Here is a 54883-nt window from a genome sequence, read left to right as displayed (position 1 = left end):
GAATATGAGGAATCGGCGCGCTACGGCACGTCGCAATTGGGCAACCGCGCCGCCTGGGCGGTGCTGGCCGCCGCGCGCATCTATGGCGGCATCGGCCGCAAGGTGCGCGGGCTGGAGGAAAAAGGGCTGGAAAAGCGGGTTTCCACCACCAGGGCCGAAAAGGCCCGCGCCGTGGCGCTGGCGCTGGGCGATGCGCTGGTGCGCAAATCGCGCTGGCCAATGCCGGGGCCGGCCCGCGAGGGCCTGTGGACGATGCCGGAATAAAAGTGCCCGTCTTGCTGGCGCAGGCCAGCATCCACGGTGGGGCATGGGCCAAATGGCGCGGTGGATGCTGGCCTGCGCCAGCATGACAACCGCTTCTTGGTCAGCGCGCCCAATGTTCGGCGTTGTCGATCATGCCCATTTCAGCCTTCATCTTCGCGCTGGCGCGGATGCGGCCGCGGCCATCGGCTTCCAGTTGCGCCTTCAGCTTGCGGATCGGCGGCGCCCAGATGAAGCCAAAGCTCACCGTGCCCTCCTTGGTTTCCACCACGTGATGCAACCGGTGAGCCTGCACCACGCGCTTCATGTAGCCCCATTGCGGGTTCCAGCGATGCTTTACCCGGCGGTGTACCAACACGTCGTGCAGGCCGAAATAGATGGCGCCATAGGCGGTGATGCCAGCGCCGATCGCGGTGATCATGTGCAGGCCATAATGGGTGCCGATCATCAGCAGGATCATCGATGGAATGGCACCCGCCACGCCGAACCAGTCGTTCTTTTCAAACAGGCCGGTGCGCGGTTCGTGGTGGGATTTGTGCAGGCTCCACAGAAAACCATGCATCACATATTTGTGGGAGACGATGGCTACCACCTCCATGATCGCCACCACGATCAACGCGATGCCGATGCCCTGCCACCAATTCACATCGGCAAGCACGGGATGGCGGGTAGAGAGCGAAGCCAGATAATCGAGCATGGGTTCATGCTATAGCCAGACAAATCCCGCTAATCACCTCTGTAGTTGCCGCACCCCATGATTTCGGAGCCGCCATGAAGTCGCGCCTTTCCCTTGCTGCCCTCGTTGTCCTGCCGCTGGCGCTCACCGCCTGCGCCACCCCCGCCCAGCGCATCACGCGTAACCTGACCGAGCTCGGCGTGCCGCCGCGCCAGGCCCAGTGCATGGGCGGCCGCCTGGGTGAGCGCCTCTCCATCGGCCAGCTGCGGCGGCTGCAGGAACTCACCGGCATCCGCGCCGAACGTTTCGAACGCATGAGCATCCGCGAGATCGCCAACAAGTTGACCGACGAGCGTGACCCCGGCCTTGTGGCGGAATTCCTGCGCGCGGGGGTGGGCTGTTTGATCTAGAAAATGAACAAAAAAATTAATTTGAAATTAAGTCGGAGATAATGGCATCCTGTAGGCCACAAGCTTTTGGGGCTTGTGATGTCGGGGGAATCATTATGCGTTTTTCTTTGCCGATTGCAGCCACGGCTGCATTGTTGTCGTCTGCGGCCAGTGCCGCGCTGATTTCCGGGGCTGGCAGTCTGGCCGGCGCCAACAACATCACGCTACCGGCGGCAAATTTCGTCGGCGCGGGCCCGCAGTCCCTGGGTCCCATCACCTGGACATCGGATTTCGCGGCGTCGCGCTATGGCTGGACCGGCGGCGCCGATTTTGGCAGCAACGGCAATTGGGCACCCGGTGGCGCGCCGATCCTGGGGCTGAACACCGGTTTCAATCCCAACACCGGCGGCTATGCCAACATGACGCTGACGTTCGACAATCCCGTGTCGGGGTTTCTGGCGGAAGTGAACTGGGCGCTTGGCGGCACCAATGCTGCTTCGGTGATCATCCAGGCCTTTGATGTGAACGGCAACCGGCTCACGCACCCGGAATTCCCAACCACCAGTGATTTCCACTATTACTGGTTTCTGGCCAACAACGGCAATTCCAACGTCATGCAGCCGGGCTATTATGGCTTCACCTTTGCCAACCCGGTGATCAAGAGCGTGGTGTTTTCCAACGGCTTCATCGCGGTGCGCAACCTGAGCTGGACTGGCCCAGCGGTGCCCGGTGGCGGGGTCGGTGGTGTGCCGGAACCGGCAAGCTGGGCTATGCTGATCGTTGGCTTTGGCCTGGTGGGGGCAATGCAACGCCGGCGGGGGGCGGTGCGGGTCAGCGCCTGAAGCTATTCACTTGGTCAGGCGCCAACCGTCACTCCGCCGAAGGCCGGAGTGACGGGAAAGCAGGATTCATCGCCCCGCCCCGCGCCGCTTTCCGGAAAAGCCCTTCTTCTGCATCTTGGAAAAGCGCGTCGTCCGTGTCCCCGCCGCGCCGCCCGTCGCACGGCCTTTCACCGGCGCCGTTCGCGCATCCACCGGCACGCCGAGTTCGTCCATTTCCAGCCGCCGGATCTGGTCGCGGATGGCCGCCGCCGTCTCGAATTCCAGATCGGACGCGGCCTTCTTCATCTGCTCCTCAAGGTCGGCGATATAGGCCTTCAGATTGTGGCCAACGAGATGCTGGGTCTCGTCATCGCCGGTATCGACCACCAGCCCATCCTTCATCGACACATCGGCCAGCACGTCGCCAATGTTGCGCTTGATGGTCGTCGGCGTGATGCCGTGCTCCAGGTTATAGGCTTCCTGCTTCGCCCGTCGCCGGTCGGTCTCGGCCATGGCGCGTTCCATGCTGCCGGTGATGCGATCGGCATAAAGGATCACCCGGCCCTCGATGTTGCGTGCCGCCCGCCCGATGGTCTGCACCAGCGACGTTTCGGAGCGCAGGAAGCCTTCCTTGTCGGCATCCAGGATCGCCACCAGCCCGCATTCGGGAATGTCGAGGCCCTCGCGCAACAGGTTGATGCCAACGAGCACGTCATAAACACCCAGGCGCAGATCGCGGATCAGCTCGATGCGCTCCAGCGTTTCGACGTCCGAGTGCATGTAGCGCACGCGCAGGCCCGCCTCGTGCAGGAACTCGGTCAGGTCCTCGGCCATGCGCTTGGTCAGCGTCGTCACCAGCGTGCGATAGCCGGCGGCGGCGACCTTTTTCGCCTCCTGGATCAGGTCTTCCACCTGGTCCTCCACCGGCTTGATCTCCACTGGCGGGTCGATCAGCCCGGTGGGCCTGATCACCTGTTCGGTGAACACGCCGCCGGTGCGCTCCATCTCCCACGGGCCGGGCGTGGCGGAGACGAACACCGTCTGCGGCCGCATCGCCTCCCACTCGGCAAAGCGCAAGGGCCGGTTGTCGATGCAGCTCGGCAGGCGGAAGCCATATTCGGCCAGCGTCACCTTGCGGCGGTGGTCGCCCTTGGCCATGGCGCCGATCTGCGGCACCGTCACATGGCTTTCATCGATGAACAGCAGGGCGTTTTCCGGCAGATATTCGAACAATGTGGGCGGCGGTTCGCCAGGCAGGCGGCCGGTGAGGAAGCGGCTGTAATTCTCGATGCCCGCGCACGCCCCGGTGGCGGCGATCATCTCCAGATCAAAGTTTGTTCGCTGCTCCAGCCGCTGGGCTTCCAGCAACTTGCCTTCGGCGTTCAACTCCTTCAGCCGCTCGCTCAGTTCGTGGCGGATGGCGTCGGCGGCCTGCTTCATGGTCGGGCCGGGCGTGACATAGTGGCTGTTGGCGTAGATCTTGATCTGATCCAGCCTGGCCACCGTCTCCCCGGTGAGCGGATCGAATTCGGAAATCTGCTCGATCTCGTCGCCAAAGAAGCTGATGCGCCAGGCACTGTCTTCATAGTGGGAGGGGAAGATTTCCAGGCTGTCACCGCGCACTCGGAAATTGCCGCGTGTGAAGGAAAGATCGCCGCGCTTGTACTGCATGGCGACGAGCTTCCTCACCACCTCCCTCAGATCGGCCGAGCCACCCTTCTTCAGCGCGAAGGTCATCGCCGAATAGGTTTCCACCGAGCCGATGCCATAGAGGCACGACACCGACGCGACGATGATCACGTCGTCCCGCTCGAGCAGCGCGCGGGTGGCGGAGTGTCGCATCCGGTCGATGGCCTCGTTCACGCTCGACTCCTTCTCGATATAGGTGTCGGAACGCGGCACATAGGCCTCGGGCTGGTAATAGTCGTAATAGGATACGAAATATTCCACCGCATTGTCGGGGAAGAAGCTCTTGAATTCGCCGTATAATTGCGCGGCGAGGATCTTGTTGGGCGCCAGGATCAGCGCCGGGCGCTGCACCGCCTCGATCACCTTGGCCATGGTGAAGGTCTTGCCCGAACCGGTCACACCCAGCAGCACCTGATCGCGCTCACCCTCATTGGCCTGGCCCACCAGTTCGGCGATGGCGGCGGGCTGGTCCCCGGCGGGCGTATATTCGGTGCTCAGCACAAAGGGGCGGCCGCCCTCGCTCTTCTCCGGCCGGGCCGGGCGGTGCGGGGTAAACTCCGTCAGTTCCGTTTCGGCAAGGCTGGTGCGAATCTGGATGGCCATGTGCCGACTATGGCCGTTGTGCGCGCTTTGTTCCAGTCCTCAGCGCAACATGCGGCGAATCAGCTGGCGATCGCGCAGCGCGAAATGATGCCACAGCACGGCACCGGCATGGGCGACAAACGCCGTGGCAAACAACAGCGAAAGTCCGATATGCAGGGCCCGCGCCGGCAGCAGCGGCACCGCTGGTTGCAGGCCCAGCACCGCAACGCCGGTCGCGCCCGCCAGCGCCACGCCCGACACCGGCAGCGTGGCCAGCGCCAGATACAGCGCCAGCTTGTTCAGCCGCGCCGCGCCATTGGGGCTGGCCGGGCCAGGCGATGCCCCCTGCGCCAACCAGCGCAGCAGCAGCAGGAAGAACAGCGCCACCCCAATGCCGATATGCACGTCGAGGAAACCGGCGCGTTCTGGCGAGGGCGACAGCACGCCCACAAACAGGCCCATCGGCAGCGCCACCAGCATCAGCACGGCGCTGGTCCAGTGCAATATGCGCGCAATCTGGCCCCAGCTCTGGCGGCGGTTCCAGTCTGGCACGCTGTCCACCGTCCGTCGCCACTGCACCGGCAAAAGCGCCAGCAGCAGCAGGATCACGAACAGCGCAATCACCGCCATGGCATTCAGCAGCAACGGCCGCAGATCATCACTGGCTCGGGCAGCGAACGTGCCATCGCCATTGGCCAGCCAGATCGACCAGACCATCATGAACAACGCCGCCGCTGCACACAACTGCGCCCCCATCCGCCACAACCGCGCCGGGTGGTTGAGGCCAACGGCCAGGCCGAGAGCCAGCAGGAGGTAGAAAATGGTCATTGACGCGCCGGATGGGGGATATGGGCTTGCGATGCAAGAGCAGCTTTGGCCCGAGATCGCTTGTCTGTGTCGATCGGATTGGGCAGTGCGGCGGCACAGGCTCCCGCCATCATGCGCAAGGCGGCAGTGCCTGCGGAGTGCAGACCGATGACCGAAGATGCGTTCCGCGATGCCACCCAAACCAATCCGTTCAACGCGCAATTGCTCGACCGGCTGGCAGCGCTGGCCTTGCCGGATTGCCACCTCACCGCCGGCTGCCTGTTCCAGACCGTCTGGAACCAGCGCTCCGGCCGCGATCCAGCCTGGGGGATCAGCGATTATGACGTCTTCTATTTCGACGCGTCTGATCTGTCGTGGGAAGCCGAAGACCGTGTGATCCAGCGCGTCGCCGCGGCCACTGCCGATCTGCCGATCACCGTCGAAGTGAAGAACCAGGCCCGCGTCCACCTCTGGTACGGGGAACGCTTTGGCGGCGCCTATCCGCAGCTCCACTCGGCACCCGATGGCATCAAACTGTTCCTGGTCAGTTCCACCTGCGTCGGCATCGATGTGCAAAGCCGCGCGGTTTTTGCCCCCTATGGTCTCGACGATCTGTACGCCGGCCGGCTGGGCATGAACCGCTTCAACCCAAAGCCCGAACAGTATCGCGCCAAGGCCGCCAGCTACCAGCAGCGGTGGGAATGGCTGACGATCATCGACGCGGATTGATGATAGCCAGCGCCTATTGATTTCATGCCACGCCACTGTTCGGTTGTATCGCTTCGCAAAACCGGCCCATCATTGCTGCTCCGGAACCGGCTGCTGCCGGGCCCGCTGCTGCAAAGGAACCTCTGGTGGAGCTCACCCAAGGCCGCACGGTCAAGATTGTCGCCAGCTTGCTGATGCTGGCCGCTGTCACCCAGTCGATCTATACCGCCCTGTACCTGCAGGCGCCCGATATTGATCGCAAGCTGCTGTGGGGCATGGAGGGCCTGCTGTTCGTGGTGCTGGCGGCCTTGGCCGGCTCGGCCCTGGCCATGGCCAAACGCCATCGCCTGGGATTTTCTGCCCTCGTCTGCGCTGCCTTGCTCAATGTCGTTCAGGTTGCCGTGGGCCTGACCCTGTTTGCGCCCTTTGGCGCCATGGCCAAGGCCAACGCGGAATTTGCCGGTGTCGCCAGCGCCGTCGTCGCCTTTTCCTTCTTCATCTATAATTGCGCCAAGATGCTGCTCGGCCTGGCTGCGGTGGTGTTCGGCATGGCCCGCCTGAACGCAGGCAGCAAAGCCCTCGGCGGCGCGACAGTGCTGGTCGGCGCCGTCGCCTTTGTGGCCAATACGCTGGTGATGATGTTCGGCCTGGACGGCTTTTTCCCGTCGCCCATCGCCGGCGGCTCCGGCGTGGTGGCGACCCTGCTGCTGGCCCTCTGCCTGTTCGGCACCGCTAGCGACGATTGATCGTCGCTGGGCCGGCCCAGCGACCATTTGGTCTTTGGGCGGCCCTGTTCCCAAGGCCCCGTCATGCTGGCGCAGGCCAGCAACCACCGAGCCGGGCAGCGCTGGCGATGGAGTGCGCGGCAAGTTACTGGGCGATTTCGGCCCATATCGCATCGGCGATTGGCGCATCATCTCCGACAGGCAAGACGGCGTGATGCCGATCACGGTGATCCGCCTCGGCAACCGCCGCGAGGTCTTACGGCGGTGAAGCCCTGGACCCGTTTGTTTGGATTGCCCTGACAATCCGTCACCCCGGACTTGATCCCGGGTCCCGCTATTTTGGCGTTCGAAGCAGAAATTGCTATCCTGATCGCGACCGGGCAGCCTGACATGTAATGAATATCCGAGAGACGTGCATCCACATGAGCCAACCAGCCCACAAAAAGCTCATGAGCGGACTGTTGGACGTGTTGGGCCCGTATTGGCATCGTGCAAGGGCAGACATCATTTACCGAACTGATCGCAATGGCCTGATCCACTGCATCACCTGCCTGTCGTCAAACTTCTCCAACGATTATGTGCCATCGACATTTGGCCACGTTCAGGCCAGGCGGGATGACTTTTTTGCGCATGGATTCTGGTGGTCGGCTCAAGACTTCCCGCACCGGTCTTTTTGGGCTGAAACCACGGCGCGAACTTTGGCTGGACGGTTCGACTGATCCACCAATGGCCAATGTGCTGCACCTTGCGGCAGCGCAACGATCTCAGCGGCAGCCTTGGGGCCAACGGCTAACGGCCGAAACGGCAGCGGGCCACCTGAAAACGAACGGGGCCAGGGTCTGCGACCCTGGCCGCCAGCGGCCCGTCCTGTTCTCCGCCTGATCGGTCGTTCAATGCTGCGCAGCCAACCCGTTGCGGCCGGGCCTTTCCCGCAATTTCACTGGGCCGGCAGTGGGTCGCGGCGCCAGAAGTGGCGAACTTCGTCGTCGAGGCCGGTCAGGTCGTAGCGGATCACGGAAAGGGGCATGCGTCCTGCGGCCATGACGTCATCGTGGAACTGCTTCAGCACGAACTTGTCGCCCAGTTGGTGGCGGCGATCGGCCAGCAATTTCTGCATTTCGATCATGCCGACCGTGTAGCCCAGGCCATAGCCGGGCGGGCGGCGCAGGTAGATTTCGGCGTCGACCCGGGCCACGTTCCGGTCCAGCCAGGGTGTCCATTTCTGCCATTCGGCCACCACTTGTGGCACGGATTTCCGGTTGAGCTGCAGTTCGATATCGCCGGCCACGCGCACGGCCCGGAAGATGCCGAAGATATCGATGAGTTCGCGCACGCGCGGCCGGTCTTCGAGGAAGCCCAGGCGCTGCGCGGCTTCTTCCAGATAGACGCCCCAGCCTTCGGCGCGCACGCCATCCCCGATATTGCCGCGAATGGGCCGTTTGTCGCGCCGGGCCATCTGCCCGTCAAAGGCATGGCCGGGCAGTGTGGCGTGCAGCAGATCGGGCGTCGGGTCGCGATATTGCACCTGTTCCCAGAAATTCGGGCCGTCGGGCCGCACGATCCACGGCACGTTGATGTAAAGATCGCCGATGTCGTCGGGAACGGTGATGATCTCCTCGCGCGCCACCCAGGCGCGGATCAGTTCCAGCGAACGCGCCTTGCGGGCCGCATAATCCTCGGGCGTGGTGGGCAGCGTCAGCGGCGTCTGATTGCGGTTGCGATGTTCTTCCAGTGCGTGCGCCGCCCACAGGCGTTGCGTTTCCCGGGCCCCCAGTACCATCAACTGATCCGAGGTGTAGGGCAGCAGCTTGACGTTTTTCAGGTACCAATCGAAACGGGCCTTGCCCACGCCTGCCTTGGCGGTCATTGCGGGACGGCCAGCCTTGAGCCAGGCCTGAAACTCCACGGCCGCGGCCCGGGCCTTGCGGATTTCGGGCAGCAATTCGGGCTGATGTTTCTGTGCGCGCGCCGCCAGATCGTCCAGCCAGCCCAGCACGCCCGGCGGCGGCACCGGCCGATAGGGATGGCCATGGCCCACACCATCAGCCGTATCAAGATTGTGCAGGGCCAGATCGGCATAATCTCCCGGCACGTTCTCCAGATTGGCCTTGGCGGTGGCTGTCAGGCGCGGCACATCGGCCAGCCGCGTCTTCAGCCGCGCCAGGGCGTCACCCGTGGCCGGCAATTCGGCGAATCCGATATCCAGCATGCGATCGACATAGAAACCGGGATCGCGCTGCCAGGGTTGGGCCACATCAAGCAGGAAATGATGTTCCAGCATCTTGGCGCGTGCGGCCAGGAATTCGGCGCGCTGGCCGCGGTCCATGCCGGCCACGTTCATGTCGTCAACCTGGCTGAGGAAGGTCGCCATGCGGCTGCGTTCCGCTGATATGCCGGTTGCAGACCAATCGGGCGTGCGGGCAGCAAAGCCGCTGCGCCAGGTGCGGAATTCCGCCCAGATGCGCAGCAGATCCTGATAGCTGCCGCTGCCCTGCGGCGGCCCGGCTTCTGCCATCACCGGTGCTTGAGCCGCCGCCCCGCCACCCACGGTGGGCAAGGTCAGCGCCGCCATGGCCGCGACCAGCAATATTGGCGCCTTCATCTTCTTCCATCCCCCGCCGTGACGGCGGCCAGCGCCCGCAACAGGCCTGCACCGCATGCGTCTTGAAGACAGTCCAGCGTGCTGCTCGCCCAAGCAGGGAGGCCTTCCTGTCCGCACGGTCGAGGATGGGGGAAGCCTTGCCCCGGATCAAGTCCGCACGGAAGGGTGAGGTTTCAAGCGGGCCGGCGCTGCGTTTGCTGCGCTCGGGGCATGACAAGCGCCGCGTCACACCGTAAAGCCGTCCCCGCCATGACCTACAGCAGCGATTTCCTCCGCCGTCTCGAAACGCGCGGCTACATTCATCAGATCACCGATGCGGCGGCGCTGGACGGCGCGGCGGGGAAGGGCGCGATCACCGCCTATGTCGGCTTTGATTGCACGGCGCCCAGTTTGCACATCGGCAATCTGGTTTCGATCATGATGCTGCGGCATTTGCAGCAATCGGGGCATCGGCCGATCGTGCTGATGGGCGGGGGCACGACCAAGATTGGCGATCCGTCGGGCAAGGATGAGGCGCGGCAGTTGCTGGATGATGCGCAGATCAATGCCAATCTGGCCAGCATCAAGCGGATTTTCGAGCGGTTTTTGCGCTTTGGCGATGGGCCGACTGATGCGGTGATGGTCAACAATGATGATTGGCTGTCGCGGCTGCAGCTGGTGCCGTTCCTGCGCGATTATGGCCGGCATTTCTCGATCAACCGGATGTTGACGTTTGACAGTGTGCGGTTGCGGCTGGAGCGGGAGCAGCCGCTGAGCTTCATCGAGTTCAACTACATGATTTTCCAGGCGTATGATTATCTGGAGCTCAATCGCCGCTTTGGCTGCACGCTGCAGATGGGCGGTTCGGACCAGTGGGGCAATATCGTCAACGGCACCGATCTCATCCGCCGGGTGGACGCCAAGGAGGCCTTTGGCCTGACGACGCCGCTGATCACGCGGGCGGATGGCGCCAAGATGGGCAAGACGGCCAAGGGCGCGGTGTGGCTGCACGAGGATCAGCTGCCGCATTTCGACTACTGGCAGTTCTGGCGCAACACGCATGATGCCGATGTGGGCAAGTTCTTGCGACTGTTCACCGATCTGCCGCTGGACGAGATCGCCCGCCTGGAGGCGCTGGAAGGCGCCGAGATCAACCTGGCCAAGGAAGTGCTGGCCACCGAAGCGACTGCACTGTGCCGGGGGCGCGAGGCCGCCGAGGCTGCTGCCGAAACGGCGCGCTCCACCTTTGCCGGTGGCGGCGCGGGCGAGGAGTTGCCGCAGTTTGCGGTGAGTGCGCCCGTTACCATCGTGGATGCGCTGATCGGTCTGGGCTTTGCCGCCTCGAAGAACGAGGCGCGCAAGCTGGTGGCGCAGGGTGGCGCCCGCATCGATGGCGAAGCGGCGGGCAGCGATGCGGCGCTGGTCAATCCGGGCCAGAAGGTGAGCGCCGGCAAGAAGCGGCACGGGCTGGTGATCGCGGGCTGAGGCCTATTCCGCTGCCGGTACGACGGGCAGATCGATCGCCACCAGCAGGCCGGGATTGTTGTCGGCAAGGCTGATGCTGCCGCCGTGCAGGCGGGCGACGGCGGCGGCCAGAGACAGGCCAAGGCCGGCACCCTGCAGGCGTTGGCCTTGCCGCCCGCGCGCCGCGTCCAGCCGGCCAAAGCGCTTGATGGCATCGTGGCGCTGGCTGGCGGGGATGCCGGGGCCATGATCGGCCACCAGCAGCCGGGCGCCGCTGTCGCTTGCCTCCACGCCCAGTTCGATCACCTTGCCTGCAGCGCCATAGCGCAGGGCATTGTCGATCAGGTTGGCCAGCGCCCGGCCCAGCAACTGACGATGGGCGCGCGCCGTCACCCGCGACAGGCCGGGCTGCAGTTTCAGTGCGACGCCGGCATCTTCGGCCAGCGGTTCGTACATGTCGGCCAGATCGGCGATCATCCGCGACAGATCGACCTCTTCAAAGCGGTCGCGGCCGATGCCGGCTTCGGCGCGGCTGATCTCCAGGCTGTTGTCGAGCATGGCGAGCAGCGATTCCGCTTCGGCCGAGACGGCGGACAGATCGGCAGCGTCCACAACGGTGCCCAGACCCAATTTGTCGATGCGGGCCTTCAGCCGGGTGAGCGGTGAGCGCAGATCGTGCGCCAGTCCATCGGTGACGGCGCGCAGTTCGTCGAGCACCGATTCCACCCGCGCCAGCATGACGTTGAAGGCCGCGCCCATCGAATCAAAGGCATCGGCCGGTGGCCCGGGCGGCAGATCGACCCGGGCGTGCAGATTGCCGCCGGTCACCTCGCTCACCACATCGGCAATGCCGTGGGCGCGATCGGTGATGATGCGGGCGATCATCCGGCTGGTCAGCCACGCCAGCAGCGCCGCCAGCGGCAGCGCGGCAGTGAGAATGGTGGTGAGCGTCATCAGCAGGCGGACTTCGGCTTCCAGGCTGCGGCCCACCAGCAGGCGATAGCCCTGCGGCATCGGCCGGCCGGTGACCATATAGGGGCTGGGATCGCCCTGTTCGGTTTCCATGGCGGTAACGCGGTAATAACGGCCATCGATCGGCACATCATCCGGCCAGCGCGCCAGATTGCCGAGCAGCAATGTGCCATCGCTGGTGGCAAGATGGATGACCAGCGGCCCCGGCACCTGCAATTCGCCATCGAGGATGGTCACGGCGGCTTCCAGGCCCTGTTTGCGCCACGCCAGCAGCGAGGCATCGGCGATGGCATCGATCCGGGTCTGGGCGTCGCGGTCGAGCAGATTCTGGGTGGCGCGTTCCAGCAGGACCAGCATCAGCGCTGATCCGGAAAACAGCACGAGAAACAGCACAAGGCTGATCCGCGACGTGGTGGTGCGCGGCATCAGGCGGTCCAGCAGCCGATGCAGTTGCGGGGGCAGCATCATTGATGGCCCCGCGCGGGGCACGGCAGACAGCCCGTTCTCAGGCCGAAACCGGCTCGCCGCCGACACGATAGCCGGTGCCGCGAACAGTCTGCACGATATTGCCGGCGCCGCCTTCATCCAGTTTCTTGCGCAGGCGGCTGACATGCACGTCGATGACGTTGGTGCCCGGATCGAAATGATAATCCCACACGCCTTCCAGCAGCATGGAGCGGGTGACGACCTGGCCGCGGTGGCGGACCAGATATTCCAGCAGGCGGAATTCGCGCGGTTGCAGATCGATGCGCTTGCCGCCCCAGGTGACACGGCGGGCGAGCAGATCAAGTTCCAGCTCGCCTTCCACCAGCCGGGTGATTTCCCCCGACGGTGCGGCCCGGCGCTGCACGGCTTCCAGGCGGGCGAGCAGTTCCGGCAGTTCGAACGGCTTGGTGAGATAATCGTCGGAACCGGCGCGCAGGCCCTTCACCCGTTCATCGAGGCTGGCCAAGGCGGAGAGCACCAGCACCGGCGTGCGGTTGCCGGCCTCGCGCAGACGGGACAGCAGCGTGAGGCCATCAAGCCCGGGCAGCATGCGATCGAGCACGATGGCGGCATAATGGCCGTCCATCGCCAGCTCGAGACCCAAGGTTCCGGTGCCGGCAATATCAACATGATAGCCGGCTTCGCGCAGACCCTGCGCGATGTGTTCGGCCATGGTGGCGTCGTCTTCAACGCAAAGGATGCTGCTCATGGCTGTGACTTTATGCCGCTCATTACAAAAAACTCAAGTACTTCGACGGACAATATCGTGTTTTTCTTCCCCGTGTATCCCTAGCGCTGCTAGGCATCCGGCCGACACATTGCAGAAGGCCATGACGTTTGACTGATCACCCTGGAGACGACAATCCGGCTGACCCCACTGCGACACCGGCGGCACGGCCGGCACGGGTCGAGCGACCGGCGCGATTGCCGCGCCTGTTCCTGTGGCTGGTGGCGATTGCCATCATCATCGTCATCGTGGCTGGCCTGACATACCGGCTGGCCGGCAATCGCCTGATTAGTGCGGCATTGGTACCACGCGGGGAATTTGCCGCGGCCGACGCTGGTGCCGCCTATGATTATGGCGAGGCCGCCAGCTGGGCGGCGCGGCCCGGCCAGGCCGATGATCCCACGTCGTTCGTGCCGGAAGGGGCGGCGGCGCTGGCCAGGGGCGACGTGCCGGTGTTCTTCGTGTCCCCTACCGCCGCCTTTGAAAATGGCCAGTGGAATGGCCGATCCAGTGAACCCACCAAGGCGCTGCGGCTGGCCGGCTTCCTGCGCACCGAGGCCAGTGCGCTGGCGGCGGCCGGGCCCTTGTGGGCGCCGCATTACCGCCAGGCCGTGCTGGGCAGTTTCCTCGCCAACACGCCCGAAACCCGCGCTTCGGCACAGGCGGCGCAGGATCTGGCCTATGCCGATGTGAAGGCGGCCTTTGCCCGCTTCCTGCAGGCGCAGCCAGCGGGCAGCCCCATCATATTGGCCGGTCACAGCCAGGGTGCGCTGCACTTGCTGCGCCTGCTGAAGGAAGAGGTGGCCGGCACGCCGCTCGCGGCCCGCATCGTGGCGGCCTATGCCGTGGGCTGGCCGGTGTCGATCGATGCTGATCTGCCGGCGCTGGGTCTGCGCGCCTGCGAGCAGCGGGCGCAGGCGCGTTGCCTCCTGAGCTGGCAGAGCTTTGCCGAGCCAGCCGATGCATCGGCGATCCTGGATGTCTATTATCGCGGCACCGGCCTTGCTGGCACGCCGCGCAACGGCACCGCCATGCTGTGCAGCAATCCGCTTACCGGCAGCATCGGCGATGCGGCGCCGGCCAGCGCCAATCCGGGCAGCCTGGTGCCATCGGCCACGCTCACCGCCGGCAAGCTGGTGACGCCCGGCGTGCCGGCGCGCTGCGACGCACGCGGCCTGCTGCTGATCGGCGAGACACCTTCGGGCTATCCAGCCTTCGTGCTGCCTGGCAACAATTTCCATGTGTTTGATTATCCGCTGTTCTGGGAAGCGGTGCGACAGGATGTGGCGGCGCGGGTGGTGGCATGGAAAGCGGAACGCTGATCGCGACCACCGCGCCGGACTATGCGGCGGCGCTGCCCGATGCCGGCCGGCTGGGCGGGCTGGACGTGGGCACCAAGACGATCGGGCTTGCCACCTGCGACGCCAGCTGGAGTTTTGCCAGCCCGGCCCACACCATCGCCCGCACCAAATTCGCCGCCGATCTGGCGGAACTGAAGTCCTGGGTGGGCAAGGAACGGCTGGTGGGGCTGGTGATCGGGCTGCCGCTCAACATGGACGGCACCGACAGTTCGCGCACCCAATCGGTGCGGGCGTTCGCGCGCAATGTCGCCGTGCTCGGCCTGCCGCTGCTGCTCTGGGATGAACGCTGGTCCACCGCAGCGGTGGAGCGCGCCATGATCGCCGAGGATTTGTCGCGCGCCCGGCGTTCGGAGCGGGTGGACAGGCTGGCGGCGAGCTATATCCTGCAAGGTGCAATCGATGCTCTGTCGAGATGGAGACCATGATGAGCTGCCTCAGCCCCGAAGCCCGCGCCGTGCTGTTCGAACATGCCACCGAACGGCCGTTCACCTCGCCGCTGAACGACGAGAAACGCGCTGGCGACTATCATTGCGCCGGCTGCGGAGCGCTGCTCTATCACAGCAGCACCAAGTATAATTCCGGTTCCGGCTGGCCGAGCTTTTACGATGCCGTGGAAGGCGCGGTGGGCACCAGAACGGATAGCAGCCACGGCATGCTGCGCACCGAAGTCCATTGCGCTGGCTGCGGCGGGCATCTGGGCCATGTGTTTCCCGACGGGCCGCCGCCGACGGGCTTGCGCCACTGCATCAACGGACTTGCCCTCGATTTCCAGGCGGATGAACTCTGATGAAGAAGCTGTTGCTCCTCGCTGCACCGCTGCTGCTGGCACAAGCGCCGCCGCCGGCCGAACCGCCCGTGTACAACGCCGCCGACAAGATCATCGCCGAAGCGCCGCAGACGCATTGGCTGACGATCGACCCCGACGACATCATGGTGATGGAGACGGCCGCCGGGCGCATGGTCATCCAGCTGGCGCCGGCCTTTGCGCCCGCACACGTGGCCGCCATTAAGCAGCTGGTGCGTCGTGGCGAGTTCGACGATGGCCGCATCGTGCGGGTGCAGGATAATTATGTCGTGCAATGGACGGCGCGGCCTGATCCATCCAAGCCCAAGCCCACGCCGCTTCCGGCCGAATATGAGCGGCCGCTGGCTGGCCTTGCCTTCACCCCGTCGCCCTACAAGGACACCTATGCCGAAGCCGGCTGGGTGTCGGGCTGGCAGGCCGCGCGCGACACCAGCACCGGCACCGCCTGGCTGGCGCACTGCTATGGCACGGTGGGCGTGGGCCGGGACAATCCGCCCGATACCGGCGATGGTGCCGAGCTCTACACCGTCATCGGCCATGGCCCGCGCCATCTCGATCGCAATATCGCCAATGTTGGCCGCGTGCTGGCCGGCATCGAGCCGCACGCCGCGCTGCCGCGCGGCACCGAGGAGCTTGGCTTCTACAAGGACGACGCGCAGCGCACGAAGATCACCCGCGTGCGCCTTGCCAGCCAGATCCCCGGCTTCCCGAAATGGCAGATGATGGACACGGCCTCGCCCAGCTTTGCCGCGGTCTCGCACGCCCGCGCCAACCGCATCGGTTTCTTCCCGCGCCCGGCCGGCGCAGCAGATCTGTGCACGCTCAGGGTGCCGGTGCGTGAAGCGAAATGACGCCGATCGTCAAGCTGCTGCGGGCGGCGGAATGGGCGCAGTTCCAGGCGACGCGCGTGTTCGCCGGTTCGGCTGACGATCTGCGTGACGGCTATATCCACATCTCCACCCCCGAACAGGCGCCCGGCACACTGGCCAAATGGTTTGCCGGTGAAGCGGGCGTGGTTGCGCTGACGCTGGACGCCGATGCGCTGGGCCCGGCGCTGAAGTGGGAGGAAAGCCGGGGCGGGCAACTCTTCCCGCACCTTTATCGCAATTTACTTCTATCCGACATAATGCAGATAAGTCAAATAAATTAATATCGATGTTCATTTCTTTGCAAATGGATCATCCCGATTGATAGGTTTTGACTTTTGGCAAAGTAGCATTTCTCTCACCGCTTCCGTGGTTCCTGACAGACTTAAGGAAGCAACAGGTTGTCCTTTGAAGTTAACGGTCATTGATTTTGCTTCTAGAAATTCATCCCAAAATTTCGTATCAGCAAAATCTGCTCGTAGAAAAACTACATCATTCAATTTTTGACCAGTAGTTGGGAGATTCCACGCTCCAAGAGAATCGAACTCAACAATGAGGTCATAATTTTTATTCTCTTCTAATGACTCCCATTTTAAGTTTCCAATCAAAATGTAACTGGATCTAAAATCAGATTTTCTAAAGCCAATTCTTAGCGCAGTTCCTCTTTCAAAATCGGTATATATCGCGCAATTTCCAGATAATGTGAGATCCCGGATTACAGTCCAGCCTGCGATTTTCTTCCACAGAGATACCTCGGTAGCGCTATTCTGTGGCTGCATAGACATGGTAGTGATTGTAGGAACAGGTGTTGTTTGAATTTTATTGTCAATGTTTTTTTCGCCAAAAAGTTCAACATCTATTCCAGAAGTCTTATAGTTTTCCGGAGTGAGCCAGATAATGCCATTCGGGTCAGCCATTGTAGCAAAAGCAATCGCTTTCTCGGGAAGATTGAGGAGCGTGAGATAGCGTCCTACTAACGCATTACCAAGTCCTGATGTAATTCTTTCTCCTTGATTGTTGGTATAGGTAGCATGAAAACCAACTCGCGCTCCCTTTTCAAGAAACTTATTTGAACCTGCCAACCAAATGAGACCGCAAGCCGAGGCGCAGACGCGGCCATTAAATACAAATGTAGAAACACTCTTTAAGCGAATTGATTTTCCAATTTCAATTGCTTCAACGGTAGAGCCGCCAGTACTATCAAGAACGACCATTTCCGCATTTGTTTTGATCAACTCTAGAGCGAATTTCCGAGCATCATCACGTTCTATTGGGCCGCTGATTATAATGAAGGCTTTTCCTGAATTTGTTCGATCAGAGATTATTTTTGCTGCATTAGCTGCAACAGGCGCAAAAAACAAAGAAAGCGCAATAACACTGCGGAAAGGAAAGTGAATTAATCTAGTCATCATAAAAATATAAGGCAGGAAGCTATCGTTTGTCAATTTTCGTAGTGGATGTTGCGCTAGTCTGATTAGCTCCGTTGCGCCGCCTTGGCGCGCTGGAAGCCTTCGCGGGACTGGCAGCGCTCCCAGTAGGACAGCAAATGCGGCCCCACTTCACCCAGATGCCCCAGATTGCCGGCCAGCAGCAGCGCATAGGCAACCGCGATATCGGCCACGGTGAATTCATCGCCGCACAGCCATGGCCGGCCATCGGCCAGCGCGCGTTCGGCCCAGATGGTGCGGGCGATGAACCAGCGGCGATAGTCGTTCGCCACCTTCGGGTTCCGATTCTCCGGCTTTTCCAGCAGCGTGTAGCGCAGCACCAAAGTCTGCGGAAAGGTGAGTGTCGCATCCGACTGGTGCAGGAAATTGAGATAATCGCCGTACCGCGGATCGCCCGGCATCACGCGCAGGGCACCTGCCCCGTCTCCTCCATAAGTGTCGGCCAGATATTGGCAGATGGCGGCGCTTTCCGTCATCTTCACGTCACCGTCGGTGAAGAACGGGATGGTGCCGAGCGGGTTGATTTCGAGGAAGCTCGGTTCCAGCCAGCGCGGCGGGAAGGGCAGCAGCACCAGCTCATAGGGCAGGCCCAGTTCTTCCAGTGCCCACAGCGCCCGGAAGCTGCGTGCATCGCGGCAGTGCCAGAGTTTCATGGATTCCCCCTTCGCAAAGCCAAATCGCTCCCCATATTCATGGCTGCTTAAACTTCACGCAGCAATCTCGGTGAAATGAACAGGATCTTCACACGCATGGTGCAGGGCACGAAAATCGCGGTTGGCGCAACGATCGGCTTGCTGGCCGGGGTCGGGCTGGCGGTGGGCGTCGCCCGCCTGTCCGACACCGGTCATGTCGCGGCACAAATCCCGCCGATGGATACAAGCGAAGTGCCCCGCGCCGTGCCCGCCGCTGGCCAGGTGGCGCTGAGCTTCTCGCCGGTGGTCAAGACCGCGGCGCCGGCCGTCGTCAACATCTACACCGCCACGGTCGATCGCCGCCCGCGCAGTCTGAACGAGGAATTCATCCAGCGCTTCTTTGGCGGCGCGCCCGTGCAACCGCGCGTGTCGCAATCGCTGGGATCGGGCGTGATCGTCGGCGCTGATGGCCTGATCATCACCAACAATCATGTGGTGGAAGGCGCCGATCAGATCCTGGTCGCGCTGGCCGATCGGCGCGAGTTCAAGGCGAAGATATTGTTTGCCGATCCGCGGCTTGATCTGGCGCTGTTGAAGGTTGAAACCGAAGGTGCCGTGCTGCCCGTCATCCGCATGGCTGATTCCGACCGGGTCGAGGTTGGCGATGTCACCGTGGCCATCGGCAATCCCTTTGGCGTTGGCCAGACAGTGACGACCGGCATTGTCTCGGCTGTGGCCCGCACCGGCATCGGCGTTTCCGATTGGCAGTTCTTCATCCAGACCGACGCGGCCATCAACCCCGGCAACAGCGGCGGCGCGCTGCTGGATGCGCAAGGCCGGCTGATTGGTGTGCCCACCGCCATCTTCAGCCGCGGCGGCGGTTCCAACGGCATCGGCTTTGCCATTCCATCCAAGATGGTGCGCGTGTTCCTGAACGCGGCCGACAAGGGCAAGCTGGTTTCCGGCTGGATCGGCGTGGAAGGTGAAGCCCTCACGGCCGACACGGCAAAGCAGCTCGGCCTCGATCGCCCCGGCGGCCTGCTGGTGACAGCGGTGGTGCCCGGCAGCCCGGGCGCGCGTGCCGGCATCAGGGTGGGCGACGTGCTGCGCAGCGTGGACGGCAAGGAAGTCGCGAACGGTGGCCAGCTGCGCTACAGCCTTGCCACCGAAGGCGTTGGCACCACGCTGAATGTCCAGATCTGGCGCGACGGCGCGCAGCGGCAGGTGCCGGTGATCCTGGCCGCCCCGCCGGAAAACCCGCCGCGCAGCCTGACGCGCATCGCGGCCCGCTCCATCCTCACCGGCGTGACGCTGGCCAATCTGTCGCCGGCCTATGCCCAGGAATTGGGCGCCGGCCTGCCCGAACAGGGCGTGGTGGTGGTCGCCATCGATGGCAATGCCCCGGCCGCGCGTTTCCTGCGTCCTGGTGCGCTGATCGAAAGTGTTGGCGGCCAGCCGGTCAAGTCGGTGGCCGATGCGGTGCGGCTGGCCCAGGCCGGCGCGCTGCTGGTGCGCTTTGCCGTGGGCGAACAGCGGGCTGAATGCGGGGTCAATAATCAGGGTGGGCTCAGCTGCCGGACATGATGGCGGATTTCCGCCAGCATCCCATCGTGAAGCCGGGTAGGAAATGGCTATGAGCCATCTCCTCTCTCGCATCACCAGTCCGCTAGGTGATCTCCTCGCCATCACCGTGCCCGATGGCGCGCTGCACGCGCTCGACTTCCACGATTATGCCGACCGGATGCATCGGCTGTTCGCCCGGCATCATCCCAGGGGCGAGCTTGTCGAAGGGCCAGCCCCGCCGGCATTGGTGAAGGCCCTGGCGGCCTATTTCGCCGGCAATGTGGCGGCACTTGATGCGCTGCCCGTCGCCGGCATCGGCAGCGATTTCCAGCGCAAGGTGTGGGCCGCGCTGCGCCGCATCCCGGCGGGTGAGACCCGCAGCTATGGTCAGCTTGCCGCGGCCATCGGCCAGCCCTCGGCCAGTCGCGCGGTCGGCCTGGCCAATGGCGCCAACCCCATCGGCATTGTCGTGCCCTGTCACCGGGTGATCGGATCGGGCGGCGCGCTGACGGGATACGCGGGTGGCGTGGAGCGCAAGGCCTGGCTGCTCAGGCACGAAGGCGCGCTGGCCCCGCTGCTGGCTTGAGGGCGCCATAGCCCGCCCATGGCCGCAGCCAGCCGATACGCGCCGTGATCAGGCAGAAGGCGGCCGTGCCGATGATGGTGGTGCTCAGCAGCAATCCGGCCTGCATCGCCAGCGGCAGTCCCAGTGGCAGCAGCCACCAGGCGGCCAGCACGATGATGGTCTGGTGGATCAGATAGGCCGGGAACACGGCTTCGGCCAGCGGTTGACGCCATGGGTGATCAAAGGCCAGCCAGCGCTGTGCCACGCCCAGCAGGCCGACGATCATGCCCCAGGCCTGCACGGCCCGCGCCGCGCGGCTGAGGGCAAGCAACGCCCCGTCGGGATCGCCGGGCTGGCCGTTGATCCAGGCGACGACGGCCCAGCCGATCACACCCAGCACCAGGCCTGCCCGCCACAGCCGTGCGATGCCGGCCCACAGCGGCCCGGCCGTGCCCATCGCCACGCCGATGAAGAAGCTGCCGCCATAGACCCAGTGCATGCACCAGTCGCTGACCAGATCATGGGATTCCGGGAAGCGATCGGCGAGGCTGATGCGGATGGCGGCAATGGCCAATATCGGCAGCCACAACAGGCGGTTGCCGGCCAGAAGGTGGGAGGCGCCCCGCGCCAGCCTCGACCGCACCGCCGCCGGCAGCAGCGCCAGCAGGACCGTGTAGGCCCACAGATAGACGACGAACCACAGATGGTTCCACGTCGGCAGGATCAGGCCAAGGCGGCTGGAAAAGTCGAAATATTCGCTTTGCCAGAAGGTGAGGAAGCTGCCGCTCCACACGCCGTTCACCTGCACCTCCACCCACGGCTGCGGCGGCACGATCAGCACCACGCCCAGCAGCAGCGGCAGCAGCAGGCGCTTGCTGCGGCTGGCGAGAAAGCCGCCGCTGCCCTTTCCCAGCATCGCGGCAGAGGCGATGCCAGAGATGAGGAACAGCAGCAGCAACCGCCAGGCGTTGGTGAACAGCATCACCGGTTCCAGCCAGTCGAGCCGGGCCAGCTTGATGTGCCAGCCCCACGGCACAAAGGCCATGCCGGCGTGATAGAGGATGAGCAGCGCGAAGGCGGCGATGCGCAGCCAATCGAGATCGTAACGGCGGGCGGATGGGTTTGTCATGCGCCGGACAATCGCCTTGTGTTACCGGCAAATCAGCGGTGAAGTGCCGGCGGGCACCAGTGGCGGGATGAACGGCAGTCAGGTGGGGACAGGCGGCGACCAATCAGGGACAGGCGGCATGCGGTGGCTGGCCACCGCGGTCGTGATCGCGGTGATTCTGGCCAAGGCAGTGCTGGATGGCAATTCGGCGCGCGCCTTGCTGCCCGATCTGCCGGCCTGGCAAGCCTTTGCCCTGGAATTGACCAGCGCCAGTTTCTTTGTGGCGCTGCTGCTGCCCTGGTGGTGGCTGGTGCGGCGGCTTGCCGTTTGGCGCTGGCCGATGGCGCTGGCGGCGTTGATCGGCCTGTCGGCACCGGTGGCGCTGCTGCACGTGGGCTGGCTGTTGATCAGCCGCAGTCTGGCCTATTGGCTGGCGGGCGACCACTATCGCTGGCCCGAACTGGTGCGGCAATTTCTGTTCGAATGGCCCAAGGATGTGCTGTGGCTGCTGGTGTTGGCAGCGCTGGGCTGGGCGCTCGATCGCCTGCTCGCCCAGCCAGCGCCACTGGCTGCGCCGCTGCGCGATGATTTCCGGCTGGCGGTGAAGGATGGCAGCCGCACGCTGTTTCTGGCGCCGGACGAGATCAGCCATGCCAGCAGTGCCGGCAATTATGTCGAGCTGGCCACTGTCCACGGAGCCGTGCTGCATCGGGTGACACTGGCGTCACTGGCGGATGAATTGGCGCCGCACGGCTTCCTGCGCATTCACCGCGCCCATCTGGTTCGCGGTGGCGCGATCGTCAGCGTGGCCAGCGAAGGCAGCGGCGATTTTTCGGTGACGCTGGCGAGTGGTCAAAGCCTGCCCGGCAGCCGCCGCTATCGCGCCGGGCTGGACCAGTTGCGCCAGGGCTGAATCAGACGGCCGCCGCCTTCCGGCTGCGGCGCAGGGCGGCACCCACGGCGCCAAATCCGGTCAGCAGCATCACCCAGCTGGCCGGTTCCGGCACCGGTTCGATGCCGAGGAAATCGATCTGCATGCGCGGCCGTTCGCTCTGGAACGCGCCGTTGCCGCCGGTGTTGCGGAACACCAGGTCGCCCAGGATCTCGATCGATCGGAAGCGCGGGCCCAGTGGATCCGGCTCGAAGAACTGGCCGATGGACGGGCTCAGGCTGTCTGCCGTGAAGCTGCCCAGGTTGGTGCCATTGATGCGCAGATTGCTGATGTCGATCGCATTGCTGTTGACACCCGAAGTGCGGCTGTTGGCGGTGAGCAGGATATAGGAAAAGCTGGTGCCGATCCGCGCCACCCGCGCGAAACTGGCGGTTTCACCGGTGCCAAAGCTGTTGTCGCGGTTGAAATCGATCTGCCAGGTCAGCGTGCCAACCGTCCAATCCCAGAACAGGCGAAACGCGTGCGGCTGGCCCAGTTGCCACGCCGGCGTGCCGACCGGATTGAGGCTGGTGCCTGCCACCTGGGTGCCGGCTTCCAGCATCACCGCTTCGAACCCGGTGCCTCCCCAGCGGGCGCGGGCGCTCACTTCGGTTGGCAGGGGGGAGGCGGGGCCAGACGACAGGATGACCGTGGCCGACGCCGCGGCGGGCGCAACGGCAATGAGACCTGCCGAAAGACAAGCAAGACGACCCTTGGAAATCACGTTCGACCCAATCCGAATGCAAAAGATCCGGAACGGGTTCATAAGTGATAAAGGTTAACGAAGGACTTTCTCGGCAATTGTTGGCCGCGTCTGCAATGTCGTGATGATGCGAGCGCTGCTGTGTGACGGGCCATGCGACGGGCTCGCCCGTGGCAAGGGTTGCGGTTTCGCCGCACGGCCGCTGGCGGTGCCCTAGCCTTCGAATTCCATGATCACCGCGTCCACCGCCAGGGAATCGCCGGCCTTGGCCAGCAGTTTCGCCACCACGCCAGCCTTTTCGGCGCGCAGGATATTTTCCATCTTCATGGCTTCCACGGTGGCGAGCTGCTGGCCGGCTTCCACCTTGTCGCCTTCGGCCACCGCGATGGACACGATCAGGCCTGGCATCGGGCAGAGCAGATATTTGCTCATGTCCGGCGGCACCTTGGCAATCATGTGGCGGGCCAGATCAGCCGCGCGCGGGGTAAGAACGCGGGCCTTGTGCGCCGCCCCCCGCGTGGTGAGCCACGTGAAACTGCCCTTTTTCGCCACGCTGATGGCGACGGGTGTGCCGTTGATGTTGCCGGTGAACAGGCTGTCGCCCACGCGCCAGCCGGATTGCACGACCAGATCGCGGCCATCCACCAGCACTTCGTGGCTGCCCGCTTCGCCGGTGACTTCCACCGGCACCTGTTCGCCATCCAGATCGACCACCCAGTTGATGCCATAGATGGCGCCATCGCCCGCCAATTGCCCGTCGATCAGTTGTTCGCGCGCCACGGTTTCGGCATGGATGATGGCAGCGGCCGCGACCAGCGCATCGCGGGTTTCGGGCGCGACCGGCGCGCCGTGGAAACCGTCGGGATATTCCTCGGCAATGAAGCCGGTGGTGACATTGCTGCCGGCCTTGAAGCGATCATGCTGCATGATGGCGGCGAGGAAATCGATATTATGGTTGATGCCCTTGATCAGATAGGAATCAAGCGCATCCGCCTGTGCGGCAATGGCTTCGGCGCGGGTGGGCGCCCAGGTGATCAACTTGGCGATCATCGGATCGTAGAACATGCTGATTTCCGCACCTTCCACCACGCCGGTATCGATGCGGATCAGGCGGCCTTGCGCGTCCACACCGGCTTCCGGCGGCTGGCAGCGCGACAGGCGGCCGATGGAGGGCAGGAAACCGCGATACGGGTCTTCGGCATAGACGCGGGTTTCGATGGCGTGGCCGTTCAGCTGCACGTCGGCCTGGCTGAAGGGCAGCGCCTCGCCGGCGGCCACGCGGATCATCAGTTCGACAAGATCGAGCCCGGTGATGCACTCGGTGACCGGATGTTCCACCTGCAGGCGGGTGTTCATTTCGAGGAAGTAGAAGCTGCGATCGGCGCCGGCGATGAACTCGACGGTGCCGGCGCTGAAATAGCCGACGTTGCGAGCCAGCGCCACGGCCTGTTCGCCCATCGCCTTGCGCATTTCCGGCGTGACGAACGGGGAAGGGGCTTCTTCGACCACCTTCTGGTGGCGGCGCTGGATCGAGCAGTCGCGCTCGTTGAGATAGACGATATTGCCCTGTTGGTCGCCGATCAGCTGGATTTCGATATGGCGCGGCTGTTCGACGAACTTTTCGATGAACACGCGATCATCGCCAAAGCTGGCCAGTGCCTCGCGGCGCACGCTGTCAAAGCCTTCGCGCACATCGGCTTCGCTCCACGCCAGGCGCATGCCCTTGCCGCCGCCGCCGGCCGATGCCTTCATCATCACCGGATAACCGATGCCGCCGGCGATCTCGACGGCGTGATCGGTGCCGGTGATTTCGCCCACGAAACCCGGCACGACGCTCACGCCCGCCGCCTTGGCGCGACGCTTGGATTCGATCTTGTCGCCCATGGCGGCGATGGCGCCGGCCGGCGGGCCGATGAAGGCGATGCCGGCCGTGCTCAACGCTTCGACAAAGCTGGCGCGTTCCGAAAGAAAGCCATAGCCGGGGTGCACGGCCTCAGCCCCCGTCGCCTTGCAGGCGGCGATGATCCTGTCGGCGATCAGATAGGATTCAGCGGCCGGTGCCGGACCGATGTGCACGGCCTCATCGGCTTCGCGCACATGCAGGGCCTGGGCATCGGCATCGGAATAGACCGCAACCGTCTTGATGCCCATGGCCCGGGCCGAGCGGATCACGCGGCAGGCGATTTCACCACGATTGGCGATCAGGATCTTCGTGAACAAGGCGTGGGGCTCCCGGCTGCGCGTCTGACTGCTCAATAACGTTGCACGGCTGTCATGCAACATATCGATTTTGGCGATGAGCCTGACCAACAAGCCTTGTTGGCCTTTGTGGCGGGTGCGGTGCATCAGCACATGCAGGCAGGCGTGACAGACGGTCTCATTCCCCCGCGCAGCCTCTGCCCCCACAGGCTGTCACCGTCACTCACGCCCCCGCCGGCGCTGCTGCCTCCCCCACAGCAGCGCCGGCACCCCCAGCACCTGGAACCTGTCATGCGTTTGCTGTTTGCCACCATCGCCGCCGCCCTTGCCGCCCTGGCCGGCGATGTCGTCGCGTTCGAAGGCCTGTCGCCGACCCGCTGAAAGCAAAAGGGCCGGCGCGTGAGCACCGGCCCTTTCGGGTTCAGACGGAAACACCCGTCAGCGGTTGGATGCAACCGCCACGGCTCGCAGGGTGCGAGCAGCATCGATCTGCGGCGCAGCAGACTGCATGGCTTCGGCGCGGCAGGCTTCAAGCGCGGCCAGATCTTCGCGGGTGAAGGTGGTTGGCTGGCCGCACAGGCGAGTCAGGGCCTGCGCCAGGCGCTTGTCCAGCGCACGTTGACCTTCGGCTGATGACAGATCGAGATCGGCGGTCTGCACCTTCACCTGCCATTGTTCATAACCGGGCTCGATAGCCATGGCCGGCATTGCAAAGGCTGCGGCGGCGAGAAGAACCATCGTGATGCGCATCATGTACCTCCCAAAACACTTGATGGGAGGATGATGCGACCTTTGTCACGTCAATGCAACAAGAATGTCACGGAACTGTCATTTAAGAGTCTTTTTTCTGCAACCTCACCGTCACATCGGTCGGGCGATCATCAGCCACAGCGCCGTCACCAGCGGCACGGTGGAGACGAGGCCCCAGAAAATCCATCGCTTTGACAAAGCCTTGTAGGTATCGGGCACCGGGCCGCTACCAAAACTGCTGGTCATGCGTGCGCTCTTGATCTGGATCGGCACGATCAGCCCCATCCAGATCAGTCCGGCGACCACGAAACAGACCTGCGCCCACAGCAGCCACCCGCTGAAAAGATCAAATTGTCCTTCGATGGCAAGGCCATAGCCGCCGATCATGGTGAGAATCACGCCCCACACGGTCATCGACCAATCAGTATAGGTGATGAGTTTCTGGGCGAACTGCAGCACCGGGCCGCGGCCGTCACGATCGGCGAAATATTTCCAGATCGCCGTGACGGTGATGTTGCCCATCAGCATCACGACACCGGTGATGTGCAGGAATTTCCAGACGAGATAGGTGTCGGGCATGGCTGGGGTGTAGGGCGGCGCCGGTTGATTGTCACGCGGGGCAGAAGCGCGCTCTCACCCCAAAGATCCCGTCATGCTGGCGCAGGCCAGCATCGACCTCCGGGAGCGTCCGCGTGCAATCAAGGATGGACCAAGTGCAACTGTGGATGCTGGCCTGCGCCAGCATGACAACGAAAAATTGGGAAAACCCAGCCTTATAGCGGAATATTGTCGTGCTTTTTCCACGGGTTCTCGAGCGTCTTGTTGCGCAGTTTCCGCAGCCCCGTCGCGATTCGCCGCCGCGTCGCATGCGGCATGATCACTTCATCGATGAAGCCCATCGATGCCGCCACGAACGGATTGGCGAAGCGCGCTTCATATTCGGCGGTGCGCGCCGCGATCTTGTCCTTGTCGCCGATATCCTGGCGGAAGATGATTTCCACCGCGCCCTTGGCGCCCATCACGGCGATTTCGGCGGTGGGCCAGGCGAAGTTCAGATCGCCGCGCAGATGTTTCGAGGCCATCACGTCATAGGCGCCGCCATAGGCCTTGCGGGTGATCACGGTGATTTTCGGCACGGTGGCTTCGGCATAGGCAAACAGCAGTTTGGCGCCATGCTTGATGATGCCGCCATATTCCTGCGCCACGCCTGGCAGGAAGCCGGGCACATCCACGAACGTCACGATCGGAATGTTGAAGGCGTCGCAGAAGCGCACGAAACGCCCCGCCTTCTTTGACGCATTGATGTCGAGGCAGCCGGCCAGCACCATCGGCTGGTTGGCGACGATGCCCACCGTGTGGCCTTCGATGCGGGCAAAGCCGATGATGATGTTGCCGGCATGGCCGGGCTGCAGCTCGAAGAATTCGCCATCGTCGGCAACCTTCTGGATCAGCTCGTGCATGTCGTAAGGCTTGGCGGCGCTGGCCGGGATCAGCGTGTCGAGGCTGTGGTCCACCCGCAGCGGATCATCGCTGGTCGGCCGGAATGGCGCATCCTCGCGGTTGTTCAGGGGCAGGAAATCAAAGAACATCCGGGTGCGCAGCAGTGCGTCGATATCATCCTCCAGCGCCAGATCGGCCACGCCGGATTTGGTGCTGTGGGTGATGGCGCCGCCCAGTTCTTCCTGGGTTACCACCTCGTTGGTCACCGTTTTCACCACATCGGGGCCGGTGACGAACATGTAGCTCGAATCCTTCACCATGAAGATGAAGTCGGTCATGGCCGGCGAATAGACGGCACCGCCGGCGCAGGGGCCCATGATGAGGGAAATCTGCGGTACCACGCCCGATGCCAGCACGTTGCGCTGGAACACTTCGGCATAGCCGCCCAGGCTGGCCACGCCTTCCTGGATGCGCGCGCCGCCCGAATCATTGAGGCCGATCACCGGCGCGCCAACCTTCATCGCCGTGTCCATGACCTTGCAGATCTTCTGGGCATGGCGTTCCGACAGCGAGCCGCCGAACACGGTGAAATCCTGGGAGAAGACGAAGACCAGCCGGCCATTGATGGTGCCGCTGCCCGTCACCACGCCGTCGCCGGGGATCTTCTGCTCCGCCATGCCGAATTCGGTGCAGTTATGCTCCACATACATGTCGAGCTCTTCGAAGCTGCCGGGATCGAGCAGGATATCGAGCCGTTCCCGCGCCGTGAGCCGGCCCTTCTTGTGCTGGGCCTCGATGCGCTTTTCCCCACCACCCATGCGGGCAGCGTCACGGCGGCGTTCCAGTTCTTCCAGTTGCTTCAGCATGGGCGGCTCTCCCTCGGGCCTTTCCCCTAGCAATTGCGGCGTGACGGGCAAGGGCCAAGTTGGGGAGGGTAACGGCCGGAGCCCATTGCCGGGCAAACGAAACTTTGATATTAACCAAAAAGTACCACGTTGTTCATGTTCAGTTTGGGGGAATCGTCATGTTTCGTTTGCTCACTGCTGCGGCCATTGCCGCTCTGACCGCCCTGCCGGCTTCTGCTGCCCTGTTCCTCTCAGGCGACAGCAACATCATCAACCGGGTCGCGACCAATAGCGGCAACCAGAATTTCTTCCGCAACATCGTGGAGGGCAATCGCGTGCTGGTGCACACGACCACGCGCAGCGCCACCATCTCGGACGGTGTGACCGGCCTGGTGACCCATTATCAAAGCCTTGGCTATCTGGCCGAGGTGTACAGCGCCGCCAGCGTCGTCAATCCGGTCGTGCTTGCCGATTATGATCTCTACATCGGCTTGGCGCCCGATGACGCTTACACGGCGGATGAGCTGGCCGCCATGTCCGCCTATCTGGCCAGTGGCGGCAATATCCTGCTCACCGGCGAGAATGGCGCCAATTTCGCCAGCCTTAATGCGCTGCTGAACGATGCCCTGATCGGGCTGGGCAGTTCGATGCGTCTGGTGGGCGACACGCTGGATGCCGGCTTCAATGCCGCCCAGCTGCAGGGGCCGAGCCCGTTCCTGCTTGGGACCGAGCAGTTCGAATATGCCTTCACGTCGTCGGTGACCGGCGGCTTGGGCCTGTTCGGCACGGCCGGCACCAATGCCACCTTCCTGGCCGTCGAAGGCGCCGGCGGTGCCGTGCCGGAACCGGCGAGTTGGGCGATGCTGATTGCCGGCTTTGGCCTTGTTGGTGCCGTCAGGCGGCGTCAGCGGGTGGCAGCAGCCTGAGGAACCGCACCGCCGCGTCCAGATCGGCGCGGCGCGTGGCTTCGGCCTTTTCCGCCAGTGGATCGCGGCCCCATTGTTCTTCCTGCCAGCGCGCATCGACATGGGCCATGTCATAGGCGGCCTGGGCCTCCAGCTCACCGGCCGCCACTGCCAGCGCCAGCACGGCAGAGCCGGTGATGGTCACAATCGGATCGAGCGGCGCCAGCTGGAAGGGGGTGAAGGCGGCAAAGGCTGCCTGCACGCGCGCCAGCGTGGCCGGCGGCTGCGCCACGTGCATGATGCCAGTGGTCATGGTGAGGCCCACGTCATAGCGGCGGGAGAGCCATTCCACCCAAGGGTCCCACGCCGCGGCCTGCGCTGCCAACAGCGAGGCCGGGCCATCGGCGCGATAGGCGATCAGTTCGGATTCAGCGTAGGTCGCCAGTCGCCGGGCGAAGCCGGCATGATCAGCCGCCACCCGATCGATGGCGGCATTGGCAAGGCCGGTCAGCGGCAGGCTGCGCGGATCGATCTTCTCGCCCTGGCCCTGCCATTCGGCGGCAACGGCGTCGGCCAGCGCGCGGGTCGGCACCGCCAGCAGCGCCCGCGCCGGGGTGCGCAGCGGCTTTCCGTCCAGCGCCACACCGAACGGGCCATCGCCGGTGACGCTGGCCGTCGCATAGAATCGCTTCATCTGCGGGTGAGGCCCAGATGCCGGGGTCGCACGAACAGCGAGCAGCCGCCCAGCAGCACCACCGCCAGCCCCGGCGCCTGGCCGATGTTGCGAACCATCCACACCCCGGCGACCATGACGGCAAGCCCAGTCAGCCGCACGGCGAGATAGATCAGATAGCGCTTGCGGGCTTCCGCAGCAGGGAGGGGGGCTTCACGCATGGACTGGCCTTACCCCCGGCGCCCGCGCCACAGCAAGACGAATGCCAGCGCGAACTGCAACACGGCCGCGACCCAGAACAGGCCGGAAGCCACTTCACCATTGTCGCCGGCCGTCGCACTGCGCCGGGCGAGCACGACAAATACCCCGCCGAACGCCAGCGACAGGATGGCCATGATCCGGCCCAGCCGCCGCAGCCGGGCGATCATCTCGCCGGAACCGGGGGCTTCGTCCTCAGCCATTGAGCAGTGCCAGCAGGTGATCGGCATCATCGGCCACATGCGCTGCGCCGGCGCCGATCAGTTCGTGCGCGTCGTGATAGCCCCAGTCGACGCCAATGCTGCGCACGCCGGCAGCTTCGCCCATGGCGATATCGAAGATGGTATCGCCGATCATCACCGCCTGTTCGGGTTGCGCGCCCGCTTCGGCCAGCGCTGCGCGCAGCATCGAAGGATGCGGCTTGGACGGGTGCCGGTCGGCGGTCTGCAGGCTGACGAACAGCTGGTGGATGCCGTGATGCTCCAGCGCCAGCTTCAGCCCGCGATCGGATTTGCCGGTGGCGACGGCGAGCAGCCAGCCCTGCGCCTCCAGCGTATCAAGCAGGCTGCGGATGCCGGGATAGAGCGGCTCGGCATCCAGCGCCTTGTCGGCGCGCAGACGCTGGAAGGCGGTCTTGTAATCCTCGGCCAGGCTCAGGTGCAGGTCGCAATCGGCCTCCGGCAGCAGCGCCTGCATGGCCTCCACCAGCGAAAGCCCGACGATGCGGCGGGTGGCGTGCGGCGCGGGCGGCGGCAGGGCGTGGCGCTTGAAGCTGCTCTCCATCGCCCGGATGATGTTGACCTGGCTGTCGATCAGCGTGCCGTCGCAATCGAAGACGGCGAGTTTCATTTGCGCGCCTTCCGGATGGCCGCGGCGCCGGCCGTCTCGCCCAGCCGCTCCAGCGCGGCGATCACCCCGGCCGCATCGGCGTCGCTGCGGTTCTGGCTGGCCTTGAGCGTGGTGCGGATGGCGGTGGGCGTGAGCTCAAAGCCGGTGATGGCGCGCATCATCGCTTCGGCGCGCGCACGCTCCATCTTGTGCATGGTCCAATCCTCGCCCACGCGGGGCTCGAAGGTGGCAGAGGCGAAATGCAGCAGGGCTTCAAGCTCTTCCATGTCCAGCGCGCGCACCTGGCCTTCGATTTCCACCGCCTGGTAATTCCAGGTCGGCACATTGTCGGCCGGCACCACATACCAGTTGGGGGAGACATAATGGCCCGGCCCGCCAACGCTGATCAGCGCGGTGAGGCCATCGAGATGCTTGGCCAGCGCATTGCCGTTCGACAGGTGGAACATCAGCGTGCCCTGCGGCGTCACCAGCACGGGCGCATGGGCCACGCGCGGACCATCCGGCGTTGCCCCGAAGATGTGCGCGAAGCCAGTGGTGGCGACAAAGGCCAGCGCGTCCTCGTCATGGCGAAAGGCGGTATTGGGGTGCATTGGCGACGTCCCTGCCGCAGGGGCGGGCTTGTGGCAAGAACCCTCCCCCAATCCCTCCCTGCAAGGGAAGGGCTGGGGGAGGGTGCGAACCTGTCGAGCCCCTATCAGCAGCGGGAGTCGACTTTACGTATACGTCAACCTAGCGTGGCTGCATGGAACCGCCGCCTCTCACCGCCATTCCCGCCGGCCAGGCCAGCACCGCGGCGCGCGAGGCGGACGAGATCAAGGGCCTGCACTACCCGCTCGGCCGCTGGGTGCCGGGGCCGGGTGAGGCCGAGGAAGTGGCGCCGGGCATTTTCTGGGTGCGCATGGGGCTGCCGTTCGGGCTGGATCATATCAATCTGTGGGTGATCGATGCGGGCGATGGCTGGGCCATTGTTGATACTGGGGTGGGCCTGCCCGCCAGCAAAGCCGCGTGGGAGGCGCTGTTTGCCGGGGCGCTGAAGGGCAAACCGGTCACCCGTGTCATTGTCACCCATTATCATCCCGATCATCTCGGCATGGCCGGCTGGCTGTGCCGCAAATGGGATGTGCCGCTGGAAATCACCCGCACCGAATATCTGCTGGCGCGCACGCTCATTCTCGACGTGCGCGACGCGCCGCCGGACGAGGCGGTGGCCTTCTCCATCCGCGCCGGCTGGAGCGAGGAACAGGTCACCGCCATGAAGGCCAAGGCCTGGGGCAGTTTCGGCAAGATCATCTCGAAGATGCCGGCCGGTTTCAAGCGGCTGCGCGATGGTGATGTGCTGCAGATTGGCCCGCGCCGCTTCACCGTGGTGGTCGGCCGCGGCCATGCGCCGGAACATGCCTGCTTGGTGGCGGACGACGTGATGATATCGGGCGACCAGGTGTTGCCGCGCATCACCAGCAATGTGTCCGTCTATCCCACCGAGCCCTATGCCGATCCCTTGGGCGACTGGCTGGAGAGCATCGAGCGGCTGCGCGCCATTTCGCCCCAAGTGCTGGTGCTGCCCGCCCACAACGAGCCCTTCTTCGGCCTGCACACCCGCCTCGATCAGTTGGCCGCCGATCACGCCGCCAAGCTCGAGAAGCTGGAAGCCTTCTGCGCCGAACCGCGCACCGCCGTCGATTGCTTTGCCGCCCTGTTCCGCAAGCCGATCGGCGAAGCAGATTATGGGCTGGCGACCGGCGAGACGGTCGCGCACCTGCACTGGCTGGAAGAGCGCGGGCGGGTGAGGCGCCTGAAGGATGGCAGCGGCGTGGACCGGTTCGTGCGGGCCTAGACCGCCGCGCCCAGCGCCCGTTCGAGCACGACAAAGTGGAGATCGTCGCGCAGCGGCCTGCCGAAGCGCTGGTCGTCATAGGGGAAAGGCTCGGTTGCGCCGGTTAGCTGATAACCCCGCCGCACATACCAGGCGATCAACGTGTCGCGCACATTGACCACGCTCATCCTGATCCGGCGTGCGCCTTGTGCTTGCGCCCAATCTTCTGCACCGGCCAGCAACTGCCGGCCCAGACCGGCATTCTGCTGATCAGGATCCGCCGCCAGGGAGCCAAGATACCAGATACCGTCGCCGAGCGGCTCCAGCCACACGCAGCCGCGGATGATGCCGCCGGGATCGACCCACTTCAGAAAGCGGCCTGCCGGCGCTTCACCGATCTGGGCACGCAGCAATTCGGCTGATGTTCGCTCGCCGGCAATGATGCCGTCCTCGGAGTTCCAGCTACCGGTGCCGCGATAGGCACGGTTCATCAGGTCGACGATGGCCGGCAGATCGCCTGCATCAATCGGTTGGAATTTCGACACGACCAACCTTCAACGTGCCACCGCCATTTCATAGAGAAAATCGACAAACCCCGCCGTGCAGCCGGCGAGGCCCTGCACTTTGGGGTTGGTGCTTTCGATCACGAAATATTCGTCGGGCGCGTGGGCGCCGCTGCCGTGGCCAAGGCCGAATTGGCCGGCGGGCAGCGAGACCGGCGGCTGGGTGAAGACGCTGCCGGGCCAGCTGCCGGCATTGCGCGGATAGAGGGTGGTCGCGGCGCCGAAGCGGGCATAGACGGCCTGCTGGGCACGGATCACCCGGCTGTTCTCGGCGGTTTCGGTGGGGTCATAGCCGCCCGACACCACCACTTCGATATCGCCAAAGCCGCGCTTGGCCAGATGCGCCTTCAGCTTGGCTTCGGCTTCCCTGAAAGTCTGGTTGGGCACCAGCCGGCATTCCAGCTTGGCCTCCGCCCGGCCGGGCAGGATGGTCTTGCCGCCGGGGCCGGTATAGCCGGCAACCAGGCCCTGGATGTTGACCGTGGGCTGGCTGGCAAGGCGTTCCAGCGATTGCTGCCAGGGTTCGTTGTTGATCCACATCTTCACGCCCATCGCCGCCTTGGCCTGTTCCTCGCTCTGGCTCGCCGCGGTCATCGCGATCAGTTCCTTCTCGCGCGCCGTCAGGCCACGCACATTGTCGAACCAGCCGTCGATGGCGGGGGTGAAGCCGTCGTCCTTCACCAGCGTGTTCAAGGCCTGCACCAGGTGCCACACGGGGCTATCGACATGCGCGTGCTGGCTGGAATGAATGTCGCCCTTCGGCCCCTTGCCCCAGCGTTCGCCACTGGCGATCAACTGGAACTCGATCGGGCCCTTCGATCCCAGGTTGATCGTGGTGCTGCCATTGGCGCTTTGCCATGCAGTGGGGATGATGATGCCGTCGCATTTCTTCAGCGCGGCGAGCACCTCCGGCGCCTGCACGATCTGGTGGAAATTGGGGGAGGCGATCTCCTCCTCGCCCTCTGCCACCAGCACCAGGTTGACCGGCAATTTCTGCCCGGCCGCCCGAAACGCATGCAGCGCGGCGAGGAAGGCGGCTTCTGGCCCCTTCTGGTTGATGGCGCCGCGGCCGACGATCACCTGGCCCCAGCCCGGCTTGTTGGTGATGCGCGCCTCGAACGGCGGGCTCGACCATTCTTCCGGGTTCACCTGCTTCACGTCATACATGAAATAGATGCCCACGGTGCGCTTGGCGCCGGCATCGAGCGTGGCAAAGATGCCGGGCTGGCCCTTGGTCGGCATGCGCTTGACCATCTGGAAGCCGGCATCCTTCAGCATGGCCATGGTGTAGCCGCAGGCTTCTTCCATGCGGTAATTTTCGGCTGCGATGCCGGGGTTTCTGATCCAGTCCTGAATGCGGGCAATATTCTCCGGCAGTTGCTTGTCGATGGCGGCGCGGATCTTCTTCTGGGCCGCGGCGGCCGGTGCGGCGGCAAAAGCCGCCCGTTCCAGGCCGGGCAGGCCGAAGGTTGCGGCCGTGCCAGCCAGCAAGGTGCGGCGATCGATGTGCATAAATGTTGCCCCTGTTGCGGATATCAGCCGGACATCAGCGCCTGACAGGCCGGGCACCCGGAAACCAGAGAATATCCCAACATGTTGGGAAGAAAAGCGGGAAAACTCTGCTGCGCTGCAACAACGGCCATGCTGCGCTGCACTATTGTCAAGTACCGTATAGGGGAAGTTACGGTGACAGATTGACACATGCGACAGTTTGATTATGGAGGATTCTGCTGAGGCGTTCTGTCGCGATCCGGTCGCGGATCGGCCCAACGTCGGGACGGAGCAGCAAGGGACTGGGTCGCGCGCATTTGAACCCAATCCGGCAATAGGCGGGAGAGCCGGGGCGGTTGAGCCGGCGACTTTTCCGATCGGGAAGGGAGTTAATCATGGCTGATGATACAAAGGTCTATCCGACAGGACTGACCGAGAAGGAAGCGAACGAAATCAACGAGGGCCTCAAGTGGGGCACCCGCATTTTCGGCGCGATTGCCGTTTTGGCGCACATCCTGGCGTATGCGCTTACGCCGTGGCTGCAGTAAGCTCAGAGGAGACTGACACATGAATGAAGGTCGTATCTGGCTCTATGTCAGCCCCAGCGTGGGGATCCCGCTGTTCTTCATCGCAGTCGCCACCGTGGCGCTGCTCGTCCATGCCTCCATCCTGGTGAACACCAGCTGGTTTGGCAGCTATTGGGAAGGCTCGGCCGCTGCGCACGCCGCGGCTCCGGCCGCTGAAGCTGCGGCTCCGGCTGCCGATGCCATGGCGCCGGCCGCGGCTGAAGCTGCGCCCGCCGAAGCGGCTCCGGCCGAAGCGGCTCCGGCTCAGTAAGCCATTGAACCAATCCCGTTCCGGCGCTGCCGGGCGGGGTGAAATGGGCCGGCGCTTCCTTGCGGAGCGCCGGCCTTTTCATGTTTGGCAAGTGCCGGCCCGGCATTGCGGCACTGCTGCAGCGATCCTGTGATTCGAAGGTCCGTGGTGCCTGAACGTGGCGGCAGCCCGGTGAAGCCGCATATTGCGTTGCATCAATTCTCGATGTCGCGCTGCAAGAGCGGCCACATCGCCGCCAGCGTCGCCACCATCAGCGCCAGCTCGAGGGCAAAGATCAGCACATAGCCACTGGCCCCCGGTGTGGACGACAGTGACAGGCTGCCAGCCACATCGCGAATCACGCCGCCAACGGTGGCGCCAATGCCCTGCGACGTGGCCTGCACTGCCCCCCATGCGCCCATGGCGATGCCCACCTGGGCGCGCGGCGCCAACTGCATCGTGGCGGTGAGGGTGCCATGGCCGAACAGGCCGGTACCGATGCCGGCCAGCAGCACGCCCAGTGTGAACAGTTCCGGCGTGTCGGAACTGGCAGCCATGATGATCAGGCCATAGGCCGGCAGGCCGATCACGGTGCCCAGGCTGGCCATGCGGAACGGATCGGCACCGAGGGACAGGATGTAGGAGGCATAGGCAAATCCCATCAGGCTGCCGAACGCCATGATGGCGGAAAGCAGCGTGGTGGTGCCAACGCCCAGTTTCAGCACTTCGCCGCCATAGGGTTCCAGCACGATATCCGACATGGAAAAGGCCAGCGTGCCCAGCCCGACGGCCAGCAGACGCAGCACGGTTTTATCCTTGGCCGTGAACAGGTCCCAGCTTTCACGGAATGTGGGATCCGGGGTGGCCGGTTCGGTGCGGCGATAATGCGGTATCCGGGATTCCTGTTTCCACAACGCGGTGAAATTCAGGATGATGGTGATGACGGCGCTGCCCTGGATGACCTGGATCAGCCGGCCCTGGCTGAAATCCTCCAGCGCCCAGCCAAAGAACAGCGCCGCGGCGATGGAGCCAAGCAGCAGCATGACATACATGAGGCCAACCACGTTTGGCTGTTGTTCGGTCTTGGTGAGATCGGTGGCCAGCGCCAGGCCAACGGTTTGCGTGGTGTGGATACCCGCGCCGACCAGCAGGAAGGCCAGGGCGGCGGCCGGGTAGCCCAGCCAGATGCGTTCGTCATAGGCTTCCTGCGCGCCGGCCAGCACCAGCAGCGCAAACGGCATGATGGCGAGGCCGCCGAACTGCACCATGGTGCCGAGGTAGATAAAGGGCACGCGCCGCCAGCCCAGTGCCGATTTGTGCGTATCGGATTTGTGGCCAATGAGTGCCCGGAACGGCGCGGCCAGCAGCGGCAGCGCCAGCATCACGCCCACCAGCGTCGCCGGCACGCCGAGTTCGACGATCATCACGCGATTCAGCGTGCCGACCAGCAGCACCAGGCTCATTCCCACGCTGACCTGGATCAACGACAGGCGCAGCAGGCGCGACAGCGGCAATTCCGGGCTGGCGACATCGGCGAACGGCAGGAATTGGGCACCCCAGGTCATCCAGACCTTGGTGAGGCGGGCGTTGATGCCCTTTGCGGTGGGTTCAGAAGCCATGGTCAGCCTCAAAGCGGATTGCGGCGCCGTTGGCAATGGTCTCAATGATGACCTGCGTGTCGGCCTTCCTTCATTGCCACAATGGCTTCGTTGGCCAGTTCATCGGCGCGTTCGTTCTCCGGGTGGCCGGCGTGGCCCTTCACCCAGTGCCAGCGCACGACATGCGGGCGAGCGGCGGCAAGCAGCGCCTGCCACAGATCGTCGTTCTTCACCGGCTTCTTGTCGGCAGTCTTCCAGCCGTTCTTCTGCCAGCCGTGCACCCATTTCGAAATGCCGTCGCGCACATAGACGCTGTCGGTGGTGAGATCGACCTCGCAGGGCCGGGTAAGGGCGTTCAGGGCCGAAATCGCCGCCTGCAATTCCATGCGGTTGTTGGTGGTGTGCGGCTCGGCGCCGTTCAGTTCCCGTTCCTTGCCGCCGGCGCGCAGGATGGCGCCCCAGCCGCCGGGGCCGGGATTGCCCTTGCAGGCGCCATCGGTGAAGATTTCGACCCGGGGGCGCGACGCTTCACTGGCCAAGCATCACCTCCGGAGATGCGGCCAGATACCAGGCCAGCCGGCGCGCAAAGGCCATCGGATCCTTGCGGGTGACCAGCGCATCCGCCGGCGTGTTGAGCCAATCAAAGGCGCGCGTGAGCGTGAAGCGCAGCGCGGCGCCGGCGCCCAGTTGCGGCAGGGCGGCCATCTCGGCCGCGCTCAGCCCGCGCGCCGCGGCATAGCCGGCCCACAGGGCCGCAGCCCGCGCCGGCACGTGAGTGGTGCCGTCAACGGAGAAGCACCAGGCGGCATGGGTGACGGCGTAATCATAGGCGATCAGATCGGTACAGGCGAAATAGAAGTCGATCAGTCCGCTGACCTTGCTGTCGAGCATGAGCACATTGTCACAGAACAGATCGGCATGGATGGTGCCGCGCGGCAGGCTGGCGGGCCAGCGGGCGGTGGCGGCCAGCCCGGCATCAACCAGGGCCGGCAAGGCCCGATCAATCTCGCCCATGCGGCCATCGCAGCGCGCCGCCAGCGGAGCCCAGGCCGCCGGCCCCAGCGCATTTTCGCGCACCGCGGTGAACTGGGCGCCGGCCAGGTGCAATTTGCCCAGCGCTTCGCCAACCGCCTGGCATTCGTCCGGTGTCGGATCGGTCACCGAAACACCGGCAAGATATTCGATCAGGCAGGCCGGGCGGCCGTTGAGGGATTTGAGGGCAATGCCGCCGCGATCGGTGATCGGGCGCGGCACCGGCAGGCCGCAGCCGGCCAGATGGGTGGTCAGCGCCAGGAACCAGGGCAGATCGGCGGCATCGACCCGCTTTTCATACAGGGTGAGGAAATAGCGGCCTGTCGTTGTATCAACGAGAAAATTGCTGTTCTCGACGCCTTCGGCAATGCCCTTGAAGCTGATGGCGGTGCCCACGTCATAAGCGGCCAGAAACGCCGCCAGATCGGCCGCACTGACCGGAGTGTAAACCGCCATGACGCCGGGATTACGCGGTCAGCGCGCGCGGCAGCTTGAACACCACTTCTTCGACCGCCGTGGTGATGTTCTCGCTGGTGACGCTGTAGCGCTCGCCCATCGCCGCCAGCACTTCCTGCACCAGCAGTTCGGGCGCCGACGCGCCGGCGGTGACCCCAACAGTGGTGACGCCGTCAAACCAGGCCCAATCGATTTCGGCGGCACGCTGGATCAGCCAGCTGCGCGCGCCCTCGCGTTCCGCCACTTCGCGCAGGCGCTGGCTGTTGCTGCTGTTGGCCGCGCCAATCACCAGCACCAGATCGCAGCGCGGCGCCATCGCCTTCACTGCGGCCTGACGGTTGGAGGTGGCATAGCAGATGTCGTCGCCGCGCGGGCCCTCGATGGCCGGGAAGCGGCGCTTGAGCTCGGCCACCATGTCCGACGTGTCGTCCACGCTCAGCGTTGTCTGGGTGAGGAAGCCCAGCTTGCCGGCGTGTGGCGGCTGGACATTCTGGGCGTCTTCCAGCGTTTCGATCAGCGTCATGGCGCCTTCGGGCACCTGGCCGAAGGTGCCGATCACTTCCGGATGGCCCTGGTGGCCGATGAACAGGATGTGGCAGCCGGCAGCCACCAGCCGTTCGGCCTGGCGATGCACCTTGGAAACCAGCGGGCAGGTGGCATCCACATAGGTCAGCCCGCGCTCTTCGGCCTTGGCCGGCACGGCCTTGGGCACGCCGTGCGCGGAGAACACCACCGGCACGCCGTCCGGCACTTCGTCCAGCTCTTCCACGAAGATGGCGCCCTTGTCCTTCAAACTGTCGACCACGAACTTGTTGTGGACGATTTCGTGACGGACATAGACTGGCGCACCCCAGCGTTCGAGCGCCAGTTCGACGATGTGAATGGCGCGATCGACCCCCGCGCAAAAGCCGCGCGGCGCAGCAATCAGCACGTTCAGGGCGGGCCGTTGGGCAGGATCGAATTCAATGGCGGGGGCAAGGCTGCTCATGCCCCGGCTGATACGCGATTGGTCTGGGCCGCGCCACAATTTGTTGATGCTTGCGGTGACGCCTTTTGCCCCATAGGAGAGGGGCATGATACGCCCCGCAATCCGTCGTTCCGTCGTTCTGGCTGCCATGGTCCTGCCGGCGTTGCTGCTGGCCGGTTGTGATCGCAATCCGCTGGTGGTGCGGCGCTCCTCGTGCCCGGCGGTGGCGGTGGCGGCCTATGCCGGCGATACCACCCTGTTCCGGCAAGCGGCCACGGGTGCGGCGGCCGATGCTGCCAATCTGGATGCCGTCGCGGCCATTACCAATGTGCGCGACGAATGCACCGAAACCGCCGAACAATTCGTGTCGCGCATCAGCTATGATGTCGTCGTGCGGCGCACCGACGCGGCACAGGCGCGTCAGTTCGTGCTGCCGGTGTTTGCTGCCGTCGTGCAGGCCGGCAACATCGTCAATGCCAAGCAGCTTACCCAGGTGACGGTGAATTTTGCCGCCGGCCAGGAACGCGCCGTAGCGCAGGGCACCACCACGGCTGCCGTGTCGCGCACCGCGGCTGCCGTGCCGCAGGCCATTCTCGACAAGATCAACCGCAAGCGCCGGCCCGGCGAACTCGATGCCGCCACCGATCCGATGGCCGATCCCGAAGTGAAGGCTGCCCTGCGCGCCGCCAGCTTTGAAGTGCTGCTCGGCTTCCAGCTCGACGATCGCGCGCTGGCCTACAACATCGCCAAGTAAGCCGCTTCACGGCAGCGATTCGGCGCGCGCGGCCAATGGCTCCGCGCCCTCGGTGCGGTTGAAGGTCAACGCCAGGGCAAGCCCGATCAGCAGAATAATCAGAGGCAGGCGCTTGGCAATCATGCCCGGTAGATACGGCTGCAGGCCAGCAAGGTTGCGGCATCTTGGTGGTCATTCGGGCAGTTGACTCTGCCTGCAGCTTCGCCCAATCGGCGTGCGTCGCCGGGGGCAACTCCGGCGCCGCGCGCGGGAGAGTGTGAAGGGGCAACCCGACACCGCCGAAGGAGCAAGCCGCCCCCGGAATCTCTCAGGCAAATGGACCGCGCCGGCGTATCAGCGACACTCTGGAAAGCGGGTGCAGGTTCACGCCTGTGCCCCACCGAAGGGGTAAGCCGGGCATCGCCCGGTCAAAGCTCTCAGGTCTGGCGACAGTGGGGGAACCAGGTTCGGCATTCGGCTGAGCCGTGAACTGTTGCCGGGGTTCCACATGGCTGATGATGCCGATCTGAAGACATTGCCGCTGGATGCGCTGCATCGCCGCCTGGGCGCGCGCATGGTGGGCTTTGCCGGCTATGCCATGCCGATCCAGTATGAAGGCATTATCGCCGAACATCTGTGGACGCGGGAGCATGCCGGCCTGTTCGATGTGTCGCACATGGGCCAGTTGCTGGTGGAAGGGCCAAGTCTCGCTGCCGCGGCCGAATGGCTGGAAAGCCTGGCGCCCGGCGATTTCAAGGCGCTGCAGCCGCACCGCGTGCGCTATTCGCTGCTGCTGTCCGACAATGGCGGCATCCTGGACGACCTGATGGTCACCAACACCGGCAAAAGCTTTTATCTCGTCGTGAACGGCGCCACCAAGCACGCCGACATCGCCCACATGCTGGCGCGAAAGCCGGCGGGCTTGCACCTGCACCACATGGAGGACCATGCGCTGCTGGCGCTGCAGGGCCCGGCGGCGGTGACGGTGATGAGCCGTTTTGCCCTGACCCCCGAAAGCGCTGACCAGCCGGCCTTTGCCGACCTCAAGTTCATGGCCGGCGCGCGCTGGCTGTGGAACGGGGTGAAGCTGGGCATCACCCGCTCCGGCTACACCGGCGAGGATGGTTACGAGATTTCGGTGCCGAACAGCCACGCCGAAGCGCTGGCAGAGGCGCTGCTGGCGCATGAAGAGGTGAAGCCCATTGGCCTTGGCGCGCGCGATTCGCTGCGGCTCGAAGCCGGCCTGCCGCTCTATGGCCATGATCTCGATCCCGAAACGACCCCGGTTGAGGCAGACCTGAGCTTTGCCATTTCCAAGCGCCGCAAGACCGAAGGCGGTTTCCCGGGCGCAGAGCGCATTCTCGACCAATTGTTCAACGGCGTGCCGCGCAAGCGCGTGGGCCTGGCCGTTGAAGGCCGCATGCCGGCCCGCGAAGGCGCGACCGTCTGGGTGGGTGGCGAACAGGTGGGTGTGCTCACATCGGGCGGGTTCGCGCCCAGCCTGAATGTGCCGATCGCCATGGCCTATGTCGCCACCGCGCACAGCGCCGATGGCACGGCGCTCGAAGTTGAAGTGCGGGGCAAGCGGATCGCGGCCACCGTGGTGCCGATGCCGTTCAAGCAGAAAAATTATGTTCGGGAAGGGGACAGGAAATGAGCCGTTTTTACACGCAGGATCATGAATGGATCGATGTTGCGGGCGGTGAAGCCACCGTTGGCATCACCGATTATGCGCAAGGGCAACTGGGCGACGTGGTGTTCGTCGATCTGCCCGACTCAGGGCGCGCCGTCAGCAAGGGCGGGGAAGCCGCCGTGGTCGAATCGGTGAAGGCGGCGTCTGACGTCTATGCCCCGGTGTCGGGCACCGTCACCGAATCCAACCCGGCGCTGGCCGACGATCCGAGCCTGGTCAACAGCGCGCCGGAAGGTGACGGCTGGTTCTTCAAGCTCACCCTGTCCGACGCGTCGGAACTGGACGGGCTGATGGACAAGGCCGCTTATGATGCGTTCGTGGCCTCGCTGTAAGTGACAACTGGCACCGCCACGCGCTGGGATCCGTCCCTCTATGCCACCAACGCCGCCTTCGTGCCGGCGTTGGGCGCGGCGGTGCTTGACCTGCTGGCACCGCGCCCAAGCGAGCGCGTGCTCGATCTTGGGTGCGGCGATGGCGTGCTGACGCAGAAGCTGATCGCTGCCGGCTGCGACGTGGTGGGTGTCGATGCCGATCCGGCGATGGTGGCGGCGGCGCAAGCCAAGGGCATTGATGCCCGCCTGGGTGACGCACGCGCGCTCGATTTCGATGCCGAATTCGATGCCGTCTTCACCAACGCTGCGCTGCACTGGGTCGGCCAGCCTGACGTGGTGACGGCTGGTGTGAAGCGCGCGCTGAAGGCCGGCGGGCGCTATGTCGGCGAATTCGGCGGCCACGCCAACATCGCCGCCATCCGCACCGCGCTGATTGCCGTGCTCGCCCGCCACGGCTTCCCGGCCGCCGGAGCCGAAACCAGCTACTATCCCACCGCCGAAGCCTTCCGCGCCGTTCTGGAACAGGGCGGCTTTGTGGTGGACAGTTGCGCCATCATCCCGCGCCCGACGCCGCTGCCGGAAAGCGGCATGGCCGGCTGGCTCGAAACCTTCCGCGGCGGCTTCATCGATGCCGCCGGTGTGCCCGCTGACCAACACGACCAGATCATCGCCGAAACCGTCGCTCTTCTCGCCCCGGCGCTGCAAGCCGCCGATGGCCAGTGGATCGCCGATTATGTCCGCATCCGTTTTTCCGCCCATCTCCCGGAGTAAGCCCCTTGCGTTATCTGCCCCTTTCCACGGCTGACCGTTCAGCCATGCTGGCCACCATCGGTGCCGCCAGTGTCGACGATCTGTTCGCCGATGTGCCCGCCGAAGCCGTGCTCGACGGCCCGATTGCCGGCCTGCCGAACCACGCCAGCGAAATGGCGGTGGAGCGGGCGCTGGTGAAGATGGCCGGCAAGAACAAGACCGCCAGCACCAATCCCTTCTTCGTCGGCTGCGGCGCCTACAAGCATCATGTGCCGGCATCGGTGGACATGGTGATCCAGCGCGGCGAATTCCTCACCGCCTACACGCCTTATCAGCCGGAAATCGCGCAAGGGACCCTGCAGGTCCTGTTCGAATTCCAGACCCAGGTGGCGCGGCTGACCGGCATGGAGGTGGCCAACGCCTCGATGTACGATGGCTCCACGGCGATGACCGAGGCGGTGTTCATGGCGCGGCGCATCACGCGGCGGCCCAAGTGCATCGTCTCGGCGGGCGTCCACCCGCACTATACCTCGGTGCTGAAGACGCTGACCCGTTTCACCGGCGATCTGGTGGAGGCTGGCGTGCCGACCTTCACGCCGGGCGCGCCGGGCGATGACCTTGCCAGCCTGATCGCGCAGATCGACGCCGACACCAGCTGCGTGGTCGTGCAGAACCCCAATCTGTTCGGCCATATCGCCGATCTGACCCCGCTGGCCGACGCCTGCCACAAGGCCGGCGCGCTGCTGATCGTGGTGGTCACCGAGATCGTCTCGCTGGGCGCCATCAAGAGCCCCGGTGAAATGGGCGCCGATATCGTGGTCGGCGAAGGCCAGTCGCTCGGCGCCGGCCTGCTGTTTGGCGGGCCGTACCTGGGCCTGTTTGCCTGCCGCGAAAAACATGTGCGTCAGGCGCCGGGGCGCTTGTGCGGCGAAACCGTGGACGCCAGCGGCAAGCGTGGTTTCGTGCTGACGCTGTCCACGCGCGAACAGCATATCCGCCGCGAGAAGGCGACCAGCAACATCTGCACCAACTCCGGCCTGATCGCGCTGGCCTTTTCGGCGCATCTGTCGCTGCTGGGCGAAAAGGGCCTGCGCCATCTCGCGGCGCTCAATCACGCCCGCGCCGTGCAGCTGGCCGACCGGCTGGCGCGTGTGCCCGGCGTGACATTGCTCAACGGGCCGTTCTTCAACGAATTCACGCTGGATCTGGGCCGCGAAGCCCGTCCGGTGGTGCGCAAGCTGGCCGAAACGGGCGTGCTCGGCGGCGTTTCCATGGGCCGGCTGTGGCCAACCGAAAAGGCGCTGGCCGGCGGCATGATCGTGGCGGTGACCGAAACCGCAACCGACGAGGATTTTGACGCGTTTGAAGACGCGCTGGATGAGGTGATGGCGTGATGAGCACCGAAATGAACAACGTGGGCCGTCCCACCCGCCTGGTCGCCGGCACCGGCGCGGCGGTCGAAACCTTCACCGGCAACCGTGCGTTGATGCTCGAAGAGCCGTTGCTGTTCGAGCGCGGCTCGCTGGATACGTCCGGCGTTGACCTGCCCCCCGTTCCGCCGGTGCCGGATCGTCTCGGCGGCCTCGCCCGTGACGCGGTGATCGGTCTGCCGGGCTTCTCCGAACCGGAAGCCGTGCGCCACTACACCCGCCTCAGCCGCCAGAATTATGCCATCGATCTCGGCATCTTCCCGCTGGGCAGTTGCACGATGAAGCACAACCCGCGCCTCAATGAGAAGATGGCGCGCCTGCCCGGCTTTGCCGACATTCACCCGCTACAGCCGCAATCCACCGTGCAGGGCGCGCTCGAACTGATCGACGTGCTCGCCGATTGGCTGATGAAGCTGACCGGGATGCCGGCCGTCGCCATGAGCCCCAAGGCCGGCGCCCACGGCGAACTGTGCGGCATGCTGGCGATCCGCGCGGCGCTTGATGCCAGGAACGATCCGCGCCGCGTCGTGCTGGTGCCGGAATCGGCCCATGGCACCAACCCGGCGACGGCGGCCTTCTGCGGTTTCACGGTCGAAAATATCCCGGCCAACGCCCGCGGCCGTGTCGATCTCGATGCCATGCTCGCCCGGCTTGGCCCGGATGTGGCTGCGGTGATGATCACCAACCCCAATACCTGCGGACTGTTCGAGCCCGACCTGAAAACCATTTCCGATGCGGTGCATGCCGTGGGCGGCTATGTCTATTGCGACGGCGCCAATTTCAACGCCATCGTTGGCCGCGTCCGCCCCGGCGATCTGGGCGTGGATGCCATGCACATCAACCTGCACAAGACGTTCAGCACGCCCCATGGTGGCGGTGGCCCCGGCTCCGGCCCGGTGGTGCTGTCGGCAGCGCTGGCCCCGTTCGCGCCGATCCCCTTCGTGCGGAAGACGGCGAACGGTCTTGAACTGGTCGAGGAAGACACCGCCGGCACCCACGCTGCCGACAGTTTCGGCCGCATGGTCGCCTTCCACGGCCAGATGGGCATGTTCGTGCGCGCGCTTGCCTACATGATGAGCCACGGCGCCGATGGCCTGCGCCAGGTGGCGGAAGATGCGGTGCTCAACGCCAATTACATCCTCGCCAGCCTGAAGGACCTTTACACCGCGCCCTTTGCCAGCAGCGGCCCGTGCATGCACGAAGCCCTGTTCTCGGATGATTTCCTCGATGGCACCGGCCTTTCCACCATCGATCTGGCCAAGGCGCTGATCGACGAGGGCTTCCACCCGATGACGATGTATTTCCCGCTGGTCGTCCACGGCGCCATGCTGGTCGAACCGACCGAGACGGAGAGCAAGGCCAATCTCGATCAGCTGATCGGCGCGATGCGCCACGTCGCGACGCAGATGCTGGCCGATCCCGACGCCTGGCGCGCCGCCCCGCACTTCGCGCCGCGTCGCCGCCTCGATGAAACGCTGGCCGCCCGCAAGCCGGTGCTGGGGTTCAAGGACAGCGAGGCGGCCTAGGGCCAGCGGGCAAGGATGGTGTAATCGCTGCCATCCTTGCCCATCCGGCTTTCGAACAGGGCAAAGCCATCGACGGGCCACGTCAGGCGCGGGATGGGTGATTGCGGCCAGAAGGTCGCGCCAATCATGCTGCGCCCGCGCGCGACCGTGATGTGGGGCAGGAAGGCGCGGCTGTCGGGTGGCAGGCCGATGCTGGCCAGCGCCGCATTCACGGATTTGGCCAGCCCCGCCAGCGCTTCGGCCGGGCGCACACCCACCCACAGCGTGTCGATGCGGCCGCGATGATCGAACAGGCCGGGTTCGGCCAGTTCGGCGGTGAACGGCCGCACATTTACCCGGCCCAGCGCGGCGGCAATATCGGCGGCGGTGTGCCGGTCCACCTCGCCGATGAAGCGCAGGGTGAGGTGGAGCTGTGCCGCCGTCTGCCACCGCGCATTGGCGACGCCGCCCATGCTGGCCAGCAGGGCCGCCTTTACCTCCTCCGGCAGATCGAGGCCGACGAAGAGGCGCATCATTTCACCTGCGCCAGCTCCTTCTCCACCGCCGGCAGGATGCGCTTCACCATGACCTGAACGCCCTTGCCATTGGGGTGCATGCCATCGGCCAGTTGCAGGCCGGGCTGCGCGGCGACGCCATCCAGGAAGAAGGGATAGAGCGAAACGCCATTGGCCTTGGCCACCGCAGGGAACATCCCTTCGAATTCGGTTACATAGGCTTTCCCCAGAGTCGGATTGGCGCGCATCCCGGCCACCAGCACGCGCGCGCCCTTCGCCTTGAACATCTTCACCATCGCATCGAGATTGTCGCGCGCCGTCTTGGGGCTTTGGCCGCGCAGCATGTCGTTGGCGCCCAGTTCCAGCACAACCAGGTCCGGCTTCTGCTTCATCCCGGCCAGCACCCAGTTCACCCGCGCGCGCCCCTGCGTGCTGGTATCGCCCGACACGCCGGCGCCCACCACGGTCACGTCGCGGCCTTTTGCCTTCAAGGCCTTTTCCAGTTGCGGGGCAAAGCCCTGGCCGGGCGGCAGCTGATAGCCAGCGGTGAGGCTGTCGCCATAAGCCAGCACCACCAGTGGCCGTGCTGCGGCTGCCTGCGACATGAACAGCGCGCCAAACAGCAACGCCATCTGGTAAAGCGCCCTCTGGTAAAACAATGGGCGAACACCTAATTCGGGCAAGACTCGAATCCTTTCAGCCAAGCGGGACACGGATGAACAGCCATATGGTCATTGAAGCCCGCGATGTCACCCTGCGCCTGGGCAGCGGCGATGCCGCAGTCGATGTATTGCGCGGCGTGTCATTGTCCGTCCCGGCTGGCCAGCGCATCGCCATTCTCGGCCCTTCGGGTTCCGGCAAGTCATCCGCCATGGCGGTGCTGTCGGGCATGGAGCGGGCGTCGGGCGGCCATGTCATCGTGGCCGGCGCCGATTTCACCCGGATGGATGAAGACGGTCTGGCGCGCGCCCGCCGCGGCCGTATCGGCATCGTGCTGCAGGCCTTCCACCTGATCCCCACCATGACCGCGCTGGAAAATGTCGCCGTGCCGCTGGAACTGGCGGGCGAGGCCGATGCGCAAGGCCGGGCACGCGCCGAACTGGAAGCCGTCGGCCTTGGCCATCGCCTGCAGCATTATCCCACCCAGCTTTCGGGTGGGGAGCAGCAGCGTGTTGCCATCGCGCGGGCCTTGGTGGGCCGCCCGGCGCTGATCTTTGCCGACGAACCGACCGGCAATCTCGATGCCGCCACCGGCGCGGCCATCATCGAGCTGTTGTTTGGCCGTCTCGCCGAAACCGGCGCAACGCTGGTGCTGATCACCCATGATGCCGATCTGGCGCCGCTGTGTGACCGCATCATCACCATGCGCGACGGGCTGATCGTGGATGATCGGATGAATCTGGCCCAAGCGGCCGAGTAAGGGGAAACACCATGACATTGTTCAGTTATTTCGACGGCACCGACGAACTGGAAGCCTATCTGGCGCTGCCGGCCGGTGACGGCCCGTTCCCGTGCGTGCTGATCGCCCCCAATTGGGTGGGCCAGACGGCGTGGGACAACAACGTTGCCGACAAGCTTGCAGGGCTCGGCTACGCCGCCATGGCCATCGACGTGTATGGCAAGGGCCGGCGCGGTGATCCGGCGGGCGACAACAGCGCGCTGATGGGCCCGTGGGTGGGTGATCGCGCCGCGCTGCGCCAGCGCCTGCTTGCCGCTGTCGATGCCGCTGCCGGCCTGAGCCAAGTGGACGCCAATCGCCTCGCCATCATCGGCTATTGTTTCGGCGGCCTGTGCGCGCTCGACGTCGCGCGCGCCTGCGATCCGCGGGTGAAGGCGGCAGTGAGCTTCCACGGCATCTACAATCCGGGCCTTGGTGCTGCTGGCCCGATCACCGCCAAGGTGATGGCGCTGCATGGCTGGGAAGACCCGTACACGCCGCCGCAGGACCATCATGCGCTCGCCGCCGAAATGACCGCGGCCGGCGCCGATTGGCAGATCCACGCCTATGGCGGCACCTATCACAGCTTCACCAACGAACATGCCAATGCGCCCGGCACCGCGATGTACAGCATGGATGCCGATCGGCGCAGCTGGGCGGCGATGACCGGCCTGCTGGCAGAAGTGCTCTGAGCCTCGCGCTGCGCCTGGCCCTGCGGGAACTGCGTGGCGGGCTTGCCGGCCTGCGCATCCTGGCCGTCTGTCTGGTGCTCGGCGTCGCCGCACTGGCGGGTGTTGGCAGCCTTGCCAGCGCCATCAATGCCGGGCTGGCCGAACGTGGCCAGTTTCTGATGGGCGGCGATGTCGCGCTGCGCGTTTCGGGCCGGAACCCCACGCCGGAACAGCGCACAGCCGCCGCTGCTCTGGGCGCCGTGGGCGATGTGATGAAGTTGCGCGGAATGGTCAGCCGCGCCGATGGCGGTGACTCGCTGCTGGCCGAGGTGAAGGCCGTCGATGGCACCTGGCCGCACTATGGCACGGTCAAGCTTGACAGCGGCGGGCGGGTTGGCCCCGGCATGGCCGCAGCGCAGCCCGTGCTGGCCGACAAACTGGGCCTGAAGCCGGGCGATCGGCTGCAGTTGGGGCAGGTGACGCTCACCTATGCCGGCACGCTGGTCGAAGAGCCGGATCGGGCCGGTGATGGCTTTGGCTTCGGCCCCGGGCTGGTGGTCGACATCAAGGATCTCCAGCGGGCTGAACTGATCACATTGGGCAGCCTCTACACCAGCGAACTGCGCGTGAAGCTGAAGCCCGGCGTGTCGGTGGAGGCCGCGCGCGACCGTCTGGAGGCCGTTGCCGGTGAAGGGGGCCGCGTGCGCGATCGCAGCAACGGCGCGCCGGGGACCCGCAATTTCGTCAACCAACTGGGCCAGTTCCTCAGCCTTGTCGGCCTCACCGCGCTGGTGGTGGCGGGCGTTGGCGTTGCTGGCGGGGTATCGGCCTATCTGGGTGCGCGCACGCGCACCATCGCCACGCTGAAAGTGCTGGGAGCCGACAGTGCCACGGTGCGCGCCATCTATTTATGGCAGCTGGCGCTGGTCTCGGCAGGCGCCATCGTGATCGGCCTTGCCATTGGTGCCGCGACACCGGCCGCCGTCGCCCAGATCGCCGCCGCCAGCCTGCCAGTGCCGCCGGCCAGCGGATTGCAGTGGGGCGCGCTGGCGCAGGCAGCCTGGTATGGCCTGGCCATTGCCCTGTCCTTTGCGCTGTGGCCGCTGGCGCAAGGCGCCGCCATGCCGGCCGCACGCCTGCTGCGCAGCCTGACCGAGCAGCGGGCCCGGCCGGGTGCCGCGACCCTGGTGATCATCGCCGGCGCGGCTCTGTCGGTGCTGGTGCTGGTCGTGCTGCTGGCCGATGAACGCTTGTTCGTGATGGGCTTCCTGGCCGGTGCGCTTGGCCTGATTGTCGTGCTGTGGCTGCTGGCCGAAGCCGTGAAGTGGCTGGCGGCGCGGGCACCCAGGCCAAGGGGCACGCTGGCCCGGCTGGCGCTGGCCAATCTGCACCGTCCCGGCGCGCCCACCCGCAATCTGGTGGTGGCGCTGGGCCTGGGCCTCTCGCTGTTTGCCACGCTGGCCACGATCGAGGGCAATCTGGCCAGCCAGATCAACCGCACCATCCCGACACGCGCGCCCAGCTTCTTCGTGCTGGATATCCCCAATGATCAGAAAGAGGAATTTTCGGCGCTGGTCGAACGCACGGCGCCGGGCGGGCGCACGGTGATCGTGCCGTCGCTGCGCGGGCCGGTGACAGCGGTGAACGGCGTGCCGGCGCAGCAGATCAAGGCTGGCGCCGAAGGCTGGATCCTGCGCGGCGACCGCGGGCTTTCGTACACGGCCGATTTTCCGGAGGCCAACACGCTGGTTTCCGGTACATGGTGGCCGCGCGATTATAGCGGCCCGCCGCTGATCAGCCTTGATGATCAGGCAGCGCAGGCGTTGGGCCTGAAGGTGGGCGACACGCTCTCCGTGTCCGTGCTGGGCGTGGATATCACCGCCCGCATCGCCAACACGCGGAAGATCGACTGGCAGTCGCTGGGCTTCAACTTCGCCATATTGTTCGCGCCGGGTGCGCTGGAAGCCGCGCCGCACGGCTGGATGGCCACCGTGCAGGTGGCGCCCGCCAAGGAACGTGCGGTCGCCCGGGCGCTTTCGGCCCAGTTCCCCACCGCCTCCGTGGTGCGCGTGAAGGATGTGATCGGCCAGGTGCAAACGCTGCTGGGCCAGCTTTCCGCCGCCATCCGCGCCGCGGCGAGTGTGACCGTGGCGGCCGGCATTGCCGTGCTGGTGGGCGCCCTTGCCGCCGGGGCGCGGGCGCGCACCTATGATGCGGTGCTGCTGAAACTGCTGGGCGCCACGCGCGGCCAGGTGGCAGCGGCGACGCTGGCTGAATATGGCCTGCTCGCCGCCATCGTGTCGGGGCTGGCGCTGGTGCTGGGCAGTCTGGCTGGCTGGTTTGTCGTCACGCAGGTGTTCACGCTGGACTGGACGCCCGACTGGCCGCGCGTGCTGCTCACCGTGGGCGTTGGCGCAGTGGTGACGGTGGTGCTGGGCCTGGCCGGCAACTGGCGGGCGCTGTCGGCGCGGCCGGCCACGGTGCTGCGACAGTTGTGAACCGGCGTTTCGCCGCAACGGTCATTGAAAATTCAGACGGGATGCCCGATATTGGGGGTGTTGCCGGCCAATCGCCGGACACAGGAGGAATTTTGCATGGCCAATAATATGGACCCCCGGCTAGGTGCTTTTGGGGCCCGGGCCCCAGCCGACGCCGGTTATGACGCCGGTCTGCGCAGCTACATGCTGTCGATCTACAACTATATGGCGTCGGGCGTGCTGCTCACCGGCATCGTCGCGCTGCTGGTCTATTCGACCCCGGCGCTGTTTGCCGTGTTCTTCAATCAGATCGGTTCGCCCACCATCCTGGGCTGGATCGCCATTGCCAGCCCGCTGGTGATGATCCTGGCGATGAACTTCGGCATCCACCGCATGAGCGAAGCCACGCTCAAGATGATGTTCTGGGCCTTTGCCGCGCTGATGGGCGTGTCGATGAGCACGATCTTCGCTCGCTACACCGGCGCGTCGATCGCGCAGACTTTCTTCATCACGGCAGCGTCCTTCGGCGGCCTCAGCCTGTTTGGTTACACCACCAAGAAGGATCTGAGCGCCATGGGCCGCTTCCTGATGATGGGCCTGATCGGCATCATCATCGCGATGATCGCCAATATCTTCATCAAGTCGAGCGGCTTGCAGCTGGCGGTCAACATTCTGGGTGTGCTGATCTTCGCTGGTCTGACCGCCTATGACACGCAGCGCCTGCGCGACATGTATTACCAGCTGCAGGGCAGCGATTTCGCTGGCAAGGCCGCCGTGATGGGCGCGCTGACCCTGTATCTGAACTTCATCAACCTGTTCCAGTTCCTGCTCAGCTTCATGGGCAATCGCGACTGAGCGGGCAGGCTTTGGCCAAGGCAAGAAGGCCCGGCAGGGAAAGCTGCCGGGCCTTTTTCTGTGCCGGGATTGCGGATTACCAGCGTTCCATCCAGGGCCGCAGGTCATACTCGTGCGTCCAGGCGGAGCGGGGCTGGTGGTGCAGGCGCACATATTCCGCCGCAATCGCCTCCGGGTCGAGAATGCCGTCCTCGCTCTTCAGGGCATAGCGGTCGGGGAAATTGCTGCGGATGAATTCGGTGTCGATGGCGCCATCGATGATGCTGTGCACGACATGGATGCCCCTTGGCCCCAGTTCGCGCGCCATGGCCTGGGCCAGGCTGCGCAGGGCGAACTTGCCGCCGGAAAAGCCGGCAAAGCCAGCTGAGCCGCGCAGCGAGGCGGTGGCGCCGGTAAAGATGATGGTGCCGCGGCCGCGTGGTGCCATGCGGCGCGCGGCCTCGCGCCCGGTGATGAAGCCGGCCAGCGCGCACATCTCCCAGATCTTGCGATAGCGCCGCACCGTCTCGTCCAATATGCCCATCGGCGAATTGGCGCCGATGTTGAACACCAGCACCTCGACGGGGCCAATCTCGCGCTCGACCCGGTCGAACAGGGCGATCATCGCTTCTTCGTCGCGGGCATCGGCACCGATCGGCACGCAGCGCCCGCCTTCGCTGGCAATGCGCGCGGCCAATGGCGTCAGCCCGTCGGCCGTGCGCCGCACCGGCACCGCCACCAGCCCGTCACGGGCAAAGGCCGCCGCAACGGCGCCCCCGGTGGCATCGCCGGCCCCGATCACCACGGCGGCGCCGCTCATGCGCCGACGCCCATGATCATGCAGGTGGCGATGCCGGTGGCCAGCAATTTGCCGTTTGCGTCCACCAAAGTGCCCCGCGCCGTCGCCAGCCGGCGCCCGCGCGACACCACTTCGCCACGCGCGGTCACCTGGCCGGTGGCCGGCGTGATGGTCCGCACGAAACTGACATGCAGATCGGTGGTCACATAAGTCTCTTCGGCGGAGAGCGTGGTGTGGACGGCGCAGCTCATCGCGCTGTCGAGCAGGGTGGCGGCAAAACCGCCGTGGGTAATGCCGATGGGGTTGCCATGCTGGCTGCCGGGGATGGCGTGCATGATCATGCTGCCTTCGCCCGCCTCGCCGCCATCCATCGCCATCAGCGCCCCCATGCCGCTGCCGCCCTTGCTGGCCGCGAGCGCGCGCATCTGGGTGAGGCCGTCGATTTTCTGTGCAATTGCAGTCATTCTGCGATCTCCAGGCGTTCGTAGCTTTCATCCAGAAGGAAGCGCAGCGCTGCCAGCCGGCCGTTGCCCAGCCGCGCCTCCATCACGTCCTGCGCCGCCTGCCAGCCGGCCTGCGCGGCGGCGCGGCGCTGATGGCCGGCATCGGTAAGCCAGACCAGGCGGCCCCGCCGGTCTTCAGGGTCAATCTCGATGCGCAGCAGGCCGTCACCGGCCAGGGGTTTCACCAGACGCGAAACAGTGGATGCATCCGCTGCCAGCCGCTCAGCCAGCGCGCCGATGGCCAGTCCGCGCCGCCGCGACAGGCAGGCGAGCAGACCGAACTGGCCAATGGTCAGTCCGTGAAGATTGAGCGCATCATCATAGATCTGGCTGACCTGTCGCGACAGCCGTCGCACTTTGGCTGCCGTGCACAGCGCCGCCGGACCGGGCGGCAGTGCGGCGGCAGGCGACTCGGGCGGGCTTGTGCTCATGCCCGCAGAATAAGATGCAATTGCAGATAATGAACTGACGGATTTCAGCAGAGTCAGCGTGCGCTGCCAGGCCAGATCCGCCGCGGCCTCGTCGTAACGGGCGGGTGAGCTGTCGTTGTTGAAGGCATGATTGACTCCGGGATAGGTGTGGGCCTCGAACTGCACGCCTGCCGCGGTCAGCGCTGCCTGCCAGGCCGGGCCCATGGCGTTGATCCGCTCATCCAGGCCGGCATAATGCAGCAACAGCCGCGCCTTCACTCGCGCCGCACCGGTAACATCCTGCGGCGCTGCACCATAGTAAGCCGCGCCGGCGCGCAGGGCCGGGCCTGCCGCCACCGCCAGCGCATTGACCATGCCGCCACCCCAGCAGAAGCCAACCGCTCCGGGCGCACCCTTGCCCGGCGCGACTGTGGCCAGCCACTGCAGGGTGGCGACGCCATCGGCCACCGTCTGCTGGCGATCGAGCGCGCCAATCATGCTGCGCGCCTTGTCCTCGGCGCTGGTCGCGCCGTCGCCCAGTGTTGGCGTGCCGCCGGCGGGTGCCAGGAAATCGGCGGCCAACGCCACCAGGCCTTCGGCGGCGAGGCGGCGGGCGACATCGCGGATATGATCGTTGAGCCCGCGGTTTTCGTGGATGACCAGCACGCGCGGCGCCATGGCGGCGCCTTTGGCCGGCTGCGCGAGATATCCGGCCATTTCCCGGCCACCGCCCACGGGAAAACGGACGTTGCCCACCGTGATGCGCGCGTCATCGGCTGCCACCAGGGGCGCTGCATCGGTCCGCGCCGCAATCAGCCCAAGCAGGGCATTGGCTGCCGCCATGCCGCCGGCCAGCCTGGCCATCTGCGCGACCATCTCCCGTCGGCTGAGGTCGCCGACATGGGTGAAGCGATCATAAAGCGCGATCATGGCCTGGGTCGGTTGCTTGTCCGTCATCCTGCTTCTCCTGCGGCCAATTGGGCCAGTGCGGCGGGGGTGTCGATATCGACAAGGCATGCGGCTGATGGTGCCGCAATTTCGGTGACAGCGAAATCCGCCATCGCCGCCTTGCCGCCGGTATCACCGGTCAGGGCCAGCAGCCGGGCAAAGGCAGAGCGCGGCCAGCGGACGGGGTGGCCGCGGCGGCCGTCCCACAGCGGCACCACAAGCTCGCCCGGCGTGGTTGCCAGCGCGGTGATCAGCGCCGGTTCCACAGCCGGCATGTCGCCCAGGCAGATCAGCGCCGCATCCCAATCGGCGGGCACGGC

At 65.1% G+C, this 54883-nt stretch carries 60 protein-coding genes, 1 pseudogene and 2 riboswitches (2 of these 63 only partly in view); of the genes and pseudogenes, 30 read left to right on the top strand and 31 right to left on the bottom strand.

The genetic code is table 11. The features are described 5' to 3' along the window. A protein-coding gene (locus tag D619_RS0112120) for a phytoene/squalene synthase family protein (protein WP_017668868.1) crosses the window boundary here: on the top strand, positions 1-264 show its final stretch. 669 nt of this gene lie to the left of the window's left edge; the window shows 264 of its 933 coding nt (coding positions 670-933); the start codon falls outside the window, past its left edge; the stop codon is at positions 262-264. A gap of 100 nt (positions 265-364) precedes the next feature. Here D619_RS0112120 and D619_RS16510 read toward each other — a convergent pair whose 3' ends face one another. Then, positions 365-958, bottom strand: a complete 594-nt coding sequence (locus D619_RS16510) for a sterol desaturase family protein (RefSeq protein WP_017668867.1) — start codon at positions 956-958, stop codon at positions 365-367. Positions 959-1032: 74 nt separating this feature from the next. On the opposite strand from D619_RS16510, the gene D619_RS0112110 reads away from it, so the two are divergent. Together D619_RS0112110 and D619_RS18360 are read left to right on the top strand one after the other, a co-directional pair. Next, a complete protein-coding gene (locus D619_RS0112110) occupies positions 1033-1347 on the top strand; it encodes a hypothetical protein (protein ID WP_017668866.1) in 315 nt (104 codons plus the stop codon). Positions 1348-1442: 95 nt separating this feature from the next. Further along, positions 1443-2168, top strand: coding sequence for a PEPxxWA-CTERM sorting domain-containing protein (locus D619_RS18360; RefSeq protein WP_017668865.1), 726 nt, complete (start codon positions 1443-1445; stop codon positions 2166-2168). 66 nt (positions 2169-2234) lie between these two features. On the opposite strand, the gene uvrB is transcribed toward D619_RS18360, so the two are convergent. Then, on the bottom strand, positions 2235-4439 hold the full coding sequence (gene uvrB, locus D619_RS0112100) for an excinuclease ABC subunit UvrB (protein ID WP_017668864.1): 2205 nt from the start codon (positions 4437-4439) through the stop codon (positions 2235-2237). A gap of 39 nt (positions 4440-4478) precedes the next feature. Further along, a complete protein-coding gene (locus D619_RS0112095; protein WP_017668863.1) occupies positions 4479-5246 on the bottom strand; it encodes a cytochrome b/b6 domain-containing protein in 768 nt (255 codons plus the stop codon). Between the two features lie 147 nt (positions 5247-5393). Between D619_RS0112095 and D619_RS0112090 the strand changes: the two genes are divergently transcribed. The 4 genes from D619_RS0112090 (at position 5394) to D619_RS18130 (ending at position 7377) form a co-directional block, all read left to right on the top strand. Beyond that, entirely contained in the window at positions 5394-5954 is a 561-nt protein-coding gene (locus D619_RS0112090; RefSeq protein WP_017668862.1) for a nucleotidyltransferase family protein, read from the top strand. 125 nt (positions 5955-6079) lie between these two features. Next, entirely contained in the window at positions 6080-6679 is a 600-nt protein-coding gene (locus D619_RS0112085; protein WP_017668861.1) for a hypothetical protein, read from the top strand. 112 nt (positions 6680-6791) lie between these two features. Beyond that, on the top strand, positions 6792-6926 hold the full coding sequence (locus D619_RS0112080) for a hypothetical protein (protein WP_017668860.1): 135 nt from the start codon (positions 6792-6794) through the stop codon (positions 6924-6926). Between the two features lie 154 nt (positions 6927-7080). After that, a complete protein-coding gene (locus D619_RS18130; protein ID WP_193743309.1) occupies positions 7081-7377 on the top strand; it encodes a hypothetical protein in 297 nt (98 codons plus the stop codon). Positions 7378-7595: 218 nt separating this feature from the next. On the opposite strand, the gene D619_RS0112075 is transcribed toward D619_RS18130, so the two are convergent. Beyond that, on the bottom strand, positions 7596-9260 hold the full coding sequence (locus tag D619_RS0112075; protein WP_017668859.1) for a DUF885 family protein: 1665 nt from the start codon (positions 9258-9260) through the stop codon (positions 7596-7598). A gap of 249 nt (positions 9261-9509) precedes the next feature. Between D619_RS0112075 and tyrS the strand changes: the two genes are divergently transcribed. Continuing rightward, positions 9510-10724 (top strand): tyrosine--tRNA ligase, encoded by a 1215-nt coding sequence (gene tyrS, locus D619_RS0112070; protein ID WP_017668858.1) that lies wholly within the window; start codon positions 9510-9512, stop codon positions 10722-10724. Positions 10725-10727: 3 nt separating this feature from the next. On the opposite strand, the gene D619_RS0112065 is transcribed toward tyrS, so the two are convergent. Together D619_RS0112065 and D619_RS0112060 are read right to left on the bottom strand one after the other, a co-directional pair. Beyond that, complete coding sequence (locus D619_RS0112065; RefSeq protein WP_017668857.1) at positions 10728-12143, bottom strand: ATP-binding protein; 1416 nt, start codon at positions 12141-12143, stop codon at positions 10728-10730. A gap of 37 nt (positions 12144-12180) precedes the next feature. Then, on the bottom strand, positions 12181-12870 hold the full coding sequence (locus D619_RS0112060; RefSeq protein ID WP_017668856.1) for a response regulator transcription factor: 690 nt from the start codon (positions 12868-12870) through the stop codon (positions 12181-12183). Between the two features lie 128 nt (positions 12871-12998). Between D619_RS0112060 and D619_RS0112055 the strand changes: the two genes are divergently transcribed. The 5 genes and pseudogenes from D619_RS0112055 (at position 12999) to D619_RS16505 (ending at position 16204) form a co-directional block, all read left to right on the top strand. Then, the gene (locus tag D619_RS0112055; RefSeq protein ID WP_347574770.1) at positions 12999-14210 is read left to right on the top strand and encodes a DUF3089 domain-containing protein; all 1212 of its coding nucleotides are present in this window, start codon (positions 12999-13001) and stop codon (positions 14208-14210) included. Beyond that, a complete protein-coding gene (gene ruvX, locus D619_RS0112050; protein ID WP_026091001.1) occupies positions 14207-14674 on the top strand; it encodes a Holliday junction resolvase RuvX in 468 nt (155 codons plus the stop codon). The genes D619_RS0112055 and ruvX overlap by 4 nt, the downstream gene beginning before the upstream one ends. Before the next feature lie 8 nt (positions 14675-14682). Beyond that, positions 14683-15036, top strand: a pseudogene (gene msrB / locus D619_RS0112045) (peptide-methionine (R)-S-oxide reductase MsrB); the annotation flags it as partial. Continuing rightward, positions 15036-15905 carry a peptidylprolyl isomerase gene (locus D619_RS0112040; RefSeq protein ID WP_017668852.1) on the top strand — a complete coding sequence of 290 codons (870 nt, stop codon included), beginning with the start codon at positions 15036-15038 and terminating at the stop codon, positions 15903-15905. The pseudogene msrB and the gene D619_RS0112040, both read left to right, overlap by 1 nt. After that, the gene (locus tag D619_RS16505; RefSeq protein ID WP_017668851.1) at positions 15902-16204 is read left to right on the top strand and encodes a DUF952 domain-containing protein; all 303 of its coding nucleotides are present in this window, start codon (positions 15902-15904) and stop codon (positions 16202-16204) included. Before D619_RS0112040 ends, D619_RS16505 begins: the two co-directional genes overlap by 4 nt. Positions 16205-16213: 9 nt before the next feature. Here the strand turns inward: D619_RS16505 and D619_RS17925 are convergent, their stop codons facing one another. Then, complete coding sequence (locus tag D619_RS17925; RefSeq protein ID WP_193743308.1) at positions 16214-17332, bottom strand: hypothetical protein; 1119 nt, start codon at positions 17330-17332, stop codon at positions 16214-16216. A gap of 62 nt (positions 17333-17394) precedes the next feature. Then, a complete protein-coding gene (locus D619_RS0112030; protein WP_017668850.1) occupies positions 17395-18021 on the bottom strand; it encodes a glutathione S-transferase family protein in 627 nt (208 codons plus the stop codon). 75 nt (positions 18022-18096) lie between these two features. On the opposite strand from D619_RS0112030, the gene D619_RS0112025 reads away from it, so the two are divergent. Together D619_RS0112025 and D619_RS18435 are read left to right on the top strand one after the other, a co-directional pair. Continuing rightward, positions 18097-19584, top strand: a complete 1488-nt coding sequence (locus D619_RS0112025; protein ID WP_017668849.1) for a Do family serine endopeptidase — start codon at positions 18097-18099, stop codon at positions 19582-19584. A gap of 49 nt (positions 19585-19633) precedes the next feature. Then, positions 19634-20149 carry a methylated-DNA--[protein]-cysteine S-methyltransferase gene (locus tag D619_RS18435; RefSeq protein WP_020480478.1) on the top strand — a complete coding sequence of 172 codons (516 nt, stop codon included), beginning with the start codon at positions 19634-19636 and terminating at the stop codon, positions 20147-20149. Here D619_RS18435 and D619_RS16500 read toward each other — a convergent pair. Continuing rightward, entirely contained in the window at positions 20112-21257 is a 1146-nt protein-coding gene (locus D619_RS16500) for an acyltransferase family protein (RefSeq protein ID WP_017668847.1), read from the bottom strand. The two genes, D619_RS18435 and D619_RS16500, sit on opposite strands and share 38 nt — an antisense overlap. Before the next feature lie 118 nt (positions 21258-21375). Between D619_RS16500 and D619_RS0112010 the strand changes: the two genes are divergently transcribed. Then, complete coding sequence (locus D619_RS0112010) at positions 21376-22149, top strand: LytTR family DNA-binding domain-containing protein (protein ID WP_017668846.1); 774 nt, start codon at positions 21376-21378, stop codon at positions 22147-22149. Between the two features lies 1 nt (position 22150). Here D619_RS0112010 and D619_RS0112005 read toward each other — a convergent pair whose 3' ends face one another. From D619_RS0112005 to D619_RS0111975, 5 genes are all read right to left on the bottom strand, one after another. Continuing rightward, complete coding sequence (locus D619_RS0112005; protein ID WP_017668845.1) at positions 22151-22774, bottom strand: PEPxxWA-CTERM sorting domain-containing protein; 624 nt, start codon at positions 22772-22774, stop codon at positions 22151-22153. A gap of 309 nt (positions 22775-23083) precedes the next feature. Beyond that, the gene (locus tag D619_RS0112000; protein ID WP_017668844.1) at positions 23084-25090 is read right to left on the bottom strand and encodes an acetyl/propionyl/methylcrotonyl-CoA carboxylase subunit alpha; all 2007 of its coding nucleotides are present in this window, start codon (positions 25088-25090) and stop codon (positions 23084-23086) included. Positions 25091-25507: 417 nt separating this feature from the next. Next, positions 25508-25807 carry a UrcA family protein gene (locus D619_RS17380; RefSeq protein ID WP_279379375.1) on the bottom strand — a complete coding sequence of 100 codons (300 nt, stop codon included), beginning with the start codon at positions 25805-25807 and terminating at the stop codon, positions 25508-25510. A 123-nt stretch (positions 25808-25930) separates the two neighbouring features. Next, complete coding sequence (locus D619_RS0111985) at positions 25931-26398, bottom strand: DUF2269 family protein (RefSeq protein ID WP_017668841.1); 468 nt, start codon at positions 26396-26398, stop codon at positions 25931-25933. A gap of 194 nt (positions 26399-26592) precedes the next feature. Then, the gene (locus D619_RS0111975; RefSeq protein WP_017668839.1) at positions 26593-28125 is read right to left on the bottom strand and encodes an acyl-CoA carboxylase subunit beta; all 1533 of its coding nucleotides are present in this window, start codon (positions 28123-28125) and stop codon (positions 26593-26595) included. Between the two features lie 158 nt (positions 28126-28283). Here D619_RS0111975 and D619_RS18345 point away from each other — a divergent pair, with 158 nt between their 5' ends. Continuing rightward, the gene (locus D619_RS18345) at positions 28284-29030 is read left to right on the top strand and encodes a PEPxxWA-CTERM sorting domain-containing protein (RefSeq protein WP_017668838.1); all 747 of its coding nucleotides are present in this window, start codon (positions 28284-28286) and stop codon (positions 29028-29030) included. Here the strand turns inward: D619_RS18345 and D619_RS0111965 are convergent. Genes D619_RS0111965 through D619_RS0111945 form a run of 5 tightly spaced genes read right to left on the bottom strand, consistent with a single transcriptional unit; the run spans position 28999 to position 31379 of the window. Continuing rightward, entirely contained in the window at positions 28999-29703 is a 705-nt protein-coding gene (locus tag D619_RS0111965) for an ATP12 family protein (RefSeq protein WP_017668837.1), read from the bottom strand. The genes D619_RS18345 and D619_RS0111965 overlap by 32 nt on opposite strands. Next, entirely contained in the window at positions 29700-29903 is a 204-nt protein-coding gene (locus D619_RS0111960; RefSeq protein WP_017668836.1) for a hypothetical protein, read from the bottom strand. The genes D619_RS0111965 and D619_RS0111960 overlap by 4 nt, the downstream gene beginning before the upstream one ends. A gap of 9 nt (positions 29904-29912) precedes the next feature. Beyond that, positions 29913-30143, bottom strand: coding sequence for a hypothetical protein (locus tag D619_RS0111955; protein ID WP_017668835.1), 231 nt, complete (start codon positions 30141-30143; stop codon positions 29913-29915). Next, complete coding sequence (locus tag D619_RS0111950) at positions 30136-30789, bottom strand: HAD-IA family hydrolase (protein ID WP_017668834.1); 654 nt, start codon at positions 30787-30789, stop codon at positions 30136-30138. Before D619_RS0111950 ends, D619_RS0111955 begins: the two co-directional genes overlap by 8 nt. Further along, complete coding sequence (locus tag D619_RS0111945; protein ID WP_017668833.1) at positions 30786-31379, bottom strand: FMN-binding negative transcriptional regulator; 594 nt, start codon at positions 31377-31379, stop codon at positions 30786-30788. The genes D619_RS0111950 and D619_RS0111945 overlap by 4 nt, the downstream gene beginning before the upstream one ends. Positions 31380-31531: 152 nt before the next feature. Here D619_RS0111945 and D619_RS0111940 point away from each other — a divergent pair, with 152 nt between their 5' ends. Beyond that, positions 31532-32623, top strand: a complete 1092-nt coding sequence (locus tag D619_RS0111940; RefSeq protein ID WP_017668832.1) for an MBL fold metallo-hydrolase — start codon at positions 31532-31534, stop codon at positions 32621-32623. On the opposite strand, the gene D619_RS0111935 is transcribed toward D619_RS0111940, so the two are convergent. Both D619_RS0111935 and D619_RS0111930 read right to left on the bottom strand, forming a co-directional pair. Further along, positions 32620-33147 carry a GNAT family N-acetyltransferase gene (locus D619_RS0111935; RefSeq protein WP_026090998.1) on the bottom strand — a complete coding sequence of 176 codons (528 nt, stop codon included), beginning with the start codon at positions 33145-33147 and terminating at the stop codon, positions 32620-32622. The genes D619_RS0111940 and D619_RS0111935 overlap by 4 nt on opposite strands. A 9-nt stretch (positions 33148-33156) precedes the next feature. Then, positions 33157-34677, bottom strand: coding sequence for a M20/M25/M40 family metallo-hydrolase (locus D619_RS0111930; protein ID WP_017668830.1), 1521 nt, complete (start codon positions 34675-34677; stop codon positions 33157-33159). Between the two features lie 374 nt (positions 34678-35051). Between D619_RS0111930 and D619_RS0111925 the strand changes: the two genes are divergently transcribed. Both D619_RS0111925 and D619_RS0111920 read left to right on the top strand, forming a co-directional pair. Continuing rightward, entirely contained in the window at positions 35052-35204 is a 153-nt protein-coding gene (locus D619_RS0111925) for a light-harvesting protein (RefSeq protein ID WP_017668829.1), read from the top strand. Between the two features lie 19 nt (positions 35205-35223). After that, entirely contained in the window at positions 35224-35493 is a 270-nt protein-coding gene (locus D619_RS0111920; protein WP_017668828.1) for a light-harvesting protein, read from the top strand. 194 nt (positions 35494-35687) lie between these two features. Here the strand turns inward: D619_RS0111920 and D619_RS0111915 are convergent, their stop codons facing one another. The 4 genes from D619_RS0111915 to ispH are packed head-to-tail and all read right to left on the bottom strand — an operon-like array spanning position 35688 to position 39546. Beyond that, entirely contained in the window at positions 35688-37091 is a 1404-nt protein-coding gene (locus D619_RS0111915; RefSeq protein ID WP_017668827.1) for a BCD family MFS transporter, read from the bottom strand. Positions 37092-37132: 41 nt separating this feature from the next. Next, a complete protein-coding gene (gene rnhA, locus D619_RS0111910; protein ID WP_017668826.1) occupies positions 37133-37609 on the bottom strand; it encodes a ribonuclease HI in 477 nt (158 codons plus the stop codon). After that, positions 37599-38558, bottom strand: a complete 960-nt coding sequence (gene thrB / locus D619_RS0111905; protein ID WP_017668825.1) for a homoserine kinase — start codon at positions 38556-38558, stop codon at positions 37599-37601. Before thrB ends, rnhA begins: the two co-directional genes overlap by 11 nt. A 10-nt stretch (positions 38559-38568) precedes the next feature. Further along, positions 38569-39546 (bottom strand): 4-hydroxy-3-methylbut-2-enyl diphosphate reductase, encoded by a 978-nt coding sequence (gene ispH, locus D619_RS0111900; protein ID WP_017668824.1) that lies wholly within the window; start codon positions 39544-39546, stop codon positions 38569-38571. Between the two features lie 85 nt (positions 39547-39631). Between ispH and D619_RS0111895 the strand changes: the two genes are divergently transcribed. From D619_RS0111895 to gcvPB, 6 genes are all read left to right on the top strand, one after another. Then, entirely contained in the window at positions 39632-40279 is a 648-nt protein-coding gene (locus D619_RS0111895; RefSeq protein ID WP_243442642.1) for a hypothetical protein, read from the top strand. A gap of 237 nt (positions 40280-40516) precedes the next feature. Continuing rightward, positions 40517-40612, top strand: a riboswitch (glycine riboswitch). A 1-nt stretch (position 40613) separates the two neighbouring features. After that, positions 40614-40721, top strand: a riboswitch (glycine riboswitch). A 45-nt stretch (positions 40722-40766) separates the two neighbouring features. Further along, positions 40767-41915, top strand: coding sequence for a glycine cleavage system aminomethyltransferase GcvT (gene gcvT / locus D619_RS0111885; RefSeq protein ID WP_017668821.1), 1149 nt, complete (start codon positions 40767-40769; stop codon positions 41913-41915). After that, positions 41912-42283 (top strand): glycine cleavage system protein GcvH, encoded by a 372-nt coding sequence (gene gcvH, locus D619_RS0111880; protein WP_017668820.1) that lies wholly within the window; start codon positions 41912-41914, stop codon positions 42281-42283. The genes gcvT and gcvH overlap by 4 nt, the downstream gene beginning before the upstream one ends. Then, entirely contained in the window at positions 42284-43054 is a 771-nt protein-coding gene (locus tag D619_RS0111875; RefSeq protein WP_017668819.1) for a class I SAM-dependent methyltransferase, read from the top strand. A gap of 5 nt (positions 43055-43059) precedes the next feature. Continuing rightward, complete coding sequence (gene gcvPA / locus D619_RS0111870) at positions 43060-44427, top strand: aminomethyl-transferring glycine dehydrogenase subunit GcvPA (protein ID WP_026090995.1); 1368 nt, start codon at positions 43060-43062, stop codon at positions 44425-44427. Positions 44428-44438: 11 nt separating this feature from the next. After that, complete coding sequence (gene gcvPB, locus D619_RS0111865) at positions 44439-45989, top strand: aminomethyl-transferring glycine dehydrogenase subunit GcvPB (RefSeq protein WP_193743312.1); 1551 nt, start codon at positions 44439-44441, stop codon at positions 45987-45989. On the opposite strand, the gene thpR is transcribed toward gcvPB, so the two are convergent. After that, positions 45986-46504, bottom strand: a complete 519-nt coding sequence (thpR, locus tag D619_RS0111860) for an RNA 2',3'-cyclic phosphodiesterase (RefSeq protein WP_017668816.1) — start codon at positions 46502-46504, stop codon at positions 45986-45988. The genes gcvPB and thpR overlap by 4 nt on opposite strands. Beyond that, the gene (locus tag D619_RS0111855; RefSeq protein WP_017668815.1) at positions 46501-47115 is read right to left on the bottom strand and encodes an arylesterase; all 615 of its coding nucleotides are present in this window, start codon (positions 47113-47115) and stop codon (positions 46501-46503) included. Before D619_RS0111855 ends, thpR begins: the two co-directional genes overlap by 4 nt. Before the next feature lie 83 nt (positions 47116-47198). Here D619_RS0111855 and D619_RS0111850 point away from each other — a divergent pair, with 83 nt between their 5' ends. The 4 genes from D619_RS0111850 (at position 47199) to D619_RS0111835 (ending at position 51924) form a co-directional block, all read left to right on the top strand. Further along, positions 47199-47903 carry an ATP-binding cassette domain-containing protein gene (locus D619_RS0111850; protein ID WP_017668814.1) on the top strand — a complete coding sequence of 235 codons (705 nt, stop codon included), beginning with the start codon at positions 47199-47201 and terminating at the stop codon, positions 47901-47903. 11 nt (positions 47904-47914) lie between these two features. Further along, positions 47915-48613 (top strand): dienelactone hydrolase family protein, encoded by a 699-nt coding sequence (locus tag D619_RS0111845; protein ID WP_017668813.1) that lies wholly within the window; start codon positions 47915-47917, stop codon positions 48611-48613. Positions 48614-48687: 74 nt separating this feature from the next. Next, positions 48688-51090: an FtsX-like permease family protein gene (locus D619_RS0111840; protein ID WP_017668812.1), complete on the top strand. Its 2403-nt coding sequence runs from the start codon at positions 48688-48690 to the stop codon at positions 51088-51090. A gap of 96 nt (positions 51091-51186) precedes the next feature. Beyond that, positions 51187-51924 (top strand): Bax inhibitor-1/YccA family protein, encoded by a 738-nt coding sequence (locus D619_RS0111835; RefSeq protein WP_017668811.1) that lies wholly within the window; start codon positions 51187-51189, stop codon positions 51922-51924. Positions 51925-52000: 76 nt separating this feature from the next. Here the strand turns inward: D619_RS0111835 and D619_RS0111830 are convergent, their stop codons facing one another. The 4 genes in view from D619_RS0111830 to D619_RS18340 are tightly spaced (each overlapping or abutting the next) and all read right to left on the bottom strand, a layout consistent with a single transcriptional unit that may run on beyond the window. After that, entirely contained in the window at positions 52001-52723 is a 723-nt protein-coding gene (locus D619_RS0111830; protein WP_017668810.1) for an SDR family NAD(P)-dependent oxidoreductase, read from the bottom strand. Then, the gene (locus D619_RS0111825; protein ID WP_017668809.1) at positions 52720-53166 is read right to left on the bottom strand and encodes a PaaI family thioesterase; all 447 of its coding nucleotides are present in this window, start codon (positions 53164-53166) and stop codon (positions 52720-52722) included. The genes D619_RS0111830 and D619_RS0111825 overlap by 4 nt, the downstream gene beginning before the upstream one ends. Next, the gene (locus tag D619_RS17660; RefSeq protein WP_017668808.1) at positions 53163-54572 is read right to left on the bottom strand and encodes a dienelactone hydrolase family protein; all 1410 of its coding nucleotides are present in this window, start codon (positions 54570-54572) and stop codon (positions 53163-53165) included. The genes D619_RS0111825 and D619_RS17660 overlap by 4 nt, the downstream gene beginning before the upstream one ends. Next, positions 54569-54883, bottom strand: the end of a protein-coding gene (locus D619_RS18340; protein WP_017668807.1) for an NTP transferase domain-containing protein. Its footprint extends 1254 nt past the window's final position; only the last 315 of its 1569 coding nucleotides appear in the window; its start codon lies off the right edge, out of view — the gene reads right to left on this strand; its stop codon occupies positions 54569-54571. Before D619_RS18340 ends, D619_RS17660 begins: the two co-directional genes overlap by 4 nt.

It is taken from the genome of Sandarakinorhabdus sp. AAP62 (genome assembly GCF_000331225.1).
Taxonomy (GTDB): domain Bacteria; phylum Pseudomonadota; class Alphaproteobacteria; order Sphingomonadales; family Sphingomonadaceae; genus Sandarakinorhabdus.
The sequence above is the reverse complement of the archived record's forward strand: the minus strand, read 5'-3'. Positions and strand labels throughout refer to the sequence as shown.

Excerpts from the sequence above, each read along its gene's own strand:
- D619_RS16510 (WP_017668867.1), bottom strand. The coding sequence starts at position 958 with ATGCTCGATTATCTGGCTTCGCTCTCTACCCGCCATCCCGTGCTTGCC.
- D619_RS0112110 (WP_017668866.1), top strand. The coding sequence starts at position 1,033 with ATGAAGTCGCGCCTTTCCCTTGCTGCCCTCGTTGTCCTGCCGCTGGCG.
- D619_RS18360 (WP_017668865.1), top strand. The coding sequence starts at position 1,443 with ATGCGTTTTTCTTTGCCGATTGCAGCCACGGCTGCATTGTTGTCGTCT.
- uvrB (WP_017668864.1), bottom strand. The coding sequence starts at position 4,439 with ATGGCCATCCAGATTCGCACCAGCCTTGCCGAAACGGAACTGACGGAG.
- D619_RS0112095 (WP_017668863.1), bottom strand. The coding sequence starts at position 5,246 with ATGACCATTTTCTACCTCCTGCTGGCTCTCGGCCTGGCCGTTGGCCTC.
- D619_RS0112090 (WP_017668862.1), top strand. The coding sequence starts at position 5,394 with ATGACCGAAGATGCGTTCCGCGATGCCACCCAAACCAATCCGTTCAAC.
- D619_RS18130 (WP_193743309.1), top strand. The coding sequence starts at position 7,081 with ATGAGCCAACCAGCCCACAAAAAGCTCATGAGCGGACTGTTGGACGTG.
- D619_RS0112075 (WP_017668859.1), bottom strand. The coding sequence starts at position 9,260 with ATGAAGGCGCCAATATTGCTGGTCGCGGCCATGGCGGCGCTGACCTTG.
- tyrS (WP_017668858.1), top strand. The coding sequence starts at position 9,510 with ATGACCTACAGCAGCGATTTCCTCCGCCGTCTCGAAACGCGCGGCTAC.
- D619_RS0112065 (WP_017668857.1), bottom strand. The coding sequence starts at position 12,143 with ATGATGCTGCCCCCGCAACTGCATCGGCTGCTGGACCGCCTGATGCCG.
- D619_RS0112060 (WP_017668856.1), bottom strand. The coding sequence starts at position 12,870 with ATGAGCAGCATCCTTTGCGTTGAAGACGACGCCACCATGGCCGAACAC.
- D619_RS0112040 (WP_017668852.1), top strand. The coding sequence starts at position 15,036 with ATGAAGAAGCTGTTGCTCCTCGCTGCACCGCTGCTGCTGGCACAAGCG.
- D619_RS16505 (WP_017668851.1), top strand. The coding sequence starts at position 15,902 with ATGACGCCGATCGTCAAGCTGCTGCGGGCGGCGGAATGGGCGCAGTTC.
- D619_RS17925 (WP_193743308.1), bottom strand. The coding sequence starts at position 17,332 with ATGATGACTAGATTAATTCACTTTCCTTTCCGCAGTGTTATTGCGCTT.
- D619_RS0112030 (WP_017668850.1), bottom strand. The coding sequence starts at position 18,021 with ATGAAACTCTGGCACTGCCGCGATGCACGCAGCTTCCGGGCGCTGTGG.
- D619_RS0112025 (WP_017668849.1), top strand. The coding sequence starts at position 18,097 with ATGAACAGGATCTTCACACGCATGGTGCAGGGCACGAAAATCGCGGTT.
- D619_RS18435 (WP_020480478.1), top strand. The coding sequence starts at position 19,634 with ATGAGCCATCTCCTCTCTCGCATCACCAGTCCGCTAGGTGATCTCCTC.
- D619_RS16500 (WP_017668847.1), bottom strand. The coding sequence starts at position 21,257 with ATGACAAACCCATCCGCCCGCCGTTACGATCTCGATTGGCTGCGCATC.
- D619_RS0112010 (WP_017668846.1), top strand. The coding sequence starts at position 21,376 with ATGCGGTGGCTGGCCACCGCGGTCGTGATCGCGGTGATTCTGGCCAAG.
- D619_RS17380 (WP_279379375.1), bottom strand. The coding sequence starts at position 25,807 with ATGGTTCTTCTCGCCGCCGCAGCCTTTGCAATGCCGGCCATGGCTATC.
- D619_RS0111985 (WP_017668841.1), bottom strand. The coding sequence starts at position 26,398 with ATGCCCGACACCTATCTCGTCTGGAAATTCCTGCACATCACCGGTGTC.
- D619_RS0111975 (WP_017668839.1), bottom strand. The coding sequence starts at position 28,125 with ATGCTGAAGCAACTGGAAGAACTGGAACGCCGCCGTGACGCTGCCCGC.
- D619_RS18345 (WP_017668838.1), top strand. The coding sequence starts at position 28,284 with ATGTTTCGTTTGCTCACTGCTGCGGCCATTGCCGCTCTGACCGCCCTG.
- D619_RS0111965 (WP_017668837.1), bottom strand. The coding sequence starts at position 29,703 with ATGAAGCGATTCTATGCGACGGCCAGCGTCACCGGCGATGGCCCGTTC.
- D619_RS0111960 (WP_017668836.1), bottom strand. The coding sequence starts at position 29,903 with ATGCGTGAAGCCCCCCTCCCTGCTGCGGAAGCCCGCAAGCGCTATCTG.
- D619_RS0111955 (WP_017668835.1), bottom strand. The coding sequence starts at position 30,143 with ATGGCTGAGGACGAAGCCCCCGGTTCCGGCGAGATGATCGCCCGGCTG.
- D619_RS0111950 (WP_017668834.1), bottom strand. The coding sequence starts at position 30,789 with ATGAAACTCGCCGTCTTCGATTGCGACGGCACGCTGATCGACAGCCAG.
- D619_RS0111945 (WP_017668833.1), bottom strand. The coding sequence starts at position 31,379 with ATGCACCCCAATACCGCCTTTCGCCATGACGAGGACGCGCTGGCCTTT.
- D619_RS0111940 (WP_017668832.1), top strand. The coding sequence starts at position 31,532 with ATGGAACCGCCGCCTCTCACCGCCATTCCCGCCGGCCAGGCCAGCACC.
- D619_RS0111930 (WP_017668830.1), bottom strand. The coding sequence starts at position 34,677 with ATGCACATCGATCGCCGCACCTTGCTGGCTGGCACGGCCGCAACCTTC.
- D619_RS0111925 (WP_017668829.1), top strand. The coding sequence starts at position 35,052 with ATGGCTGATGATACAAAGGTCTATCCGACAGGACTGACCGAGAAGGAA.
- D619_RS0111920 (WP_017668828.1), top strand. The coding sequence starts at position 35,224 with ATGAATGAAGGTCGTATCTGGCTCTATGTCAGCCCCAGCGTGGGGATC.
- D619_RS0111915 (WP_017668827.1), bottom strand. The coding sequence starts at position 37,091 with ATGGCTTCTGAACCCACCGCAAAGGGCATCAACGCCCGCCTCACCAAG.
- thrB (WP_017668825.1), bottom strand. The coding sequence starts at position 38,558 with ATGGCGGTTTACACTCCGGTCAGTGCGGCCGATCTGGCGGCGTTTCTG.
- ispH (WP_017668824.1), bottom strand. The coding sequence starts at position 39,546 with ATGAGCAGCCTTGCCCCCGCCATTGAATTCGATCCTGCCCAACGGCCC.
- D619_RS0111895 (WP_243442642.1), top strand. The coding sequence starts at position 39,632 with ATGATACGCCCCGCAATCCGTCGTTCCGTCGTTCTGGCTGCCATGGTC.
- gcvT (WP_017668821.1), top strand. The coding sequence starts at position 40,767 with ATGGCTGATGATGCCGATCTGAAGACATTGCCGCTGGATGCGCTGCAT.
- gcvH (WP_017668820.1), top strand. The coding sequence starts at position 41,912 with ATGAGCCGTTTTTACACGCAGGATCATGAATGGATCGATGTTGCGGGC.
- gcvPB (WP_193743312.1), top strand. The coding sequence starts at position 44,439 with ATGAACAACGTGGGCCGTCCCACCCGCCTGGTCGCCGGCACCGGCGCG.
- thpR (WP_017668816.1), bottom strand. The coding sequence starts at position 46,504 with ATGATGCGCCTCTTCGTCGGCCTCGATCTGCCGGAGGAGGTAAAGGCG.
- D619_RS0111855 (WP_017668815.1), bottom strand. The coding sequence starts at position 47,115 with ATGGCGTTGCTGTTTGGCGCGCTGTTCATGTCGCAGGCAGCCGCAGCA.
- D619_RS0111850 (WP_017668814.1), top strand. The coding sequence starts at position 47,199 with ATGAACAGCCATATGGTCATTGAAGCCCGCGATGTCACCCTGCGCCTG.
- D619_RS0111845 (WP_017668813.1), top strand. The coding sequence starts at position 47,915 with ATGACATTGTTCAGTTATTTCGACGGCACCGACGAACTGGAAGCCTAT.
- D619_RS0111835 (WP_017668811.1), top strand. The coding sequence starts at position 51,187 with ATGGCCAATAATATGGACCCCCGGCTAGGTGCTTTTGGGGCCCGGGCC.
- D619_RS0111830 (WP_017668810.1), bottom strand. The coding sequence starts at position 52,723 with ATGAGCGGCGCCGCCGTGGTGATCGGGGCCGGCGATGCCACCGGGGGC.
- D619_RS0111825 (WP_017668809.1), bottom strand. The coding sequence starts at position 53,166 with ATGACTGCAATTGCACAGAAAATCGACGGCCTCACCCAGATGCGCGCG.
- D619_RS17660 (WP_017668808.1), bottom strand. The coding sequence starts at position 54,572 with ATGACGGACAAGCAACCGACCCAGGCCATGATCGCGCTTTATGATCGC.